General features: G+C 60.8%; 54 protein-coding genes (1 of these 54 only partly in view). 32 read left to right on the forward strand and 22 right to left on the reverse strand.

The annotated features are described in order from the left end of the window. The 10 genes from AWX27_RS14650 to ppnP form a co-directional block, all read left to right on the forward strand. Window positions 1-80, forward strand: the end of a protein-coding gene (locus tag AWX27_RS14650) for a TonB-dependent receptor (protein WP_060423291.1). The gene continues 2,620 nt to the left of window position 1, outside the view; only the last 80 of its 2,700 coding nucleotides appear in the window; its start codon lies off the left edge, out of view; it ends in the stop codon at window positions 78-80. 78 nt (window positions 81-158) lie between these two features. Further along, window positions 159-725: a heme acquisition protein HasA gene (locus AWX27_RS14655; RefSeq protein ID WP_033642038.1), complete on the forward strand. Its 567-nt coding sequence runs from the start codon at window positions 159-161 to the stop codon at window positions 723-725. 72 nt (window positions 726-797) lie between these two features. Continuing rightward, entirely contained in the window at window positions 798-2,576 is a 1,779-nt protein-coding gene (locus AWX27_RS14660) for a type I secretion system permease/ATPase (RefSeq protein ID WP_060423294.1), read from the forward strand. Then, the gene (locus AWX27_RS14665) at window positions 2,573-3,904 is read left to right on the forward strand and encodes an HlyD family type I secretion periplasmic adaptor subunit (RefSeq protein WP_060423298.1); all 1,332 of its coding nucleotides are present in this window, start codon (window positions 2,573-2,575) and stop codon (window positions 3,902-3,904) included. Before AWX27_RS14660 ends, AWX27_RS14665 begins: the two co-directional genes overlap by 4 nt. 2 nt (window positions 3,905-3,906) lie before the next feature. Next, window positions 3,907-4,698: an energy transducer TonB gene (locus tag AWX27_RS14670; protein WP_060423301.1), complete on the forward strand. Its 792-nt coding sequence runs from the start codon at window positions 3,907-3,909 to the stop codon at window positions 4,696-4,698. Between the two features lie 253 nt (window positions 4,699-4,951). After that, window positions 4,952-5,725, forward strand: a complete 774-nt coding sequence (locus AWX27_RS14675) for an IclR family transcriptional regulator (RefSeq protein WP_060423304.1) — start codon at window positions 4,952-4,954, stop codon at window positions 5,723-5,725. A gap of 219 nt (window positions 5,726-5,944) precedes the next feature. Then, window positions 5,945-7,501, forward strand: a complete 1,557-nt coding sequence (locus tag AWX27_RS14680; protein WP_060423307.1) for an OPT/YSL family transporter — start codon at window positions 5,945-5,947, stop codon at window positions 7,499-7,501. Between the two features lie 34 nt (window positions 7,502-7,535). Next, a complete protein-coding gene (locus AWX27_RS14685; RefSeq protein WP_060423310.1) occupies window positions 7,536-8,465 on the forward strand; it encodes a DUF1177 domain-containing protein in 930 nt (309 codons plus the stop codon). Window positions 8,466-8,469: 4 nt separating this feature from the next. Continuing rightward, entirely contained in the window at window positions 8,470-9,147 is a 678-nt protein-coding gene (locus tag AWX27_RS14690; protein WP_060423313.1) for an AroM family protein, read from the forward strand. Window positions 9,148-9,358: 211 nt separating this feature from the next. After that, window positions 9,359-9,649: a pyrimidine/purine nucleoside phosphorylase gene (gene ppnP / locus AWX27_RS14695; protein ID WP_004940463.1), complete on the forward strand. Its 291-nt coding sequence runs from the start codon at window positions 9,359-9,361 to the stop codon at window positions 9,647-9,649. Between the two features lie 65 nt (window positions 9,650-9,714). Here ppnP and rdgC read toward each other — a convergent pair whose 3' ends face one another. Further along, on the reverse strand, window positions 9,715-10,626 hold the full coding sequence (gene rdgC / locus AWX27_RS14700; RefSeq protein ID WP_004940461.1) for a recombination-associated protein RdgC: 912 nt from the start codon (window positions 10,624-10,626) through the stop codon (window positions 9,715-9,717). Between the two features lie 216 nt (window positions 10,627-10,842). Between rdgC and mak the strand changes: the two genes are divergently transcribed. The 3 genes from mak to AWX27_RS14715 all read left to right on the forward strand — a co-directional run bounded on the left by mak (window position 10,843) and on the right by AWX27_RS14715 (window position 12,476). Beyond that, the gene (mak, locus tag AWX27_RS14705; protein WP_049199829.1) at window positions 10,843-11,757 is read left to right on the forward strand and encodes a fructokinase; all 915 of its coding nucleotides are present in this window, start codon (window positions 10,843-10,845) and stop codon (window positions 11,755-11,757) included. Between the two features lie 102 nt (window positions 11,758-11,859). After that, a complete protein-coding gene (locus AWX27_RS14710; protein WP_049199831.1) occupies window positions 11,860-12,093 on the forward strand; it encodes a type II toxin-antitoxin system Phd/YefM family antitoxin in 234 nt (77 codons plus the stop codon). Beyond that, window positions 12,090-12,476, forward strand: coding sequence for a type II toxin-antitoxin system VapC family toxin (locus AWX27_RS14715; RefSeq protein ID WP_038873221.1), 387 nt, complete (start codon window positions 12,090-12,092; stop codon window positions 12,474-12,476). Before AWX27_RS14710 ends, AWX27_RS14715 begins: the two co-directional genes overlap by 4 nt. Here AWX27_RS14715 and licT read toward each other — a convergent pair. The 3 genes from licT to sbcD form a co-directional block, all read right to left on the reverse strand. Beyond that, window positions 12,473-13,321, reverse strand: a complete 849-nt coding sequence (licT, locus tag AWX27_RS14720; protein WP_049270780.1) for a BglG family transcription antiterminator LicT — start codon at window positions 13,319-13,321, stop codon at window positions 12,473-12,475. The two genes, AWX27_RS14715 and licT, sit on opposite strands and share 4 nt — an antisense overlap. 231 nt (window positions 13,322-13,552) lie before the next feature. After that, window positions 13,553-16,804: an exonuclease subunit SbcC gene (sbcC, locus tag AWX27_RS14725; RefSeq protein ID WP_060423317.1), complete on the reverse strand. Its 3,252-nt coding sequence runs from the start codon at window positions 16,802-16,804 to the stop codon at window positions 13,553-13,555. Continuing rightward, window positions 16,801-18,033, reverse strand: coding sequence for an exonuclease subunit SbcD (sbcD, locus tag AWX27_RS14730; RefSeq protein WP_060423322.1), 1,233 nt, complete (start codon window positions 18,031-18,033; stop codon window positions 16,801-16,803). The genes sbcC and sbcD overlap by 4 nt, the downstream gene beginning before the upstream one ends. Window positions 18,034-18,248: 215 nt before the next feature. Here sbcD and phoB point away from each other — a divergent pair, with 215 nt between their 5' ends. From phoB to proY, 5 genes are all read left to right on the forward strand, one after another. Then, the gene (gene phoB / locus AWX27_RS14735) at window positions 18,249-18,938 is read left to right on the forward strand and encodes a phosphate response regulator transcription factor PhoB (RefSeq protein ID WP_004940438.1); all 690 of its coding nucleotides are present in this window, start codon (window positions 18,249-18,251) and stop codon (window positions 18,936-18,938) included. 24 nt (window positions 18,939-18,962) lie between these two features. Then, a complete protein-coding gene (gene phoR, locus AWX27_RS14740; RefSeq protein WP_004940434.1) occupies window positions 18,963-20,279 on the forward strand; it encodes a phosphate regulon sensor histidine kinase PhoR in 1,317 nt (438 codons plus the stop codon). Between the two features lie 14 nt (window positions 20,280-20,293). Next, window positions 20,294-21,256 carry a PstS family phosphate ABC transporter substrate-binding protein gene (locus AWX27_RS14745; protein WP_049199839.1) on the forward strand — a complete coding sequence of 321 codons (963 nt, stop codon included), beginning with the start codon at window positions 20,294-20,296 and terminating at the stop codon, window positions 21,254-21,256. A 485-nt stretch (window positions 21,257-21,741) separates the two neighbouring features. Next, entirely contained in the window at window positions 21,742-23,058 is a 1,317-nt protein-coding gene (gene brnQ, locus AWX27_RS14750; RefSeq protein ID WP_038873241.1) for a branched-chain amino acid transport system II carrier protein, read from the forward strand. Between the two features lie 73 nt (window positions 23,059-23,131). Further along, window positions 23,132-24,538 (forward strand): proline-specific permease ProY, encoded by a 1,407-nt coding sequence (proY, locus tag AWX27_RS14755; protein WP_060423703.1) that lies wholly within the window; start codon window positions 23,132-23,134, stop codon window positions 24,536-24,538. Window positions 24,539-24,570: 32 nt separating this feature from the next. On the opposite strand, the gene AWX27_RS14760 is transcribed toward proY, so the two are convergent. Next, window positions 24,571-24,834, reverse strand: coding sequence for a hypothetical protein (locus AWX27_RS14760; RefSeq protein WP_060423326.1), 264 nt, complete (start codon window positions 24,832-24,834; stop codon window positions 24,571-24,573). A gap of 132 nt (window positions 24,835-24,966) precedes the next feature. Next, complete coding sequence (locus AWX27_RS14765; RefSeq protein ID WP_049270771.1) at window positions 24,967-26,223, reverse strand: mechanosensitive ion channel family protein; 1,257 nt, start codon at window positions 26,221-26,223, stop codon at window positions 24,967-24,969. Window positions 26,224-26,470: 247 nt separating this feature from the next. Between AWX27_RS14765 and malZ the strand changes: the two genes are divergently transcribed. After that, window positions 26,471-28,294 (forward strand): maltodextrin glucosidase, encoded by a 1,824-nt coding sequence (malZ, locus tag AWX27_RS14770; RefSeq protein WP_060423330.1) that lies wholly within the window; start codon window positions 26,471-26,473, stop codon window positions 28,292-28,294. A 53-nt stretch (window positions 28,295-28,347) separates the two neighbouring features. On the opposite strand, the gene ggt is transcribed toward malZ, so the two are convergent. The 3 genes from ggt to AWX27_RS14785 all read right to left on the reverse strand — a co-directional run bounded on the left by ggt (window position 28,348) and on the right by AWX27_RS14785 (window position 31,759). Further along, window positions 28,348-30,111 (reverse strand): gamma-glutamyltransferase, encoded by a 1,764-nt coding sequence (ggt, locus tag AWX27_RS14775; protein WP_060423334.1) that lies wholly within the window; start codon window positions 30,109-30,111, stop codon window positions 28,348-28,350. Between the two features lie 234 nt (window positions 30,112-30,345). After that, window positions 30,346-30,948, reverse strand: coding sequence for a peroxiredoxin C (locus tag AWX27_RS14780; protein ID WP_019454212.1), 603 nt, complete (start codon window positions 30,946-30,948; stop codon window positions 30,346-30,348). Between the two features lie 229 nt (window positions 30,949-31,177). Then, window positions 31,178-31,759 (reverse strand): ACP phosphodiesterase, encoded by a 582-nt coding sequence (locus AWX27_RS14785; RefSeq protein ID WP_046688353.1) that lies wholly within the window; start codon window positions 31,757-31,759, stop codon window positions 31,178-31,180. A gap of 120 nt (window positions 31,760-31,879) precedes the next feature. Here AWX27_RS14785 and queA point away from each other — a divergent pair, with 120 nt between their 5' ends. The 5 genes from queA to secF all read left to right on the forward strand — a co-directional run bounded on the left by queA (window position 31,880) and on the right by secF (window position 37,364). After that, the gene (queA, locus tag AWX27_RS14790; protein WP_016928878.1) at window positions 31,880-32,950 is read left to right on the forward strand and encodes a tRNA preQ1(34) S-adenosylmethionine ribosyltransferase-isomerase QueA; all 1,071 of its coding nucleotides are present in this window, start codon (window positions 31,880-31,882) and stop codon (window positions 32,948-32,950) included. A 72-nt stretch (window positions 32,951-33,022) separates the two neighbouring features. Further along, a complete protein-coding gene (gene tgt / locus AWX27_RS14795) occupies window positions 33,023-34,147 on the forward strand; it encodes a tRNA guanosine(34) transglycosylase Tgt (protein WP_033647322.1) in 1,125 nt (374 codons plus the stop codon). A 33-nt stretch (window positions 34,148-34,180) separates the two neighbouring features. Beyond that, complete coding sequence (yajC, locus tag AWX27_RS14800) at window positions 34,181-34,513, forward strand: preprotein translocase subunit YajC (protein WP_004940391.1); 333 nt, start codon at window positions 34,181-34,183, stop codon at window positions 34,511-34,513. A 24-nt stretch (window positions 34,514-34,537) separates the two neighbouring features. Beyond that, window positions 34,538-36,385 (forward strand): protein translocase subunit SecD, encoded by a 1,848-nt coding sequence (gene secD, locus AWX27_RS14805; protein ID WP_071845295.1) that lies wholly within the window; start codon window positions 34,538-34,540, stop codon window positions 36,383-36,385. 10 nt (window positions 36,386-36,395) lie between these two features. Then, window positions 36,396-37,364: a protein translocase subunit SecF gene (secF, locus tag AWX27_RS14810; RefSeq protein ID WP_060423338.1), complete on the forward strand. Its 969-nt coding sequence runs from the start codon at window positions 36,396-36,398 to the stop codon at window positions 37,362-37,364. Between the two features lie 64 nt (window positions 37,365-37,428). Here secF and AWX27_RS14815 read toward each other — a convergent pair whose 3' ends face one another. Continuing rightward, a complete protein-coding gene (locus tag AWX27_RS14815; protein WP_047728744.1) occupies window positions 37,429-37,989 on the reverse strand; it encodes a SadB/YajI family lipoprotein in 561 nt (186 codons plus the stop codon). 175 nt (window positions 37,990-38,164) lie between these two features. Here AWX27_RS14815 and nrdR point away from each other — a divergent pair, with 175 nt between their 5' ends. The 6 genes from nrdR (at window position 38,165) to pgpA (ending at window position 42,280) form a co-directional block, all read left to right on the forward strand. After that, window positions 38,165-38,614, forward strand: coding sequence for a transcriptional regulator NrdR (gene nrdR / locus AWX27_RS14820; RefSeq protein ID WP_004940387.1), 450 nt, complete (start codon window positions 38,165-38,167; stop codon window positions 38,612-38,614). 10 nt (window positions 38,615-38,624) lie between these two features. Further along, the gene (gene ribD, locus AWX27_RS14825) at window positions 38,625-39,734 is read left to right on the forward strand and encodes a bifunctional diaminohydroxyphosphoribosylaminopyrimidine deaminase/5-amino-6-(5-phosphoribosylamino)uracil reductase RibD (protein WP_060423342.1); all 1,110 of its coding nucleotides are present in this window, start codon (window positions 38,625-38,627) and stop codon (window positions 39,732-39,734) included. A gap of 107 nt (window positions 39,735-39,841) precedes the next feature. After that, entirely contained in the window at window positions 39,842-40,312 is a 471-nt protein-coding gene (gene ribE, locus AWX27_RS14830; RefSeq protein ID WP_004940385.1) for a 6,7-dimethyl-8-ribityllumazine synthase, read from the forward strand. A gap of 20 nt (window positions 40,313-40,332) precedes the next feature. Beyond that, window positions 40,333-40,749, forward strand: a complete 417-nt coding sequence (gene nusB, locus AWX27_RS14835; protein ID WP_004940384.1) for a transcription antitermination factor NusB — start codon at window positions 40,333-40,335, stop codon at window positions 40,747-40,749. Between the two features lie 51 nt (window positions 40,750-40,800). Beyond that, window positions 40,801-41,793, forward strand: coding sequence for a thiamine-phosphate kinase (thiL, locus tag AWX27_RS14840; RefSeq protein WP_060423346.1), 993 nt, complete (start codon window positions 40,801-40,803; stop codon window positions 41,791-41,793). After that, the gene (gene pgpA / locus AWX27_RS14845) at window positions 41,786-42,280 is read left to right on the forward strand and encodes a phosphatidylglycerophosphatase A (RefSeq protein ID WP_004940382.1); all 495 of its coding nucleotides are present in this window, start codon (window positions 41,786-41,788) and stop codon (window positions 42,278-42,280) included. The genes thiL and pgpA overlap by 8 nt, the downstream gene beginning before the upstream one ends. 33 nt (window positions 42,281-42,313) lie before the next feature. Here the strand turns inward: pgpA and AWX27_RS14850 are convergent, their stop codons facing one another. The 4 genes from AWX27_RS14850 to xseB all read right to left on the reverse strand — a co-directional run bounded on the left by AWX27_RS14850 (window position 42,314) and on the right by xseB (window position 46,491). Then, complete coding sequence (locus AWX27_RS14850) at window positions 42,314-43,288, reverse strand: aldo/keto reductase (RefSeq protein WP_038876158.1); 975 nt, start codon at window positions 43,286-43,288, stop codon at window positions 42,314-42,316. 113 nt (window positions 43,289-43,401) lie between these two features. Next, complete coding sequence (gene dxs, locus AWX27_RS14855; RefSeq protein WP_055316790.1) at window positions 43,402-45,267, reverse strand: 1-deoxy-D-xylulose-5-phosphate synthase; 1,866 nt, start codon at window positions 45,265-45,267, stop codon at window positions 43,402-43,404. Window positions 45,268-45,301: 34 nt separating this feature from the next. After that, on the reverse strand, window positions 45,302-46,222 hold the full coding sequence (ispA, locus tag AWX27_RS14860; RefSeq protein ID WP_047728733.1) for a (2E,6E)-farnesyl diphosphate synthase: 921 nt from the start codon (window positions 46,220-46,222) through the stop codon (window positions 45,302-45,304). Window positions 46,223-46,227: 5 nt separating this feature from the next. Next, complete coding sequence (xseB, locus tag AWX27_RS14865) at window positions 46,228-46,491, reverse strand: exodeoxyribonuclease VII small subunit (protein ID WP_015376838.1); 264 nt, start codon at window positions 46,489-46,491, stop codon at window positions 46,228-46,230. Window positions 46,492-46,651: 160 nt separating this feature from the next. Here xseB and thiI point away from each other — a divergent pair, with 160 nt between their 5' ends. Further along, window positions 46,652-48,100 (forward strand): tRNA uracil 4-sulfurtransferase ThiI, encoded by a 1,449-nt coding sequence (thiI, locus tag AWX27_RS14870; RefSeq protein WP_047728729.1) that lies wholly within the window; start codon window positions 46,652-46,654, stop codon window positions 48,098-48,100. Between the two features lie 66 nt (window positions 48,101-48,166). Here the strand turns inward: thiI and yajL are convergent, their stop codons facing one another. Together yajL and panE are read right to left on the reverse strand one after the other, a co-directional pair. After that, on the reverse strand, window positions 48,167-48,757 hold the full coding sequence (gene yajL, locus AWX27_RS14875; RefSeq protein WP_060423350.1) for a protein deglycase YajL: 591 nt from the start codon (window positions 48,755-48,757) through the stop codon (window positions 48,167-48,169). Next, the gene (panE, locus tag AWX27_RS14880; RefSeq protein ID WP_060423353.1) at window positions 48,720-49,631 is read right to left on the reverse strand and encodes a 2-dehydropantoate 2-reductase; all 912 of its coding nucleotides are present in this window, start codon (window positions 49,629-49,631) and stop codon (window positions 48,720-48,722) included. Before panE ends, yajL begins: the two co-directional genes overlap by 38 nt. Window positions 49,632-49,813: 182 nt before the next feature. Between panE and AWX27_RS14885 the strand changes: the two genes are divergently transcribed. After that, complete coding sequence (locus AWX27_RS14885; RefSeq protein ID WP_060423356.1) at window positions 49,814-50,305, forward strand: YajQ family cyclic di-GMP-binding protein; 492 nt, start codon at window positions 49,814-49,816, stop codon at window positions 50,303-50,305. Window positions 50,306-50,339: 34 nt separating this feature from the next. Here AWX27_RS14885 and AWX27_RS14890 read toward each other — a convergent pair whose 3' ends face one another. From AWX27_RS14890 to cyoA, 6 genes are all read right to left on the reverse strand, one after another. Further along, on the reverse strand, window positions 50,340-51,704 hold the full coding sequence (locus AWX27_RS14890; RefSeq protein ID WP_060423360.1) for an MFS transporter: 1,365 nt from the start codon (window positions 51,702-51,704) through the stop codon (window positions 50,340-50,342). 198 nt (window positions 51,705-51,902) lie between these two features. Then, window positions 51,903-52,793, reverse strand: a complete 891-nt coding sequence (cyoE, locus tag AWX27_RS14895; protein WP_015376842.1) for a heme o synthase — start codon at window positions 52,791-52,793, stop codon at window positions 51,903-51,905. 17 nt (window positions 52,794-52,810) lie between these two features. Then, window positions 52,811-53,149: a cytochrome o ubiquinol oxidase subunit IV gene (locus tag AWX27_RS14900; protein WP_004940369.1), complete on the reverse strand. Its 339-nt coding sequence runs from the start codon at window positions 53,147-53,149 to the stop codon at window positions 52,811-52,813. Next, window positions 53,146-53,763: a cytochrome o ubiquinol oxidase subunit III gene (locus AWX27_RS14905; RefSeq protein ID WP_033651086.1), complete on the reverse strand. Its 618-nt coding sequence runs from the start codon at window positions 53,761-53,763 to the stop codon at window positions 53,146-53,148. The genes AWX27_RS14900 and AWX27_RS14905 overlap by 4 nt, the downstream gene beginning before the upstream one ends. Continuing rightward, on the reverse strand, window positions 53,753-55,744 hold the full coding sequence (gene cyoB, locus AWX27_RS14910) for a cytochrome o ubiquinol oxidase subunit I (RefSeq protein ID WP_033637313.1): 1,992 nt from the start codon (window positions 55,742-55,744) through the stop codon (window positions 53,753-53,755). Before cyoB ends, AWX27_RS14905 begins: the two co-directional genes overlap by 11 nt. A 3-nt stretch (window positions 55,745-55,747) precedes the next feature. Further along, window positions 55,748-56,698 carry a cytochrome o ubiquinol oxidase subunit II gene (cyoA, locus tag AWX27_RS14915; RefSeq protein WP_060423364.1) on the reverse strand — a complete coding sequence of 317 codons (951 nt, stop codon included), beginning with the start codon at window positions 56,696-56,698 and terminating at the stop codon, window positions 55,748-55,750. Window positions 56,699-57,045: the final 347 nt, after the last annotated feature.

Below are 57,045 nucleotides of genomic sequence, written 5' to 3' on the forward strand. Positions count from 1 at the left end.
TCGTCAGCTACGGCGAGACGCTGGCCAACACGCTGGGGCGTGGCCGCACCGTGCAGGGCGGGGTGGAATACCGTTTTTAAGCAGTAAAAGGGCGTTGCTCATTCTTGAGCACAAGGGCGGCCTCGCAAGGGGCGCCATTCATCAATGGAGATAGAGAAATGGCATTTTCAGTCAACTATGACAGCAGCTTCGGCAGCTACAGCATCCATAACTATCTGAACGAGTGGGCGTCGTCATTTGGCGATATCAACCACACCAACGGTAACGTCACCGACTCCAACAGCGGCGGCTTCTATGGCGGCAGCCTGTCCGGCAGCCAATACGCCGTGACCAGCACCGCCAACAACGTTACCTCGTTCGTGGCGGGCGGCAACCTGACCTACACCTTGTTCAATGCCCCGGCGCACACCCTGTACGGCCAGCTGGATTCGCTGTCGTTCGGCGACGGCCTGAACGGCGGCGGCTCCACGCCGTACAACATCCAGGTGCCTGACGTCAGCTTCGGCGGTCTGAACCTCAGCAGCCTGCAGGCGCAGGGCCACGATGGCGTGGTGCATCAGGTGGTGTACGGCCTGATGTCCGGCGATACCGGCGCGCTGGAAACCGCGCTCAACGGCATCCTCGACGACTACGGCCTGAGCGTCAATTCCACCTTCGATCAGGTGGCGGCGGCGACGGCGGTGGGCGTGCAGCATGCCGACAGCCCGGAACTGCTGGCGGCCTGATCGCGGCCGTTTGCCCGCCGGTGCCGCGCGCCCCGGCGGGCATTTTCTCGTTTTTAGCCGATGGAAAACGCCATGAAAAACGCCGTCAGGCGCGGAGAAGTGATGAGCGTGCTGGCCGCATACCGGCGCGGATTTTGGGGCATCGCGCTGTTTACTGCGGTGATCAACCTGCTGATGCTGGCCCCGGCGCTGTACATGTTGCAGGTCTACGATCGCGTGTTGCCGTCGGGCAACCGCATGACGCTGGCGATGCTGACCCTGATGGTGGTCGGCCTTTACCTGTTTATGGGGCTGCTGGAGTGGGTGCGCAGCCAGGTGGTGATCCGCCTCGGCGCCCAGATGGATATGCGCCTGAATCAGCGGGTCTACGACGCCGCCTTCGAAACCAATCTGAAAACCGGCAACCCGCTGGCGGGGCAGGCGCTGAACGATCTGACCAACCTGCGCCAGTTCGCCACCGGCAATGCGCTGTTCGCCTTTTTCGATGCCCCCTGGTTCCCGGTTTATCTGCTGGTGGTTTTTCTGCTCCACCCCTGGCTTGGCGCGTTGGCCAGCGCCGGAGTGATCGTGCTGGTGCTGCTGGCCTGGCTCAACCAGCGGGTGTCGCAGGCGCCGCTCGCGGAGGCCGGTCGGGTCGCGCTGAGCGCCACGCAGCAGGCCAACGGCAACCTGCGCAATGCGGAGGCCATCGCCGCCATGGGGATGCTGACCGATTTACGCCTGCGCTGGCTACGGCAGCATCAGCAGTTCCTGCTGTTGCAGAACCGCGCCAGCGAGAAAATCGCCGCCGTCACCGCCTGGTCGAAAACCGTGCGGCTGGCGCTGCAGTCGCTGATGTTGGGCTGCGGGGCGCTGCTGGCGGTCAACGGCGACATTACGCCGGGCATGATGATCGCCGGATCGATCCTGATTGGCAGGGTGCTGGGGCCGATCGATCAGCTGATCGGCGCCTGGAAGCAGTGGTCGTCGGCGCGCCAGTCCCTGCAGCGGCTGGAGGTGATGCTGGCCGCCAACCCGCCGCAGGCGGCGAGCCTGCCGCTGCCGGCGCCCAGCGGCGCATTGGCCGTGAATCAGCTGACCGCCGCTGCGCCCGGGGGGAGCGTACCGGTGTTGCACGGCGTCAGTTTTCGTCTGGAGGCCGGCGAGGTGCTGGGCGTCATTGGCGCATCCGGCTCCGGCAAAACGCTGCTGATGCGCCAACTGGTCGGCGCGCTGACGCCGCTCAGCGGCGACGTGCGGCTGGACGGCGCGGATCTTCGGCAGTGGGACAAACAGCAGCTGGGGCCGCATATCGGCTATCTGCCGCAGGATATCCAGCTGTTCGCCGGTACGCTGACGGAAAACATCGCCCGCTTTGGCCAGGTTGACGCCGAGAAGGTGGTGGCCGCCGCCGCGCTGGCCGGCGTGCACCAATTGATCCTGCATTTGCCCAAAGGGTATGAAACCGAGCTGGGCGAGAGCGGCAGCGGCCTGTCCGGCGGCCAGCGTCAGCGGGTGGCGCTGGCGCGCGCGCTGTATGGCTCTCCGGCGTTGGTGGTGCTGGATGAACCGAATGCCAACCTCGATCGTGAAGGGGAAGAGGCGCTGCAGCGGGCGATCGAAGCGCTGAAGGCGCGCGGCACCACCATCGTGTTGGTGACTCATAAACCGGCGATCCTGGCGACGACCGACAAATTGCTGGTGCTGGCTGCCGGTCAGGTGCAGCACTTCGGCCCCAGCGACGCCATCCTGAAGAAACTGCCTGGTTTTACGCCCGCTGCCGTACCGGCCAATGCCGGCCGCAGCAGCGGCGGTTTCAACGTCAACTACGCCAACTTTGCCAAAACGGCCAGCGGTGAACGAAAAGTATGAGCAATCAGAGTGTGATCCCCGGCGATATCGACGCCCTTTCCCGACAGTTCGACGAAGGGCGTCATCTGCGGCTCGGCAGCTGGCTGGTGCTGCTGGGATTTGGCGGCTTCCTGCTGTGGGGGCTGTTGGCACCGTTGGATAAGGGCGTGCCGGTTTCCGGCAGCGTGGTGGTGGCCGGTAACCGCAAGGCGGTACAGCACCCGAGCGGCGGCGTGGTGTCGCAAATTCAGGTGCATGAGGGGGATCGGGTCCGCGCCGGGCAGGTGCTGTTGCTGATGGATACCGTCGACAGCCGCACCCAGCGCGATGCGCTGCGCAGCCAGCAGTTGAGCAACGCCGCGCAGCGGGCGCGGCTGCAGGCCGAGCGCGACGGCCTGCAGGCGATCGTTTTCCCCGCGTTGTTGCAAGCGCGGCGGGAGGAGCCGGAGGTGATGTCGTTGATGCTGTTGCAACAGCAGCTGTTCACCAGCCGCCGTGCGGCGTTGCAGAGCGAGCTGGCGGCGATCGCGGAGAGCATCGCCGGATCGCAGGCGATGCTGGAGGGGATCCGGCAGTCTTACGCCAGCAAACAGCGGCAAAAGGCCATGTTGCAGGAGCAGCTGGGCGGCATGCGCAAGCTGGCGGCGCAGGGGTATGTGGCGCGCAACCGGCTGCTGGATCTGGAAGGGCAGTATGCGCAGATCGACGGCCAGGCGTCCGAAGACACGGGCAATATCGGCCGTCTGGGCCGCCAGATCCTGGAGCTGAAGCTGCGGGCGATCCAGCGGCGGGAAGAGTATCAGAAAGAGGTCAGCAGCCAGCTGGCCGAGGTGCGGATGAAGCTGGACGAACTGGATAACCGCCTGGCCAAGGCGGAGGCCGATCTGGGCCATACGCAGGTGAAAGCGCCGGTGGCGGGCACCGTGGTGGGGCTGAGCGTGTTCACCGAAGGCGGCGTGATCGGCGCCGGTCAGCAGCTGATGGAGATCGTGCCCAGCGATCGGGGGCTGCAGGTGGAGGCGCGTATCCCGGTCGAGCTGATCGACAAGGTGCAGGTGGGGTTGCCGGTCGAGCTGTTGTTCTCGGCGTTTAACCAAAGCACCACGCCGCGCGTTGAGGGCGAAGTGACGCTGGTCGGGGCCGATCGCTTGACCGACGAGAAAAGCGGTGCGCCCTATTACAGCGTGCGCGCCAAGGTCAGCGAAGCGGGCCTGCAGCGCTTGAACGGGTTGGAGATCCGCCCGGGGATGCCGGTCGAAGGCTTCATCCGCACCGGCGAGCGTTCGATGATGAACTACCTGTTCAAACCGCTGACCGATCGCCTTCATCTGGCGCTGACGGAAGAGTGAGCATGTCGGTTTCTCCACTGCCTTTCGCCGCGCCCGGCGCCGCTATGCCCTGGCGCCGTTGCCTGGTGCTGGTGCTGGCGCTGCACCTGCTGGCCGCGGCGCTGCTCTGGCCCTGGCGAGACAAGGCCGCGCCGCCGTGGGTGCCGCCGCCGGCGGTCATGGTGGTGATGGCCGCCGCACCGCAGGCCCCGGCCGAGGTAAAACAACCGCCGGGAGAAAGGACGCCCCCGCCTCAGGTTGAGCCGCCGGCGCCGCCGGAACCCTTGCCGACGGTGAAGGTGCCTGAAGCCGTACGGCCGAACATCGCCGTAGCGCCGAAGCAGAAAAAACCGCCCAAGCCGGTGAAGAAAACCCTCCCGCCGCGCACGCCGCCGCAGGAGAAAACGATCGCGCCGCCGAAGGTTCAGGAGCAAAGCGTCGGCGCGCCGCCGCCGGGCCGGGCAGATAAAACGGCCGCGCCGCAAACCCGCCTGATGCCCTATGCGCAGGCGGGGGAGGATAGCTGGCGCAGCCGCATCAACAGCCGCCTTAATCGCTTTAAGCGTTACCCCAAAGACGCATTGCGGCTGAAGCGCCAGGGCGTTGGGCAGGTGCGTTTCACGTTGGACAGGCAGGGCCATGTGCTGGCGGTGACGCTGGTCAGCAGCGCCGGGCTGCCGTCGCTGGATCGCGAAATCCAGGCGCTGGTCAAGCGCGCTTCGCCGTTGCCTACGCCGCCGGCGGATGCTTACGTCAACGGCACGGTGGAATTGACGTTGCCGATCGATTTCAGTTTGCGCGGCGCGGGTTTTTGAGCCGCGACAATATCTCCTCCTGATAAACTCATTTTTCAGCAGCTTGTCCTGCCATTCATTATTTTCGAAGCGTATCGTTATTTTATTTGGCGCGGATAAGTTGGCGTTCTGCGCGATATTTTCATTTAAAAAGCACGAATGCCTTTTATTTCGCGGCTGACAAAAAATAAACAGCTTGACGCTGAGGAGTTCGGGTTCTAGTTTTTAATTATAAAACAGGAACTGAGTTCCATATAGTGGAACAAGGCGGATCATGACAACGCTGGAAAATGCCGCTGCGGTATTAAAACTCTTTTCTCAACAACGCGTGATGCATGGCCAGCCGGGCATTGCATTCAGCGACGTGGTGGGCCAACTGGCGTTGCCGAAAAGCACGGTATCGCGCCTGCTGCAGACCATGGAAAATCAGGGCATGCTGGAGCGCGATCCCGATAGCCGGCGTTACCGCATCGGCGCGCTGTTGCTGGCGGCATCCAGCCACTACCTGTCGATGCCGCTGGTGGACAGCCTGGCGGCCAGTATGGCGCAGCTGTGCCGCCAGACTGCCTGTACCGGCTACCTTTCGATATTGGAAGGGCAGGAAATCATGGTGATGCGCATGTTCCCCGGCCGCCACTTTTTGCAGGTGGTGACTCCGGCGGGTTACCGTTCACCGGCGGCGGAAACCTCGGTCGGCCGGGCGATACTGGCGCGTGAAAGCGACGAGCAGGTTCGGGCGCGTTACGCCGGCGGTTACCGGGCGACTTCGCCCAATGCGCCGCAAACGTTGGATGCGCTGTTGCAGAAGTTGCAGCAGGTGAGGCGTGAGGGATGGTCGCTGGCGCGCAATGAAACCCTGAACAGCATCAGTTCGCTGGCGACCGCGCTGGTGAACAAGCACGGCAGCGAGACGGTGGGGTTGTGCCTGTCCTTCCCCTCGCAGGGCGAGGAGCAGCCGTTTGTACCGGAAGTCCTGGCTGAATTAATCGCAGTCAGCCGCCAACTGGCGGAAAAATATGGCGATGATTATTGGCAGCAGATCAAATAACGCGCCTGAGCTATCGTGTTGCATCATAATTAACGAGCGCCGACACCAGGGAACTCATTAATTATATTTCACCGTATTTTATTGGTGATAAATAGATAGGGTAAATAAGAAAATAATCACGTTATGACGCCGGCAGTTCCAAATAATGGAACTGCCGCGGCGAGCTATCGCCTGGCGTTATTTCCGCCACGCGGCAGGGAATATTCAGGGAAACCAAGCATGAAATCAAATAATCCGCTAAAAGAGGCCGGCACGCTGTTGGTCATGGCGCTGCTTTCGGTGGTGGGAGCGATCATCGGCGTTCAGCTGATCACCACGCTGGGCGTGACGCCCAACACCTCGATCATCGGTGCGCTGATCGCCATGCTGTTGGCACGTATTCCGCTGCAAATGTTCCAACGCTACCGCTCGGTGCACACCCAGAACCTGGCGCAGACGGTGATCTCCTCCGCCACCTTCGGCGCGGCCAATTGCCTGCTGATGCCGATTGCGGTGCCTTACGTGATGGGGCAACCGCAGCTTATTTTACCGATGTTCTGCGGCGTGGCGGCGGCGATGCTGCTCGACGCCTATCTGCTTTATCGCCTGTTCGATACCAAAGTGTTCCCCGCCGCCAATGCCTGGCCGCCCGGCGTCGCCGCCGCGGAGGCGATTAAAGCCGGCGATCGCGGCGGCAAGCAGGCCTGGCTTTTGGTGGTGGGCGTAGGGGTGGGCATCGCCGGATCAATGCTCAAGATCCCCATGGCGGCCTTCGGCACCGCTTTTATCGGCAATATCTGGGCGCTGAGCATGTTCGGCGTCGGGCTATTGCTGCGGGCCTACGCCGAGCCGGTAGCCGGTTTTGATATCAACGCCCATTTTATTCCGCACGGCGTGATGGTCGGCGCCGGCCTGGTGGCGCTGATCCAGGTTGCGCAGGTGATCCGTAGCCGCCGCGCCGATAGCGCCGGTTATACCCAGCCGGACAGTGCGGTAAGCAAAGCGCTCGGCCTGGGCGCAGTCGGCTACATCGCCATCGCCGCGTTTTTGGCTCTGGTCGGCGGGCTGTTTAGCGAGATGTCGCTGCCGATGTTGGCGCTGTTCGTGATTTACGCGGCGTTCGCCGCTTTCGTTCATGAGCTGATCGTCGGTATCGCCGCCATGCACTCCGGCTGGTTTCCGGCGTTCGCGGTGGCGTTGATCACCCTGATCGTCGGTATCCTGATCGGTTTCCCACCGCTGGCGCTGTGCATCCTGACCGGTTTTACCGCCGCCACCGGGCCGGCTTTCGCCGACATGGGCTTTGATTTGAAAGCCGGCTTCATCCTGCGCGGCTACGGCGAGGATCTGCGGCAGGAGCTGCTGGGGCGCCGCATTCAGCTGTTTGCGGCGCTGATCGCCTTCCTCATCGCCATTCCGGTGGTTTACCTCTCTTATCACAGCTATTTCCTGCAGGACCTGATCCCGCCGGTCGCGCGCGTTTACGCGAAGACCATCGAAGCCGGTGCGCAGCCGGGTATCGCCTGGAGCCTTTTGGTCTGGGCGATCCCCGGCGCCGTGGTACAGCTGATCGGCGGCCCTAAGCGCCAGCTCGGCGTGCTGCTGGCGACCGGCCTGCTGATCAACAACGCCTTGGCCGGGTGGGCGGTGCTGGTGGGCATCGCGCTGCGCGTAGCGATCCTGCGCCGTTGGGGCGATCGCGGCCGCACGCCGATGGAGATCATGGCGGCCGGGTTTATCGCCGGCGACGCGCTCTACAACTTCTTCAGCTCGATTTTTTCCAGCAAGGGCAAATAGCCCCTGCCGATGACATTGGTGAGGTAAAACGACCATGAGTTTGCAACAAACGCTGCAGGTTTTTGAATTGATGGATAGCGCATTCGTCAGCGGTCAGGACGTCGTCGATCTGTTTGCGCCTTACCCGGCGATCCGAGCCAGCACCTTGCGTGCCGACGGGCCGAAGGGCGGCACCGATTTCGTGCGCATCGAGATCCCCGGTAGCGCAGGCAAATTCGCTGGCGGTGTGGCGTCGACGCTGGGCATTATCGGCCGCCTGGGCGGCATCGGCGCGCGGCCGACGCGTATCGGGCTGGTGTCCGACGGCGACGGCGCGATCGCTGCCATTGCCGCCGCGCTGAAGCTGGCGGAGATGCAGCGTAAGGGCGATACGCTGCCGGGCGATGTGATCGTCACCACCCATATTTGCCCGAACGCGCCGACCCGGCCGCACGATCCGGTCGATTTTATGGATTCGCCGATCGATGACGTGACGATGAACGATAATGAAGTGGTGCCGGAGGCGGACGCCATCTTGTCGATCGATACCACCAAAGGCAACCGCATCATCAATCACAAAGGCTATGCGCTGTCGCCGACGGTGAAAGAGGGCTACATCCTGCGGGTGGCGGAAGATCTGCTGCGCATCATGGAGATGACCAGCGGTCGCCCGGCGGTGACCTTCCCGATCACCACGCAGGACATCACCCCTTACGGCAACGGCGTGCATCACCTCAACAGCATCCTGCAGCCCTCGACCGCTACTGCGGCGCCGGTGGTCGGCGTGGCGATTTGCAGCGAATCGGTGGTGCCGGGCTGCGGCACCGGCGCCAGCCACGAAACGGACATCGCGCTGGCGGCCAAATTCGCGGTGGAAGTTGCCAAAGAATTCGGCCGCGGCACCTGCCGGTTCTACGATGCCGCCGAATACGGCCAGCTGCTGGCGCTGTACGGCAGCCTGAGCCACCTGCAAAAAAGGAGATAGATCCATGACGGCTTCATTCGCCACGCTGACCCTCGGTCAGGCGCCGCGCAGCGATATCATGCCGCTGCTGTCTGCTTATCTGCCGGCGGAGCGGGTGAGGCACGTCGGTTTGCTGGACGGCCTGGATGCCGGGCAGATCGCCGAGCGCTATGCGCCGCAACAGGGCGATAAGCTGCTGGTGTCGCGCCTGTTGGACGGCACGCAGGTGACGCTCGGTGCCGCTCGCGTCGAAAGCGGGTTGCAGCAGAAGATCCGCGAGCTGGAGGCGGCGGGGTGCCAGGTGATCCTGTTGCTGTGTACCGGCGAATTCGGCCGCTTGCAGGCGGAACAGGCGCTGTTGCTGGAGCCGGATCGCATTATTCCGCCGTTGATCTCCGCGATCGTCGGCGCACACCGCGTCGGCATCGTGGTGCCGATGGCGGAACAGGTTGGGCAGCAGGCGGGTAAATGGCGGCAGCTGGCGACGCCGCCGAGCTATGCCGTCGCCAGCCCCTATCTGGCAGATGAGGCCGCGCTGGAGCAGGCGGCTTGCGCACTGCTGCGGCAGGGAGCAGAGGTGGTGGTGCTCGATTGCATCGGTTATCACCAGCGCCATCGCGCCTTTTTGCAGGCGCGTCTGTCGGTGCCGGTGCTGCTGTCGAACGTACTGGTCGCCAAGCTGGCCGCAGAGTTAATCGACTGATTCAAATAGCGATAAGTCACCGCTCGACGCGGCCTCAGGCGCTTTGCGCCCAGGGATCGCCCAGGGCTTCAGCAGCCCTGGCTACCGGTGAGAGGCCCGGCAGCGTTTTCCTCTGCGCCGCGATCGCATTTCGCGCGAAAAACCAGTGACAGATCAACCGCAATCCCCCAATATGGATTTTCCATCAAGATGATTACGCGGGTGCCAGTCTATGCTGAAAGTGAATGAGTATTTTGCCGGAAAAGTGAAGTCTATCGGTTTTGACAGTAGCAGCATCGGTCTTACCAGCGTGGGCGTGATGGAAGAGGGGGAATACACCTTCTCCACCGCGCAACCGGAAGAAATGACGGTGATCACCGGGGCGCTGAAAGTGCTGCTGCCGGGGGCGCCGGACTGGCAGGTGTTTACGCCGGGCGAGAAGTTCTTCGTGCCGGGGCACAGCGAGTTCAACCTGCAGGTGGCCGATGCGACCGCCTATCTGTGCCGCTACCTGAGCAAATAAATTTTGTTCGTTAGGGGAACGCAGGGCTCAGCGGATGCTGGGCCCTGGTCGTTTCTGCGGCGGGATTAACGCTGGGCTTCGCCGCCGAGCGCTTCGATGGTGTTTTTGATCAACGCCGCCAGCTCGCTGGTCATCAGGATAAAGTCGGCGTCAAAGCGCTGAGCGAAGTCATCGCGATCGATATCGTCGTTCTGCTCGCGCAGCGTGTCGGCGAACTTCAGGCGCTTGAGCGAGCCGTCGTCCGACAGCATCAGCTGAATGCGCTCCTGCCAGTCCACCGCCAGTTTGGTCACCAGCTTGCCGGCTTCGATATGCACCGCGATTTCGTCGCTGATCAGATTCTGTTTCTTGCAGCGGATCACGCCGCCTTCTTCCAGAATCGCTTTCAGCTCTGCTTCATCCTGAATGGCGAAGCCGGCCGGCATCTCGCCGGAACGCACCCATTCGGTCAGCGTCAGTTCGATCGGGCTTTCCATGGTCAGCGGCACCACCGGCAGCGAGCCGAGGCTCTTGCGCAGCAGCGCCAGCGTATCTTCGGCGCGTTTGGCGCTGGCGGCATCGACCATGATCAGATCGTTGACGGTGTCTATCCACATGAAGGTCTGATTGAAGCGGCTGAACGCGCGCGGCAGCAGGCTGTGCAGCACTTCGTCCTTCAGCGCGTCTTTCTCGGTTTTCTTCAGTTTGCGGTGTTGTTCCGCCTCCAGGCGCTCAATCTTGGCCTGCAGCTCTTGCTTGATGACCGGCGACGGCAGGATTTTCTCTTCCTTGCGCGCGCAGATGACGATCTGGCCGTTGACCGCGTGCGTCAGCGCATCGCTGTGCGAGCCCATCGGGGAGACCCAGCCGGTCTTCGCCATGTCCTGGCTGCCGCACGGCGTGAAGGCGAACGCGCTGAGTTGTTTTTCCATTTCATCCGCGTTTAACGCCACTTCGCGGCTCAAACGGTAAACCATCAAATTCTTAAACCACAGCATAATGTTATCCCTGGCTGGGCGTGCGTTCGGCACGCTGATTCGTCAAAAGCAGGGCGGCATGATAACGAATTGACGCTGAAAAATCGCCCCATTCTCTCCGAATTGCGTCGCCGTACGCAGCGGAAAAGGCCTGGCCGGGGAGAGGGAAACAGGTGATTCATCCGCGCGCTTACATTAGGCTGTGGCAACGCTGCGCTGCATCGAGGAGAAAAAAACGTGCGCATTGGCATCGATTTGGGCGGGACAAAAATTGAAGTGATTGCGTTGGCGGACGACGGGCGGGAGTTGTTTCGCCATCGTATCGCCACGCCGCGCCATGATTACGGGCAAACCCTGGCGGCGATCGCCGGGCTGGTGAAACTGGCGGAAGATCATACCGGCGAACAGGGATCGGTCGGGATCGGCATTCCCGGCACGCTGTCGCCGTTTACCGGGCGGGTGAAAAACGCCAACTCGGTATGGCTCAACGGCCAACCGTTGGACAAGGATCTGTCGGCGCTGTTGGCGCGCGAGGTGCGTATCGCCAACGACGCCAACTGCCTGGCGGTGTCGGAAGCTACCGACGGCGCAGGCGCCGGCGCGCAAACCGTGTTTGCGGTCATTATCGGCACCGGCTGCGGCGCCGGCGTGGCGCTGAACGGCCAGGCGCATTCCGGCGGCAACGGCATCGCCGGCGAATGGGGCCACAATCCGCTGCCGTGGCAGGATGACGATGAGCTGCGTTACGCCCGCGAAGTGCCGTGCTACTGCGGCAAGCCGGGCTGCATCGAAACCTTTATTTCCGGCACCGGTTTCGCCACCGACTATGCGCGCCTGAGCGGCAACGCGCTGCAAGGGCACGAGATCATGGCGCTGAGCGAGCGGGGCGATGCGCTGGCGGAGCAGGCGATCGTTCGCTACGAAATGCGGCTGGCGAAAGCGTTGGCGCACGTGATCAACATTCTGGATCCGGACGTGGTGGTGCTCGGCGGCGGCATGAGCAACGTGGATCGCCTGTACCGCACGGTGCCTGAAAGGGTGAAAGGTTGGGTATTTGGCGGCGAGTGTGAAACGCCGATCCGCAAGGCGGTGCACGGCGACTCCAGCGGCGTACGCGGTGCGGCCTGGCTGTGGCCGCAACAGCAGCGCTAAGCGTTGCAACAAAGCGCGAGACTGCTCGCGCTTTAAACGACTCCCTGTACAAAAACTGGACGGCGCTTTATGCTTTAGCTAACTTAGCTAAGGAGGACGCGTATGGCAATTCAGGCCAATATGCACGAAGCCAAATCCAATCTGAGCCAGCTGGCGGACAGAGCCGCGGAGGGAGAAACCGTGATTATTGCAAAAGCAGGGAAGCCGTACGTACAGCTGGTCGCCATCCAGGGCGAAGCGCGCCGCCCCGGTGCCGCCAAGGGCAAGTTCACCGTGCCGGCGGATTTCAACGCGGGGGATGCGGCCATTGCGGCGCTGTTTGAGGGCGATGAATGAAGCGTCTGCTGCTGGATACCCACACATTGCTGTGGTGGCTGATTGATGACGCCTGCTTGGGCGCGAACGCCAAAAGGCAGATCGCCGATCCGGGCAATGCGGTGTACGTCAGCGCGGCCAGCATTTGGGAGATCTCGATCAAACAGGCGCTGGGCAAGCTGGCGCTGCCGGAAGACATCTTTGCGATCATCGAGGCCGAAGATTTTCTGGCGCTGCCGATGGACGCCTTTCACTGCCAACAGGCCGGGCAACTGCCGCCCTATCATCAGGATCCTTTCGATCGCATGCTGATCGCACAGGCGCAGGCCGAAGGGCTGACGCTGATCTCCGCCGACGCGGTGTTTCCGCAGTACGGCGTGCGGGTGGCGGACGCCCGCCGTTAAGCCGGTTTTTCCTCGCTTTCGCTGCGCACTCGTTCGATATGAATGGTCAGGAACATCATCTCTTCCGTGGTGAGCTGATGCTGATAGTGCTTTTCGATGTGGCGGTTGATCTTGCCGGCGCAGGCGAATGACTCACGGTATTTCTCTTTCACCACCTGATACAGTGAGTCGTCGTCGCTGTCGACGTAGTTTTTCCCCAGCAGGCGCTGGGCGAAGAATTTCAAATGGGTGACGAAACGGTGGTAGCTCAGGGCTTCCTCGTTGTAATCAAAGCGGAAGTGGTATTTGACCAGGTTGAGGATCTCTTGCATCACGCGGGTGATGTGCAGCGTATTGTGCATCTCGTCGTTAAGCTGGGCGTTGACCAGGTGCAGGGCGATAAATCCGGCTTCGTCTTCCGGCAACGCGGTATCCAGCCGTTGGGCGATCAGGGCCAGCGCCTCCAGGCCGACGGCGAACTCGGCCGGATAGAGCTTTTTAATCTCCCACAGCAACGCATTTTTGATATCCAACCCTTCCGCATGGCGCTGCAGGGCGAAGTGGATATGATCGGTCAGCGTGATGTAGACGATGTTGTGCAACTTGCCCGGCAGCCGTTCGCGGGCGAGGGTAATAATCCTGTCGGCGGTGGTGACGCAGGCTAGCGGGATCTCGGAGAGCAGCTCTTTATAGCGCTCGGCGATTTCGCCGCCGTTATGGGTGAACACCTTTTCGATCAGGCTTTCGTCCAGCGTGTCGCCGGGCTTCTTTTTAAAGCCGATTCCTTTTCCCATTACCACCGTCTCTTCCTGACGGTCGTCCAGCGTAATCACCACGTTATTATTGAGTATTTTAGCGATTTTCATGGTCTTTCCCGGTGTTTCAGCATCCTGAAAACGAAAAAACCTGACGCCCGGAAGCGATCCCGGGCGTCAGGTTTTGCCTGTATTTTATGTTTCTGTCCTGCGGCCTGAGCGGCGGAGGGGATACAGTAACAATCCTGTTATGCCTGCATAATAACCCGTGCTCGCCGCGGCTCAACGCTTTTCACCGCGGAGTGCCGCCGCGGTCACACTTCTGTGCCGCGCACGGCGGGATCATTCCAGCCTGAAGTGCGCCTCCAGCCGGCTGACGCCGAGCCCGTTGACCTTTTTCACTTTGATCTGCACCGGAATGCGCTCTTTCATCGCCTCGACGTGGCTGATCACGCCAATGGTTTTACCGGAAGCATTCAGGCTGTCCAGCGCGTCCAGCGCGGTATCGAGGGTTTCGGCGTCCAGCGTGCCGAAGCCTTCGTCGAGGAACAGCGAGTCGATGCTGGTTTTGTGGCTGACCAGATCGGACAACGCCAGCGCCAGCGCCAGGCTGACCAGGAAGCTCTCGCCGCCGGACAGGGTACGGGTATCGCGCAGCGCGTCGGCCTGCCAGGTGTCCACCACCTGCAGCTCCAGCGCGTCGCTGGTTTTGCGCTGCAGCAGGTAGCGCCCGTGCAGCCGGCCGAGCTGAAGGTTGGCCAGATAAACCAGATGATCGAGCGTCAGCCCCTGCGCGAAGCGGCGGAACTTGTCGCCTTCTTTCGAGCCGATCAGCTGGTTGAGGTAGCTCCAGTCGTCGTAGTCTTGCTGGCTGCGGGCGATTTGCTCGAACAGCGCCTGTTGATTGAGACGGCGGGCGGCGTCGCTTTCCAGCTGGTTGCGCAGCTCGCCCTGGCTCAGCTGCAGTGCCTTCAACTGCTGTGCCAGCTCGGCCAGCGATTGGGTGAGCGCGTCGAGATCCGCGTTGGCCTCATCCGTCCCTTCCGGGCGGTTCTGCCGATGCTGCTCCAGCGTTTGCGTTGCCTGAGCCAGCAGGGCCGCAGCCTCTACCTGCCGCTGCTGCAGCTGCTCTTTGCGCTGCTGCAATTCGCGGCGCAGGGCGTCGTCCAGCAGCGCGGCGGCGAAGGCAGTTTCATCGGCGAATTCGCTGTCGGCCAGCGCCTGCTGCCATTGCTGCTCCGCCTGCTGCAGCCGTTCCTGCATTTGGGTGTGCTGTTGTTGCAACCCGGCCTGCTGGCCGGCCAGGCGCTCGCGCAGTTCCTGCGCCTTTTGCCACTGCTCGGCGGCCTGCAAGCTGGCCTGTTCACAGGCGGTTTGTTTGGCGCGCAGCTGTTCCCGCACCTCGGCGACTCGCTGTTCGCCGAACAGCGCCAGCCGCTGCGCGCGCCGCTCGGCGAGGGTCTTCTCGCCTTCCTGCCAGCGTTGAAGCAGGTCTTGCTGCTGTTGTAGGCTGTCGGCGTGGGTTTTCTGCAGCAGCGTAAAGCGCTCTTCGAGCAGCGCCAGCTGTTGCTGCGCCTGCTGCTGCTGCGTTTGCAGAGCGGCGAGCGCGTCTTTTGCCTGTTGTACCGCCTGCGCCGCCTGTTCATGCTGCTGCAGCGCGTGCTGCCCGCGCCGCTCTTCGTCGTCGCAGCCGCTCAGCCAGGCGCTGAGTTGCTCGCCCTCCGCCAGGGTAAAGTCGAATGCCAGCGGCGCGCTGAGCTGCTGCCATTGCTGCTGTTGGGCAGCCAGCTGCTGCTCATCCTGCGCGATAGCCTGCTGCTGGCGTTGCTGCTGCTCTTGCAGGCCTTCACAGCGGGTGCGCAGCTCGGTGCCCTGGGTTTGCAGTTTCTCGGCGAGGGTGCGCATCTCAACCAAGCGTTGTTCCGTCGCCGAAGGCTGCACCGCCTGATATTGCTCCACCGCCGGATGGCTGGTGGAGCCGCACAGCGGGCAGGGTGCGCCGCTCTGCAACAGGGCGCGCTCCGCTTCCAGGCTGACGATGCGTTTTTCCAGCTCGTGGATCCGCTCCACTTCCTGCAGCTGCGCCTTGTGCTGTTTGAATTGCTGACGCGCGTTCTCCAGCTGGTGTTGCAGCCCGGCGAGCTGCGTTTGCCGCTCGGCGTGCTCCGCCTGTTGCCGGGCCAGACGCTCGCGGGTCTGACGGTAAAGGGAAGCGAGCGTGAATAACTGCTGGCGCGTCGGGCGCAGATCCGTCAGGGCGCTCAGGCGCTGGCGCAGCGGGGCCAGCGGGGTTTGCGCCTCCAGCGCCTGCTGCCGTTGCCGTTGAGCGGCCAGCGCTTCGGTCAGCGCGTTCAGCTGCCGCTGATGCTGTGCGGCCTGCGCCGTCAGCTGGCTGCGCTGGGCGGTGAGCTGCTCCAGTGCGGTCTGCTGCTGGGCGCACTGCTGCGTGGCGGCATCGCCGGCCTGTCGCCGCTCGGCCTGCGTCGACTGCAGTTGGGCGATCTGATGGTCGAGCGGGGCGACCTGGTCATCGATCAGCTGTTGCTGCTGCCGCATATGCTCGGCATGGGCTTGCTGCGCCAGACGGGCCTTTTCCACCGCCTGCTGCAGCGGCGCCAGCTGCGCCGAGTGTTGCTCCTGTTGCTGCGTCAGCTGGGCTGCCTGCTGTTGTATCGTCTGCAGCTCGGCGCGGCAGCGATCGCGTTCGCCGCGCAGCGGCCGCAATTTCTCGGCCGGTTCGCTCAGCGCCAGCCGCTGCAGCTGCGGGGCGGCCTCGGCCTGCTCGCGCTGGGCGGTTTCCAGCCGCCGTTGCCCCTCGTTTTGCTGTTGCTGGAGGCGCTGCCATTGCTGTAGCCAGCTCAGCGCCTGTTGCTGTTGCTGGGTTTGCTTGCCGAGAGCGCTTTCCTGCGCGCTCAGCGCCGTCAGCCGTTCAGTCAGGGAGTGGCGCTGTTCATCGTTCAGCAGCTCGATGCCGCTGGCGCGCTGGTGCAATGCATCCAGGTCGGTTTTGGCCTGCTTGTGGGATTCGAATACCTGTTCGGACAGCCGCCCGTAGATTTCGGTGCCGGTCAGCTCTTCCAACAGCTCGGCGCGATCGTTGGCGTCGGCGTTGAGGAACGCGGCGAACTGCCCCTGAGACAGCATCATCGATTTGGTGAAGCGGCCGAAGTCCAGCCCGGTGATGGCGGCGGTGATCTCCAGCTTATCGCGCACTTTATCTGCCAGGATCTTGCCGTCCTCGCGCCGCGCCAGTTCGACCTTCGGCGCCTGCAGATTGCCGTCCGGCGCGTTTTTGGCGCGGCGCTGGCTCCAGAAGGCGCGATAGCCGACGCCCTTGACCTCGAATTCGACCTCCGCCAGCGATTCGGCGGTGTGGCGGGTCATCAGTTCATTCTGGCTCGGCGTGACGTTGAGACGCGGCGTCTGGTGGTACAGCGCCAGGCAGATGGCGTCCAGCAGGGTGGTTTTGCCCGCGCCGGTCGGGCCGGTAATGGCGAACAGGCCGTTGCTGGCGAACGGCTCGGCGGTGAAGTCAATTTTCCACTCGCCCTGCAGCGAGTTGAGGTTTTTTAACCGCAGGCTGAGGATCTTCATGGGTGGGTCTCCTCAGGATTGTGCTGCACCGCATCGACCACCTGACGGAACAGTTGATGCATCCGCCGTTGGCGCGCTTCGGGCATGTCGGCCTCCTGCGCCAGGCGCCGTTCGAACACCTCGTTGACGCTCAGCTCGTTCAGCGTTTCCTTGTCCTGCTGCGCGATCGCCTGGCGGCGTTGCTCCTTGCTGCGCCGCAGCAGCACCACTTCCACCGGCAGTTCATCCGCCATCAGCTGGATACGGCGCTGGATATCGCTGAGGTAGTCCTGCGTCGCCACTTCGATATCCAGCCACACCGGCAGCTCGCCGGCATAGTCGGAAAATTGCTGCAGCTGCCGTTCGATCTCGGCCAGATCGCCTTTGATCAGCTGCATGGGCTGGAACTGCGGGATCGTTAACGCTTCTACCTGCTGCAGGGCACCGTCGGTGAAATCCACCAGGAAGACGCTTTTGGCTTTGCCCAGTTCATCGAAGCTGAGCGGAATCGGTGAGCCGCTATAGCGAATATGTTCCGACTTGGCGACGTTCTGCGCGCGGTGAATGTGGCCCAGCGCGATGTAATCGGCAGGGGGGAAGGCCTGCGCCGGGAAGGCGTCCAGGGTGCCGATATAGATGTCGCGCACCGAGTCGGAGGTGGTGACGCCGACGGTGGTCAGGTGGCCGGTGGCGACGATCGGCAGCGGCAGGCCCAACTGCTCGCGGCGTTCGCAGGCCGCCTGATACAGCGTCTGGTAATGTTCGGCAATGGCTTCCTGCAGCGCCTGCTGTTTCTGCGCGCCGGATTCGCCGGCGCGGCTGGTGAGCAGATCGCGCGGCCGCAGAAAAGGAATGGCGCACAGCACGGCGCCCGGCTGGCCGTCGCGCCGGTTAAGCACCACGATCTGCTGCTCAAGGGAGCCCTGCGCACTCGCGATCACCGTGGTGTTCAGGCAAGAGAGCAGTTCCCGCGATTCGTTCAGCGTCGCTACCGAGTCGTGGTTGCCGCCCAACACCACCAGTTGGCAGCCGGTGCGCTGCAGTTCCACCACGAAGCGGTTGTACAGCTCGCGGGCGTAGCTGGGCGGCGAGCCGGTATCGAACAGGTCCCCGGCGACGATCAGCGCATCCACCTGCTGCTGCTCGATCTGTTCGATCAGCCAGTTCAGAAAAGCCTGGTGCTCGGCGGCGCGGCTTTTGGTGAAAAAGTACTGGCCAAGATGCCAGTCAGAGGTGTGGATCAGGCGCATGACACTCCCGGATGCAAAGGTAATGGCGATGATTATAAAGGCCGCGGCGGCGCCTGTCCCGGCGCAATGGCGACGACTACGGAATGATTTTTCTTTGCACCGGGAAATAATCGCTATGCTTACTGCCTATAACAGCCGCTTTTTTTCATAAAAGTGTCACAAAACTGACGCATAATGGCGCCCGCAAAGTCGCTAACACATTGGCAGGATTGACGATGGCAAGACGCATACTGGTGGTGGAAGACGAAGCGCCGATCCGTGAGATGGTGTGCTTTGTGTTGGAACAGAATGGTTACCAACCGTTGGAAGCCGAGGATTATGACAGCGCCGTGACGCGCCTGTCTGAGCCGTTCCCTGATTTGGTGTTGCTCGACTGGATGTTGCCCGGCGGTTCCGGCATTCAGTTTATCAAACATATGAAGCGCGAAGCGCTGACCCGCGATATTCCGGTCATGATGCTGACCGCGCGCGGCGAAGAGGAAGACCGCGTGCGCGGCCTGGAAGTGGGGGCGGATGATTATATCACCAAGCCGTTCTCGCCCAAGGAGCTGGTGGCGCGCATCAAGGCGGTCATGCGCCGCATTTCACCGATGGCGGTGGAAGAAGTGATTGAAATGCAAGGGCTGAGCCTGGATCCGTCCTCCCACCGCGTGATGGCTAACGATCAGGCGTTGGACATGGGGCCGACCGAGTTCAAGCTGCTGCACTTCTTTATGACCCACCCAGAGCGGGTTTATAGCCGTGAGCAGTTGCTTAATCACGTCTGGGGCACTAACGTTTATGTGGAAGACCGTACCGTTGACGTGCATATCCGTCGGCTCCGCAAGGCGTTAGAAACCAGTGGGCATGATAAAATGGTTCAAACCGTTCGGGGCACCGGCTACCGGTTCTCAACGCGCTACTGATCGCGCCGCGCTGGAGAATATGCCGTGTTAGAACGTCTGTCGTGGAAGAGGCTGGCTCTGGAGCTGGCTCTTTTTTGTCTGCCCGCCTTACTGCTGGGGCTGATTTTCGGTTATCTGCCTTGGTTCCTGCTGGCCTCCGCGCTGGCTGCGCTGGTGTGGAATTTCTACAACCAGCTCAAACTCTCCCATTGGCTGTGGATCGACCGCAGCATGACGCCGCCGCCCGGCCGCTGGAGCTGGGAGCCGCTGTTCTATGGCCTGTATCAGATGCAGCAGCGCAATCGCCGCCGCCGGCGCGAGCTGGCGCTGCTGATCAAGCGCTTTCGCAGCGGGGCCGAATCGCTGCCTGATGCGGTGGTGATGACCACCGTCGAAGGCAATATCTTCTGGTGTAATGGGCTGGCGCAGCATCTGCTCGGCTTCCGCTGGCCGGAAGACAACGGCCAGCACATCCTCAACCTGCTGCGCTATCCGGAATTCAGCCACTACCTGCAGCAGCAGGAGTTCTCGCGCCCGCTGACGCTGCAGCTGAACAACGAACACTACGTCGAATTCCGCGTAATGCCTTACTCCGAAGGGCAGCTGCTGATGGTGGCGCGCGACGTCACCCAGATGCGCCAGCTGGAGGGCGCGCGGCGCAACTTCTTCGCCAACGTCAGCCATGAGCTGCGCACGCCGCTGACGGTGCTGCAGGGCTACCTGGAGATGATGGGCGATGAAGAGCAGGACGGCTCGCTGCGCAGCAAGGCACTCAGCACCATGCAAGAGCAGACCCGTCGGATGGACGGGTTGGTCAAGCAGCTGCTGACGCTGTCGCGCATTGAGGCGGCGCCCAATGTCGACATGAACGAGCGGGTGGATATCCCGCTGATGCTGCGGGTGTTGCAGCGCGAGGCGCAGTCGCTGAGCGGCGGCAATCACGAGATCACCTTCCGGGTGAACGAACAGCTCAACGTGTTCGGTAATGAAGACCAGTTGCGCAGCGCGGTGTCTAACCTGGTGTACAACGCGGTCAACCACACGCCGAAGGGCACCCATATCGAAGTGAGCTGGCAGCAGACGGCGCACGGCGCGCAGTTCCAGGTCAGCGACAACGGGCCGGGCATCGCCGCCGAACACCTTCCGCGCCTGACCGAGCGTTTTTACCGCGTCGACAAGGCCCGTTCGCGCCAAACCGGCGGCAGCGGGCTGGGGCTGGCGATCGTCAAACACGCGCTCAGCCATCACGACGCGCGGCTGGAGATCCTCAGCGAGCCGGGGATCGGCACGCGCTTTATCTTTACCTTACCCAACCGGTTGATTGTTCCCGCCGCTTTATCAGAGAATGCGGTGAAAAATTAACGCGAGACACCGGTATGACCCGAATAACCCGAGGGCTGTTGCTTTGCCTGGCGCTGCTGGCCGGACGCGGCGCGCTGGCGCAGCCCGATGGCATGTTGGCGGGCAACCTGTCCAGCGTCGGCTCCGACACCCTGGCGAATCTGATGGCGTTGTGGGCGCAGGATTTCAGCCGGCATTACCCCAACGTTAACCTGCAGATCCAGGCCGCCGGCTCGTCGACCGCGCCGACCGCGTTGGCGGCGGGCGCCGCGCAGCTGGGCCCGATGAGCCGGCCGATGAAGGCGGCTGAGGTTTCGGCGTTCGAACACCGTTACGGCTATGCGCCGCTGGCGGTGCCGGTGGCGGTGGATGCGCTGGTGGTGTTGGTGCATCAGGACAACCCGCTGCGCGGCCTCAATCTGCAGCAGCTCGATCGCATTTTCTCCGCCACCCGGCGCTGCGGTGAGAGCAAACCGCTGACGCGCTGGGGCGAGCTGGGGCTCAGCGGCGATTGGGCGACGCGCTCGCTGCAGCGCTTCGGCCGCAACTCGGCTTCGGGCACCTACGGCTATTTCAAACTGCGCGCGCTGTGCGGCGGCGATTTTATGCCGCGCGTCAATGAGCTGCCCGGCTCTGCCTCGGTGGTGCAGGCGGTGGCCGGTTCGCTCAACGGCATCGGCTATGCCAGCATCGGCTTTCGCGCCAGCGGCGTGCGGCTGCTGCCGTTGGCGGAGTCGGGAGAGGACTATGTCGCACCTACCGCCGCCAACGTGCGCAACGATCGCTACCCGCTGTCGCGCTATCTCTATATCTATATCAACAAAGCCCCCAATCAACCGCTCGAGCCGCTGACCGCCGCGTTCCTCGACCGCGTGCTGTCGACCGCAGGGCAGAGCCTGGTCAATCACGACGGCTATCTGCCGCTGCCGCCGGCCGCCCTGCAGAAGACCCGCCAGGCGCTCGGCTTGCAGCCGCTCGCGTCGGCTACGGTGCAATAAGCGGCAAAAAGCGGCGTAATTTTCGCCTTTTTTCACGGCCAAACGGAGCTTATGCCACGCGAAAACCGGGCATTTATTGGCGTTTTCGCGCGGTAAAGTGATATATGCTTCACGTTTCGTGAATCTGTTGTTCAAAAATGATACAAATCATGTAGTGTATATTTATTGATAGCCAATATGATCGACTGGTGGCAAAAGTTTATATGGTCGATAGCTCTGCTTTTCGCCGTGCGCCTTGCCTTGAAGCGCTATAAACGTTTACCTTAGCCTTCGTTGTCGGATTAAACCTCCATTTTTATAACTCCTAAAATTTTGCCCATCTTCATGAGCGGCCACTTTCGAATAGGGACATAAACGCCGGATCTATTGCGTTTAGGGTGCTTATTTGGCGCTGCAACGATCGGGCATGCCGGCAACCGGGTGGGGCGTCACGCCACCACGCTATCGGACACTATTTTTCATTTGAACAGGCAACACGACATCGTATGAGTCATCGTTTAACGTCAAAAGATATCCTGGCACTGGGCTTTATGACCTTTGCCTTATTCGTCGGGGCCGGGAACATCATCTTCCCGCCGATGGTCGGCTTGCAGTCCGGTGAACACGTCTGGACCGCGGCGCTGGGCTTCCTGATCACCGCCGTCGGTCTGCCGGTCATCACCGTCATCGCGCTGGCGCGCGTCGGCGGCGGCATCGACGCCCTCAGCTCACCGATCGGCCGTGGCGCCGGCCTGCTGCTGGCGACCGTCTGCTACCTGGCCGTCGGTCCGCTGTTCGCCACGCCGCGTACCGCCACCGTGTCCTTTGAAGTGGGTATCGCCCCGCTGACCGGCGACGGCGCCATGCCGCTGTTCATCTACAGCCTGGTGTACTTCGCGCTGGTGATCGGCATCTCCCTGTATCCGGGCCGCTTGCTCGACACCGTCGGCCACGTGCTGGCACCGCTGAAGATTGTGGCGCTGGCCGTATTGGGCATCGCCGCGCTGCTGTGGCCTGCCGGCGCGCCGATTCCGGCGACGGCGGCTTACCAGAGCGTGCCTTTCTCCTCCGGCTTCGTTAACGGCTATCTGACCATGGATACGCTGGGTGCGCTGGTATTCGGCATCGTTATCGTCAACGCGGCGCGCTCGCGCGGCGTGAAAGACGCCGGTCTGTTGACCCGTTACACCATTCTGGCCGGTTTGATCGCCGGCGTGGGCCTGACGCTGGTTTACCTGAGCCTGTTCAAGCTGGGCTCCGGCAGCGGCGCGCTGGTGCCTGACGCCACCAACGGTGCGGTGATCCTGCACGCTTACGTTCAGAACACCTTCGGCGGCCTGGGCAGCTTCTTCCTGGCGGCGCTGATCTTCATCGCCTGTATGGTGACCGCAGTCGGCCTGACCTGCGCCTGCGCCGAGTTCTTCGCGCAATACCTGCCGTTCTCGTACAAGACGCTGGTATTTATCCTGGGCCTGTTCTCGATGGTGGTGTCCAACCTCGGCCTGAGCCACCTGATCCAGATCTCCATTCCGGTGCTGACCGCGATTTATCCGCCGTGCATCGTGCTGGTGGTGCTGAGCTTCACCCTGCGTTGGTGGCACAGCGCGCCGCGCATCATCGCGCCGGTGATGCTTGTCAGCCTGTTGTTTGGTATCCTTGACGCGGTGAAAGCCTCCAGTTTCCAGCAGCTGCTGCCGGCCTGGACCACTCACCTGCCGCTGGCGGAGCAGGGGTTGGCATGGTTGCCGCCTTCGCTGCTGATGCTGGTGCTGGTCGCGATTTATGATCGGGTGTGCACGCGTTCCCAAGTGACCGCGCACTGATAATTCCCCGGCTTAATCCAGGGCCACGGACATGTCCGTGGCTTTTTTACGTTTAAAACTATGGGTCATCTTCATGCAACAACAGTCACCCACCACTGCCCCCGACAATAAGCTGAAACGCGGCCTCAGTACGCGTCATATCCGCTTTATGGCGCTGGGATCGGCCATCGGCACCGGGTTGTTCTACGGCTCGGCGGACGCCATCAAAATGGCCGGCCCGAGCGTGCTGCTGGCTTACCTGATCGGCGGCATCGTGGCCTTTATCATCATGCGCGCACTGGGGGAGATGTCGGTCAACAACCCGCAGGCCAGCTCGTTTTCCCGCTACGCGCAGGACTACCTCGGCCCGATGGCGGGTTACATCACCGGCTGGACCTACTGCTTTGAAATTCTGATCGTCGCCATCGCCGACGTGACCGCCTTCGGCATCTATATGGGGGTCTGGTTCCCGGAAGTGCCGCACTGGATCTGGGTGCTGAGCGTGGTGCTGATCATCGGCGCCATCAACCTGATGAGCGTCAAGGTATTCGGCGAGCTGGAGTTCTGGTTCTCGTTCTTCAAGGTCGCCACCATCATCATCATGATCGCGGCCGGCATCGGCATCATCATCTGGGGCATCGGCAACGGCGGGCAACCGACCGGCATTCATAACCTGTGGTCGAACGGCGGCTTCTTCAGCAACGGCTTTATCGGCATGATCCTGTCGCTGCAGCTGGTGATGTTCGCTTACGGCGGCATTGAAATCATCGGCATCACCGCCGGCGAAGCCAAAGATCCGAAAAAATCGATTCCCAAAGCCATCAACTCGGTGCCGTGGCGCATTCTGGTGTTCTACGTCGGCACGCTGTTCGTCATTATGTCTATCTACCCGTGGAACCAGGTGGGCACCAACGGCAGCCCGTTCGTGCTGACCTTCCAGCATATGGGCATCACCGTGGCGGCGGGCATTCTCAACTTCGTGGTGATCACCGCTTCGCTGTCGGCGATCAACAGCGACGTGTTCGGCGTCGGCCGCATGCTGCACGGCATGGCCGAGCAGGGCCACGCGCCGAAGATGTTCAGCAAGGTGTCGAAGCGCGGCATTCCCTGGGTGACGGTGGTGGTGATGATGCTGGCGCTGCTGCTGGCGGTATATCTCAACTACATCATGCCGGAGAGCGTGTTCCTGGTGATCGCGTCCCTGGCGACCTTCGCCACCGTGTGGGTGTGGATCATGATCCTGTTCTCCCAAATCGCCTTCCGCCGCAGCCTGAGCAAAGAGCAGGTGAAGCAGCTGGCGTTCCCGCTGCGCGGTGGGGTGTTCACCTCGGTGGTGGCGATCGTGTTCCTGGTGTTCATCATCGGCCTGATCGGCTACTTCCCGACCACGCGCGTCTCGCTGTACGCCGGCCTGGTCTGGGTGGTATTGCTGCTGGCGGGATACTGCTTCAAGGTCAACCATCAGAAAAAACGCGCGCCGCTGGCGACGCAGCAAGACTAAATGGAAAAACACCGGCTAAGGCCGGTGTTTTTTTAGCGTTTGTCTTCCACTTCATCCTCCCCGGCGGCGCGCGCTTCGATACGCATGTCGCCGCCGTTAAGGCGTTCTTCCTCTTCCTCGCCGGCGCAGCGCGCCAGCACTTCGCGAATGTCCTGCATATTGCTGCTGAGGACGCTCAGCGAAGGTTGCAGATTGCGGGGCATGCGGCTTTCGTCCAGCGAAGCGCTGTGCAGGCAGCCGATAAACAGCAGGGTGGCCATCAGGGTAAACAGCCGATGACGTAACCGTTTCAGCAAGGGCTTTCCCTCTCGGTGGTGAAGGTGATGGCGCATTAACGCCGTTTTCGCCGGGGAAAAGAAGGGGATGGAGATATCTGCTGGCAATTGAAAGAACATCATTACCAGCAGACACAGTTACGTCAGCCGACGTCAGGAAGCGTTCGCGTTTTGTAGCAGCATGCCGCGCAGGTCATTGCCGGTTGGCGTTTGATGCACGCGCAGGCCGAACTCGTCGATCACCGCCAGAATATGGTCGAAAATATCCGCCTGAATGCTTTCATACTCCGCCCAGACCGTGGTGTTGGTGAAGGCGTAGATTTCCAGCGGCAGGCCTTCCGGCGTCGGCGCCAGCTGGCGCACCATCAGCGTCATGTTCTGGTGAATGCGCGGGTGAGCGCGCAGATAGGCTTCCAGATAGGCGCGCAGCGTGCCGAGGTTGGTCAGGCGGCGGCCGTTGAGCGGCGAGGCTAGATCGACGGCGATCTCCTGGTTATGCTGGCTCAGCTCCTGGGTCTTGACGTTCAGGTAGCTGTGCAGCAGCGGGTTGCGCTGCAGGCGGCGCTGTTCCTCTTCCGACAGGAAGTGCACGCTGCCGGTGTCGATATTCAGGCTGCGTTTGATGCGACGCCCGCCGGATTCCGACATCGACCGCCAGTTTTTGAACGAGTCGGAGATCAGCGCGTAGGTGGGAATGGTGGTGACGGTGTTATCCCAGTTACGCACTTTGACCGTGGTCAGGCCGATGTCGGTGACCGCACCGTCAGCGCCGTATTTCGGCATTTCCAGCCAGTCGCCGATCTTCAGCATATCGTTGGCGGAGAGCTGAATGCCGGCCACCAGCCCGAGGATCGGATCCTTGAACACCAACATCAAGACCGCGGTCATGGCACCCAGGCCGCTGAGCAGCAGCAGCGGCGATTTGCCCATCAGCAACGAAACGATCATGATGCCGATCAGGATCGCCGCCACCAGTTTCAGGCCCTGGAAAATGCCGCGCAGCGGCAGCTGATTGGAGATCGGGCTTTGGCGCAGCAGCGCCAGCAGCGTATCCAGCAGCGAGAACAGCGACAGCAGGGTGAAGGCGAGGATCCACACCTGCGCGGCGGTGACGATCACCGCCTGGGTCTGGCTGCCGCTCTGCAACCACAGCGTCGCCTGGATGCTGATGATCACCCCTTGCAGCAGCAGCGCCACGCGCTGGAACAGTTTGTATTGGGTGATGGCCTGTTGCCAGACGCGCTGCGATTGCTGGCCACGGCGCTGAAGGGCGGCCAGCACCACCCGGTGCAGCACCAGGTGGATCGCGACCGAGATCAGGACAATCAACCCCAATACCATCAACAGCGACATCACTCCGCCGAATTCCAAACCAAACTGTTCCAGCCAGCGCGTTATCTGTTGTTGCATTACCGCTCCTTAAAAAATGCGCAAAAAATATCCTGTAAACTTAAAACGCGTTAGCCTAAGGGGTAACGTGCAGGATTTGTGCCTGTTTACCTTTTTTTACATCGGGTTAGCGTTATTTTTCGGTCTCCGCCCCCCGGCTCATCCCCGGGTTTTGCGGCCAGAGAGGAGGGGGAGTTGCACTTAACGTGGCATTGTTCGCTTCTTGAAGAACGCCGTCGATTTCGTTTGGTACAGCAGGAGAAACAGTATGCTTAACGCCTGGCATCAACCGGTCCCGCCTTTTGTGGTGAAGCAAGGGCAACGTTTGGATATCACGCTGTGGTTACAGGGGGATGAACTGCCGGAACGGGTGTTTTTGCGCGCCGAACCGGACAACGAAGAGTGGCTGCTGGTGATGAAAGCGCAGCGCCACGAGGGAATGCGGCGCTACCAGGCCAGCCTGACGCTGAATGAGGGCGAGCCGACGCGGCGTTACTGCTTCAAGCTGCTGTGGGCCGATCGCCAGCAGTGGTTCGGCCCGCAGGGCTGGTCGCCAACGCCGCCGGGCCAGCTGGCGCAGTTCGCCGTCGACGAGCCCGACCATGGCCCCGAGTGGGTGGCGGATCAGCTGTTCTACCAGATTTTCCCCGATCGCTTCGCCAGCAGCGGCGGCGAGCACGGCATCCAAAGCGGCAGTTACCGCCATCACGCGGCCGGCGCCGAGGTGATTCGGCGTGACTGGCAGCACCCGTTGGAGGATCGCCACGCCGCCTCGACCTTTTACGGCGGCGATCTGGACGGCATCAGCGCCAAACTGCCGTATTTGCAGCAGTTGGGCGTGACGGCGCTGTATCTGAACCCGATTTTTACCGCGCCGAGCGTGCATAAGTACGATACCGAGGACTATTACCAGGTCGATCCGCACTTTGGCGGCAACGCGGCGCTGCAGCGTTTGCGAGTGAGCACTCACAAGGTGGGCATGAAACTGGTGCTGGACGGGGTATTCAACCACACCGGCGACTCGCATCCGTGGTTCGACCGCCATCGCCAGGGCGAAAACGGCGCCTGTCACCACCCTGATTCACCGTATCGCGGCTGGTTCAACTTTTACCCGGACGGCCGCGCGCTCGACTGGAAGGGCAACGCCAGCCTGCCGAAGCTCAACTTCGCCGAGCCGCAAGTGGCGGAAGCGATCTATCGCGGAGAAGGCAGCGTGGTGCGCCACTGGCTGCGCCCGCCGTACAGCATCGACGGTTGGCGGCTGGACGTGGTGCACATGCTGGGGGAGAACGGCGGCGCCACCGGCAACCTGCATCACCTGGCTGGCATCTATCAGGCGGTGAAGCAGGAGAACCCTCAGGCCTACGTCTTGGGCGAGCACTTCGGCGACGCGCGCCGCTGGTTGCACGCCGGCGTGGAGGATGCGGCGATGAACTACATGGGGTTCGCGCTGCCGGTGCGGGCATTTTTGGCGGGGCTGGACGTGGCCTATCACCCGGTGCGGCTGGACGCCGCCGGGTGCGCGCAGTGGATGGACGGTTACCGCGCCGGGCTGCCGCACGGCCGCCAGCTGATCCAGTTCAACCAGCTGGACAGCCACGATACCGCGCGTTTTCTCACGCTGTTGCAGGGGAACGCGGCGCGCATGCAAATGGCGGCGGTGTGGTTGCTGAGCTGGATTGGCGTGCCTTGTCTCTACTACGGCGATGAGATTGGTCTGGACGGCGGCAACGATCCGTTCTGCCGCAAGCCGTTTCCGTGGGACGTCGGCGACTGGGACCGGCCGCTGTTGGCGCTGTTCCAGCGCATGGCGGCGCTGCGTAAACAGAGCGTGGCATTGCGTCGCGGCGGCTGTCAGGTGCTGTATGCCAGCGGAGAAACGCTGGTGTTTGTGCGCCTGTATCAGCAGGAGCAGGTGCTGGTGGCGCTGCAGCGCGACGGCAGCGGCCAGGCGCAGCTGCCGCACAACCCGCTGTTGGCGCGCGGCCCGTGGCGGCGTGTGGAAGGGCGGGGAGAGTTGAGCGAAACGGCAGGCGGGCTGCGCCTGCAGCTGGCGGAAGAGTCGGCCACCGTGTGGCGCTGCGAAGGCTAAAGCAACTGCGGGGGCCAAAGGGCCCCCGCGATAAAAGTGAGTAGGCGTTTACATCAGTAACCGACCGCAGAACCTGCCGGGCGACGCACGTCGTTGGCGCCGTACAGATAGCCTTCGCGCACCTTGCCGGAAACCGCCGAGTCGTTGCCGGAGTTGGCCGGGCTGACGCCCGCCGCGCCCGGCAAACCGACCAGAATCAGTTCGGCGGCGCCCCACGGCGTTTGCTCGACCATCTTATAGCCCATGCCGCTCAGCAGCTTCAGCGTATCAGCGGAAACGCCGCGCTGTTCGTAGTACACCTCATCCGGCAACCATTGGTGATGGATGCGCGGTGCGTCCACCGCTTCCTGCGGCGCCATGCCGTGGTCGATCACGTTCAACGCGGTCTGCAGGGTGATGGTGATGATGCGCGAACCGCCCGGCGAGCCCAGTACCATAAAGATCTTGTTGTCCTTGGTCACCAGCGTCGGGCTCATCGACGATAGTGGGCGCTTACCGGGGGCAATGCTGTTGGCGGTGCCCTGCACCAGTCCGTACAGGTTTTTCTCGCCCACTTTGACCGTAAAGTCGTCCATCTCGTCGTTGAGGAAGAAGCCGGTGCCCGGTGCGATCACCACGGCGCCGAAGCGGCCGTTGACGGTATAGGTGGTGGAGACCGCGTTGCCGTCATGGTCGACGATCGAATAGTGGGTGGTTTCCGGCTTCTCATGCGGTTCCATGCCGGGCTGCACGTTTTCCGACGGCGTGGCCTTGTCCGCGACGATTTTCTTGCGGATCTGCTCGGCGTAGCTCTTGCTCACCAGCCGGTCGATCGGGTTCTTGATGAATTCCGGGTCGCCGAGGTAGGTGTTGCGGTCCATGTAGGCATGACGCATCGCTTCGGTCATGGTGTGAATGGCCGCCGCCGAGTTGAAGCCCATGCTTTTCAGGTCGTAGCCTTCCACCACGTTGAGGATTTCGCACAGTGTCACGCCGCCGGAGCTGGGAGGCGGCGCCGACACGAACTTGTAGCCGCGATAGCTGCAGGTAATCGGCGGCGTTTCGGTGACCTTGTAATTGGCGAAGTCGGCGGCGGTCAAGATGCCGCCGCTCTGTTTGGCCGCCGCCTCCACCGCCTGCGGGATCTTGCCTTTATAGAAGGCGTCGGTTCCTCCTTTGGCGATGGCTTCCAGCGTATTGGCCAGATCGGTTTGCACCAGCTTGTCCCCCGGCTGCAGCGGGCTGCCGTCCGGGCGCAGGAAGATTTTGGCCGACTCGGGATCCTGTTTGAAGCGTGCGACGGTGGTGTCGAGGATATCGGTATCGGCGCGGGTCAGCACAAAGCCTTCGCGCGCCAGCCTGATAGCCGGCGCCAGCACCTGTTCGCGGCTCAGCTTGCCGTACTTCTCACGCGCGGTTTCCATCCCCAGCACGGTGCCCGGCACGCCCGCCGCCAGATAGCCGTACAGGCTGGCGTCTTTCTTTACCTTGCCGTCGGCATCCAGATACATGTTGGCGCTGGCCGCCGCCGGCGCGGTTTCACGGAAGTTGATGAAGGTGTCGGTGCCGTCCGCCAGGTGGACGGTCATAAAGCCGCCGCCGCCGATGTTGCCGCAGCAGGGGTTAACCACCGCCTGCGCATAGCCCACCGCCACGGCGGCGTCGATGGCGTTGCCACCCATCTTCAGGATATCCACGCCGACCTGCGAGGCCAGGTGTTGCGAGGTGACCACCATGCCGTTTTTGGCTTCCACCGCCGGGTTGGATGCCGCATACAGGCTGCCGCTGACCAGCAGCGCCGCCATGGTCAGGGGTTTGCTCCATTTCTGTAAAAACATAGTTATTCCTACCCTGTCAGTTTTTTATTGTGTTGTGTTTGCTTGCCGCTGTTCACTTGCAAAGCGCGAGCCAGCGTTATTGATAGTAGCCGCAGATGGGCGTGCGCGCGGCGAGCAGGGTGGGAAATGTGAGCGGAAACAGGGAAATAAAGCACTGAAGGTGGGCGGTCTGCCCCATAAAGGGGCATAAAAAAACCGGCCGCGTGGGCCGGTTGATTCACTATCAGGCTGAAATTACAGCTTGGCAGCGTTTTCAGACAGGTATTTTGCAACGCCGTCTGGGGAAGCGCCCATACCTGCTTTGCCTTTTTCCCACTGAGCCGGGCACACTTCACCGTGCTCTTCGTGGAATTGCAGCGCGTCAACGGTACGGATCATTTCGTCGATGTTACGGCCGATTGGCAGGTCGTTAACAACCTGAGCACGCACGATGCCGTCTTTGTCGATCAGGAAGGAGCCGCGCAGCGCAACGCCGGCTTCCGGGTGTTCGATGCCGTAAGCTTTCTGGATTTCACGCTTGATGTCAGCAACCATTGCGTATTTCACTTCACCGATGCCGCCTTTGTCGACAGGGGTTTTACGCCATGCGTTGTGGACGAACTCTGAGTCGAAGGAAACGCCAACCACTTCAACGCCACGCTTCTGGAACTCTTCATAGCGGTGATCGAAAGCGATCAGCTCGGAAGGGCATACGAAGGTGAAGTCCATTGGCCAGAAGAACAGCACGGCCGGTTTGCCGTTCAGGTGCTTCTTCAGGTTGAAGTTTTCAACGATTTCGCCGCTACCCAGTACGGCAGCTGCAGTGAAGTCAGGGGCTTGACGAGTTACCAGGACCATAATTACTCCTGTAATAGGTGTTAAAGGGTGGATGTAAAAACAAGGGCCAGTATAGGGGCCGCGACTTGGTGAATAAAGGGTAAAAGACCAATCGATGAGATAGCTTTCACCTATCAAAGTCGTTGATATAATTTAGCGAGCTTTAAAAATAACCTTTTCCCACAAAAGGGCAAGCGGCAAAACGTAAATTCTTGCAAGGCGTTGCAATTTCAATGGCTTGGGCTTGACCTCAGAGCGCTTTGTCCTTCGCCTGCCGCATCATTTGCGGGTAAAACTGCCAGAACTGTGTTTCAAGCTGATGATAATGTTGCTCGACGTCGGCGAACGAGCCGGCCAGCGCATCGAGGCGCGGGCGGCGGCTGGCCATGCCCTGCAGCACCCGGGCGATGAACGGCAATTCGGCGTAGCGCTCCAGCCAGCGTTCCGGCCACAGGTAGCCGTTCAGGTTTTGAAAGCGCGGCGGCGTGAGCGGCAGAAAAGGTTCGATCTGGCTGCGGGCTTCCTGGGTAAACTGGTGCAGGTCGCGCGAAGGCTCCAGCTGCTGCCAGTGGCGCGCCAGAAAATGGTCCCACACCACGTCGAGGGTGATCGGCGCTACGCGGCGGTAGGGGGCGCTGAAATAGTCGCGGCTGGCTTTGACCTGCGGCAGGCTGTCGGTCAGCACGTCGACGCGGCGGTGCATCATGATGCCGGCCACCACGTCGGGCTGGTAGTCGGCGGCGGGGTTGCCGCGCACGAAATCGGCCAGCAGGTTGCCCAGCAGCGAGCTGTCCGCCAGCATGGCCAGGTGAAGATGAGCGAGAAAATTCATCCCTCAACTATACCCGAAGTCAGGCAAATCCTCCTTATTTCTTGCCGCTGACCGCCCCCGGCTTTAGACTAGGCCGCCTGTTTTTTACCAACCAGCCCTAAATTGAAGAAGTGAATACCCATGCGCGTCGCTGATTTTTCGTTTGAACTTCCCGAATCCCTGATTGCCCACTATCCCCAGGCCGAACGCAGCGCATGCCGCCTGCTGCAGCTGGACGGGCCGAGCGGGGCGCTGACGCACGGCGTATTCACCGATCTGCTGGATAAGCTGGAAGCCGGCGACCTGCTGGTGTTCAACAATACCCGCGTGATCCCGGCGCGCATGTTCGGCCGCAAGGTCAGTGGCGGCAAGATTGAAGTGCTGGTGGAGCGCGTGCTGGACGACCATCGCGTGCTGGCGCACGTGCGCGCGTCGAAAGCGCCGAAGCCGGGCGCCGAACTGCTGTTGGGGGATGACGAGAGCATCGCCGCCACCATGGTAGCGCGCCACGAGACGCTGTTCGAGCTGCGCTTCAACGACGAGCGCGACGTGTTCACTATCCTCAACGCCGCCGGCCATATGCCGCTGCCGCCTTATATCGCCCGCCCGGATGAAGACGCGGACCGCGAGCTGTATCAGACGGTCTACAGCGAGAAACCCGGCGCGGTCGCCGCGCCGACCGCCGGCCTGCACTTCGACGAACCGCTGCTGGCGGCGCTGCGCGCCAAGGGCGTGGAAATGGCGTTCGTGACGCTGCACGTCGGCGCCGGCACCTTCCAGCCGGTGCGCGTGGAAACCATCGAAGATCACGTGATGCACGCCGAATACGCCGAAGTGCCGCAGGACGTGGTCGATGCGGTGCTGGCCTGCAAGGCGCGCGGCAAACGCGTCGTGGCGGTGGGCACCACCTCGGTGCGCTCGCTGGAAAGCGCCGCGGCGGCCAGCAAAGAGGCGCTGATTGCGCCGTTCTTCGGCGATACCAGCATCTTTATCTATCCGGGCTATCACTATCAGGTGATCGACGCGCTGGTGACCAATTTCCACCTGCCGGAGTCGACCCTGATCATGCTGGTGTCGGCCTTCGCCGGCTATAAAAATACCATGAACGCCTATCAGCAGGCGGTGGCCGAGCAGTATCGCTTTTTCAGCTACGGCGATGCGATGTTCATCAGCCGTAACCCGCAGGCGGAAAACGAGTCCGTCGGCGGTTAATTTCCCGGGCTGCGCCCACGGCGCGGCCCCGTTTCAACGACATCAGACTGTTTCTCTGATGCTGGAGGCTTTGTGAAGTACGAACTACAAACTACCGATGGCCGCGCGCGTCGCGGCCGCCTGATCTTCGACCGCGGCGTGGTGGAAACCCCGGCCTTTATGCCGGTCGGTACCTACGGTACGGTCAAGGGCATGACGCCGGAAGAAGTGAAAGAGACCGGCGCGCAGATCCTGCTGGGCAACACCTTCCACCTGTGGCTGCGCCCGGGCCAGGAGATCATGAAACTGCACGGCGATCTGCACGACTTCATGCAGTGGCATGGGCCGATCCTTACCGATTCCGGCGGTTTCCAGGTATTCAGCCTGGGGGCGATGCGCAAGATCAAAGAGGAAGGCGTGTACTTCCGCAACCCGATCAACGGCGACAAGGTGTTCCTGAGCCCGGAAAAATCGATGGAAATCCAGTATGACCTGGGTTCCGACATCGTGATGATCTTCGACGAATGTACGCCGTATCCGGCCGACTGGGACTACGCCAAGCGTTCGATGGAAATGTCGCTGCGCTGGGCGGAGCGCAGCCGCAAGCGTTTCGACGAGCTGGAAAATAAAAATGCGCTGTTCGGCATCATTCAGGGCGGTGTTTACGAAGATTTACGTGATGTTTCCGTCAAAGGGCTGGTGGATATCGGCTTTGACGGGTACGCTGTGGGCGGCTTGGCTGTAGGCGAGCCGAAAGAGGATATGCATCGCATTCTTGAACACGTTTGCCCGCAAATTCCGGAAGATAAGCCACGCTATTTGATGGGCGTCGGCAAGCCGGAAGATTTGGTGGAAGGCGTGCGTCGCGGCATCGACATGTTCGACTGCGTCATGCCGACCCGCAACGCCCGCAACGGCCATCTGTTCGTGACTGACGGTGTGGTAAAAATCCGTAATGCCAAGCACAAGGATGATACTTCTCCGCTGGATAAGGACTGTGATTGCTACACGTGTCGCCATTACAGCCGCGCCTACTTGCACCATCTCGACCGTTGCAACGAAATATTGGGTGCTCGACTGAACACGATTCATAACCTGCGTCACTATCAGCGCCTCATGGCGGGTTTACGCCAGGCTATCGAAGAGGGTAAATTAGAGCAGTTTGTTGCGGATTTCTATGGTCGGATCGGCAAGCCGATTCCGCCTTTAAACGCTTGATCTAATAATTGATAACTTAATGAGGGAATTTCAATGAGCTTTTTCATTTCTGACGCCGTCGCATCCGCAGGGGCTCCGGCTCAGGGAAGCCCGTACTCTCTGATAATTATGCTGGTGGTGTTCGGCCTGATCTTCTACTTCATGATCCTGCGCCCACAGCAGAAGCGCGCTAAAGATCACAAGAAGCTGATGGACTCCATCGGTAAAGGCGACGAAGTGCTGACCACCGGCGGCCTGATCGGTCGCGTGACCAAAGTGGCCGACACCGGCATCATCGCCATCGCGCTGAACGACACCACGGAAGTGATGATCAAGCGTGACTTCGTGGCGGCCGTTCTGCCGAAAGGTACCATGAAGGCCCTGTAATCTTTTTTCCCGAAGGGAATTGCCGTGCTAAACCGTTATCCTTTGTGGAAGTATCTGATGTTGATCGTCGTGATCCTCGTCGGTCTGCTTTATGCGCTTCCCAACATCTACGGTGAGGATCCGGCCGTACAAATCACTGGCGCGCGCGGCGTCGCCGCCAGTGAAACTACGCTGGACCAGGTCCGTACCGTATTAGAAAAAGACAACATTGCGAGCAAGTCGATTGCGCTGGAAAATGGCGCCATCCTGGCTCGCTTTAAAGATCCTGACGTTCAGCTGCGCGCCCGCGAAGCGCTGGTGACCGAGCTGGGTGACAAATTCGTCGTGGCGCTGAACCTGGCGCCGGCCACGCCGACCTGGCTGGCCATGCTGGGCGCAGAGCCGATGAAACTCGGCCTGGACCTGCGCGGCGGCGTGCACTTCCTGATGGAAGTGGACATGGACACCGCGCTGAGCAAGCTGCAGGAACAGACCATGGATACCCTGCGCAGCGAGCTGCGCGAGAAGGGCATTCCTTATGCGTCTATCCGCAAGCTGGACAACAACGGCGTGGAAGTTCGCTTCCGTGACGATGCGGCCCGCGATCAGGCCATCAGCTACATCGGCCCGCGTCAGCGCGATCTGGTGCTGTCCGCCAACGGCGCCAACACCATGAAAGCCAGCCTGACGGACGCCCGTCTGAGCGAAGCGCGCGAATACGCCGTCCAGCAGAACATCACTATCCTGCGTAACCGCGTCAACCAGCTCGGCGTCGCCGAACCGCTGGTGCAGCGCCAGGGCGCCGACCGCATCGTGGTCGAGCTGCCGGGCATTCAGGACACCGCGCGCGCCAAAGAAATTCTGGGCGCCACCGCGACCCTGGAATTCCGTCTGGTGAACACCAATGCGGACGCCACTGCGGCGGCCAACGGCCGCGTGCCGGGCGACTCCGAGGTGAAATACACCCGTGACGGCCAGCCGATCGTGCTGTACAAGCGCGTGATCCTGACCGGTGATCACATCACCGACTCTACCTCGAGCACCGACGAATACAACCAGCCGCAGGTTAACATCTCGCTGGACAGCGCCGGCGGCACGTCCATGTCCAACTTCACCAAGGACAACATCGGCAAGCCGATGGCGACCCTGTTCGTGGAGTATAAGGACAGCGGCAAGAAAGACGCCAATGGCCGCGCGGTGCTGGTGAAACAGGAAGAAGTGATCAACGTGGCGAACATTCAGTCGCGTCTGGGCAACAGCTTCCGCATCACCGGTATCGGCAACCCGAACGAAGCGCGTCAGCTTTCGCTGCTGCTGCGTGCGGGCGCGCTGATCGCGCCGATTCAGATCGTCGAAGAGCGCACCATCGGTCCAACCCTGGGTCAGCAGAACATTACCCAAGGTCTGGAAGCCTGTCTGTGGGGCCTGGTGGCGTCCATCGTCTTCATGGTGGTCTGGTACCGTAAGTTCGGCGTGATCGCCACCACGGCGCTGGTCGCCAACCTGGTGCTGATCGTCGGCGTGATGTCCCTGTTGCCAGGGGCGACGCTGACCATGCCGGGCATTGCCGGGATCGTGTTGACGCTGGCGGTGGCGGTTGACGCCAACGTACTGATTAACGAACGTATCAAGGAAGAGCTGAAGAACGGCAGGTCCGTTCAGCAGGCGATCCATGAAGGCTATAAAGGCGCGTTCTCCAGTATCGTCGACGCCAACATCACCACGCTGATCACCGCGGTCATCCTGTACGCAGTGGGCACCGGTTCGATCAAAGGCTTTGCGATCACCACCGCTATCGGTGTGGCGACGTCCATGTTCACCGCGATTGTCGGTACCCGTGCCATCGTCAACCTGCTTTACGGCGGCAAACGCATTAACAAGCTGTCTATCTGAGGAGTGCGTTGTGGCACAGGATTATACTGTTGAGCAACTCAACTACGGCCGTAAAGTCTACGACTTTATGCGCTGGGACTACGTGGCCTTCGGCATCTCGTTGCTGCTGTTGGTCGCGTCGATCGTCACCATGTCGGTGCGCGGGTTTAACTGGGGTCTGGATTTCACCGGCGGTACGGTGATTGAAATCAACCTGGAGAAGCCGGCCAATCTCGACCTGATGCGCGATACGCTGGAGAAGGCCGGGTTCCAGGATCCGATCATCCAGAACTTCGGCAGCAGCCGCGACGTGATGGTGCGTATGCCACCGGCGACCGGCACCGCAGGCCAGGAACTGGGCAACAAGGTGATCGGCGTGATCAACGACTCGGTGGATAAAAACGCCACCGTGAAGCGCATTGAGTTCGTCGGCCCGAGCGTGGGCAGCGAGCTGGCGCAAACCGGCGGCATGGCGCTGCTGGTGGCGTTGATCTGTATCCTGATCTACGTCGGTTTCCGCTTCGAATGGCGCCTGGCGCTGGGGGCGGTTATCGCGCTGGCGCACGACGTGATCATCACGCTGGGCGTGCTGTCGCTGTTCCACATCGAGATTGACCTGACCATCGTCGCGTCCCTGATGTCGGTTATCGGTTACTCGCTGAACGACAGCATCGTGGTCTCCGACCGTATTCGTGAGAACTTCCGCAAGATCCGCCGCGGTACGCCTTACGAAATCATGAACGTGTCGTTGACCCAGACGCTGAGCCGTACGCTGATGACTTCCGGGACCACCCTGATGGTGGTGCTGATGCTGTACATCTTCGGTGGCGCGATGCTGCAAGGCTTCTCGCTGGCGATGCTGATCGGCGTGTCGATCGGTACCGTTTCCTCCATCTACGTCGCGTCCGCGCTGGCGTTGAAGCTGGGGATGAAACGCGAACACATGCTGCAGCAAAAAGTGGAAAAAGAGGGCGCAGATCAGCCTTCGATTCTGCCTTAACCGTCGCAGTATTCAGCGAAATGAGAAGGAGCGCCGATGGCGCTCCTTTTTTTTGCTTCGGGTTTCAGTGCGGCTGCACCACCGCCGGTTGGGCGGTCGAAACCAGACTGTGCAGGCGGATATAGCCCAGCTGTTCCGGCGTCAGGCCGCTGAAGCGCAGTTCGAAGTCCTGGCCGGGCTTCGGCAGCAGCGAATCGGCGCTGGCGATCGGTTGCGACAGCGCCTCGGCGGTCAACGGCCGGCCGGTGGCTTCATCCAGTGGGCCCCATTCTACCACTGCGTTGAACGGCGGCAGCGTGGCCTGCGAGAGGATGCGCACATGCAGCTGCGCCTGCGTGCCGTTGGCTTCGCTCTTGATGTGGCTCAGCGAAACGCTCAGTTCGCCGAGGCTGCTCTGCAAACGGGCGGCGCTCCGGGCTGCCGGCAGCAGGTAGACGCCGTTATCGGAGTGCTGATTGAGCAGATTCTGTCGCTCCAGCGCGGTGGTTTGATCGGTCAGCACGCTCACTTTCTGGTTCAGCGCGGCGACCTGATGGCGCAGCTGAGGCACGGCGGCGTTGTGCGCGCAGCCCGTCAACAACACGGCGGCGGCGAGCAGGGCGATTTTGGGGTAACAGGTTGTCATGTCGGCGATTTCCTATGCTGAATCTCCTGCTATCAGCTTAGTCCGCCCGGAGGGGAAAGTCATATCGGTGCCGCTTCCTGGCCGCGTGTCGCAACAAATGGCCGCCGCCCTTTGTTGTGGCTGCACTTCGGGGTAAACTGCTTTTATCTATAAAAAACGTTTATCAGGACGTGTTATGCATTGCCCTTTCTGCGCCGCCGTTGATACCAAAGTCATTGATTCCCGCCTGGTGGGGGACGGTTCGCAAGTGCGCCGTCGCCGCCAGTGTCTGGTGTGCAATGAACGCTTCACCACCTTTGAGGTGGCCGAGCTGGTGATGCCGCGAGTGATTAAAAGCGATGAGGTGCGCGAGCCGTTCAACGAAGACAAACTGCGCCGCGGCATGCTGAAAGCGCTGGAAAAGCGCCCGGTCAGCTCGGACGACGTGGAAAACGCCCTTAACCATATCAAATCCCAACTGCGCGCCACCGGCGAACGCGAAGTGCCGACCAAGTTGGTGGGCAATCTGGTGATGGACGCGCTGAAAAAGCTGGATAAGGTCGCCTATATTCGCTTCGCGTCGGTGTACCGCAGCTTCGAAGACGTGCGCGAGTTCGGCGAAGAGATTGCCCGCCTGCAAGACTAAAGGATCTTTCATGCATCACGACGAATTTTACATGGCGCGCGCCTTCGAACTGGCGCGGCTGGGGCGTTTTACCACCGCGCCCAATCCGAACGTCGGCTGCGTTATCGTGCGCGACGGCGAAATTGTCGGTGAAGGCTATCATCTGCGCGCCGGCGAGCCGCACGCAGAAGTGCACGCGCTGCGCATGGCGGGCGACAAGGCGCACGGCGCCACCGCCTATGTCACGCTCGAGCCGTGCAGCCATCACGGCCGCACGCCGCCCTGTGCCGATGCGCTGGTGGCCGCCGGCGTGACGCGGGTGGTCGCGGCGATGCAAGATCCTAACCCGCAGGTGGCGGGACGCGGGCTGTACAAGCTGCAGCAGGCCGGCGTCGAGGTGCGGCACGGCCTGATGCTGGCCGAGGCCGAAGCGGTCAATCTGGGCTTCCTCAAGCGCATGCGCACCGGCTTCCCTTACGTGCAGCTGAAGCTGGGCGCGTCGCTGGACGGCCGCACGGCGATGGCCTCCGGCGAGAGCCAGTGGATCACCTCACCCGAAGCGCGTCAGGACGTGCAGCGCCTGCGCGCGCAGAGCGCCGCCATCCTCAGCACCAGCGCCACCGTGCTGGCGGACGATCCGTCGCTGACGGTGCGTTGGGATGAATTGGACGCCGAGACGCAGCGCCTCTATCCGCGCGACAATCTGCGCCAGCCGCTGCGCATCCTGCTCGACAGCCAAAACCGCATTACCCCGCAGCACCGCGTGGTGCAGCAGCCCGGCGCCACCTGGCTGGCGCGTCTGCAGGCGGATGAACAGACCTGGCCGCAAGACGTTGAACAGTTTATCTGCCCGGCGCACGGCGGCGGCGTCGATCTGGTGGTGATGATGATGCTGTTGGCCAAGCGCCAGGTGAATTCAATCTGGGTGGAGGCGGGCGCATCGCTGGCCGGTGCGTTGCTGCAGGCCGGCCTGGTGGATGAGCTCATTTTGTACATCGCGCCGAAACTGTTGGGCGATAATGGCCGTGGCCTGTGCCACCTGCCGGGCCTGGAGCGATTGGCCGACGCGCCGGAATTCGTCTTTAGCGACGTGCGTCAGGTCGGCCCCGATCTGCGTTTACGCCTGCGGGCGAAACACTGAATCTCGCGCCCGCGCGCCGGTTTTACAAAAGCGCCGCGCAGGCGATGAAAGAATATGATAGAATCCGCCCCCCTGCGGGGTATTGAACCCATTTTTAAGGAAAGCCCATGAAAGTTATCGAAGGTGTTGTTGCTACTCCAAATGCCCGTGTGGCGATCGCAATTGCACGTTTTAACAATTTCATCAACGACAGCCTGCTGGAAGGCGCCATCGACGCGCTGAAACGCATTGGTCAGGTTGCTGACGACAACATCACCGTTGTCTGGGTCCCGGGCGCTTACGAGCTGCCGCTGACGGCGAGCGTATTGGCCAAAACCGGCAAATACGACGCGGTTATCGCGCTGGGCACCGTTATCCGTGGGGGCACCGCGCACTTCGAATATGTGGCGGGCGAAGCCAGCTCCGGCATCGGCAACGTTGCGATGAATGCCGAAATCCCGGTTGCTTTTGGCGTGCTGACCACCGAAAGCATCGAGCAGGCGATCGAACGCGCCGGCACCAAAGCGGGCAACAAGGGCGCTGAAGCCGCGCTGACCGCACTTGAAATGATTAATGTTATCAAAGCTATTAAAGCCTGAATTTAGTTAAGGGGAATTCCGTGAAACCTGCTGCTCGTCGCCGCGCTCGTGAGTGCGCTGTTCAAGCGCTTTACTCTTGGCAGTTGTCTAAAAACGACCTTGCCGATGTTGAACACCAGTTCCTGACGGAGCAGGATGTCAAAGATGTTGACGTCGCCTATTTTCGCGAGTTGCTGTCCGGCGCGGCAGTGAATGCAGGTATGCTGGACGAACTGATGGCGCCTTACCTGTCGCGTCAGCTCGAAGAGCTGGGCCAGGTAGAGCGCGCGGTGCTGCGCGTCGCGCTGTTTGAACTGAAAATGCGCGAGGATGTCCCTTACAAGGTGGCAATCAACGAAGCGATCGAACTGGCGAAAACCTTCGGCGCGGAAGACAGCCACAAGTTTGTGAACGGGGTGCTGGATAAAGTGGCGCCAACCCTTCGCAAGAAAAAGTAAAACTTTAAGGCCGGCATTCCCGGCCTTAATTTCTTCTAGTGGAATATCGATATGGCATGCGGCGAATTTGACCTCATTGCCCGCTATTTTGACCGGTTTAAGCGCGTGCGCCGGGATGTACAGTTGGGCATTGGAGATGACTGCGCACTGCTGGCAGTGCCGGAAAAACAGCTGGTGGCCGTCAGTACCGATACGTTGGTCGCGGGCATTCACTTCCTGCCGGACATCGATCCGGCCGATCTCGGCTATAAGGCGCTGGCGGTCAATCTGAGCGATCTGGCGGCGATGGGCGCCGATCCGGCCTGGCTTTCGCTGGCGCTGACCCTGCCGGAGGTGGACGAGCCCTGGCTGAAGGCCTTCAGCGACAGCCTGTTCGATCAGCTCAACTATTATGGCATGCAGCTGATCGGCGGCGATACCACGCGCGGCCCGCTGAGCATGACGTTGACTATTCAGGGGCTGATCCCGGCCGGCCGGGCGCTGACCCGCAGCGGTGCGCGCATCGGCGACTGGATCTATGTGACCGGCACGCTGGGCGACAGCGCCGCCGGTCTGGCGATCCTGCAGGATCGCCTGGCGGTGAAGGATGCGGCGGCGCGCGATTATCTGGTCGCCCGCCATCTGCGGCCGCAGCCGCGGGTGCTGCAGGGGCAGGCGCTGCGGGATCTGGCCAGCTCGGCGATCGACATCTCCGACGGCCTGATTTCCGATCTGAAGCATATCCTGAAGGCCAGCGACTGTGGCGCGCGCATCGTGCTGGACGAGCTGCCGATGTCGCAGGCGCTGAGCAGCCACGCCGATGCCGAGCAGGCGCTGCGCTGGGCGCTGGCGGGCGGTGAAGATTACGAACTGTGCTTCACCGTGCCGGAGATCAACCGCGGCGCGCTGGAAGTGGCGTTGAGCCACCTCGGGGCCGACTACACCTGCATCGGCCAAATTGGCCCGCTGTCTGAAGGCATCCGCTATTATCGCAACGACGAAGCGGTAGAGCTGGATTGGATTGGGTTCGATCATTTCAACGCGGGGCCGGGCACCCATGGATGAAGCCAAGCGTCGGCTGCGGATGAGCAATCCGTGGCACCTGCTGGCCACCGGGTTTGGCAGCGGTTTGTCGCCGGTGATGCCGGGCACCATGGGATCGCTGGCGGCGATCCCGTTCTGGCTGCTGCTGATCCAGCTACCGTGGCAGCTTTACTCGCTGGCGGTGATGTTCAGCATCTGCATCGGCGTCTATATTTGCCACCGCACGGCAAAAGACATGAAGGTGCACGATCACGGCAGCATCGTTTGGGACGAGTTCGTCGGCATGTGGATCACGCTGATGGCGCTGCCGGTCAACGACTGGCGCTGGGTTGCCGCCGGTTTCGTCATCTTCCGCATTCTGGATATGTGGAAACCGTGGCCGATCCGCTGGTTCGACCGCAACGTGCATGGCGGCATGGGCATCATGGTCGACGATATCATCGCCGGCGTGCTGTCCGCCGGCATCATCTACCTGATTGGGCACCACTGGCCGATCGGGCTGTTCTGACAAACGGGCGCGCTGTTTCGCGCCCGCTTCTCTTTATTCAAATCCCGTCACCCGATGCGGCACGTAAGCCGTCTCCAGCTCCGCGACCTCTTGCGGCGACAAACTCAAATCGACCGCGGCGATGGCGTCGTCCAGCTGTTCGCTGCGCGAAGCGCCGACGATCGGCGCGCTGACCGCCGGTTTGTTCAGCAGCCAGGCCAGCGCGATCTGCGCGCGTGAAACGCCGCGTTCCTCGGCGAGGCTGGCGACGCGCTCGGCGATAATGGCGTCGATGCCTTCAGTTTCCTCATACAGGCTCTTGCCGAACTGGTCGGAAACCAGCCGCGCGGTGGTTTCGCCCCAGGGGCGGGTCAGGCGGCCGCGCGCCAGCGGGCTCCACGGCAGCACGGCGATGCCTTCGGCGGCGCACAGCGGATGCATTTCGCGCTCTTCTTCGCGCTGAATCAGGTTGTATTGATCCTGCATGCTGACGAAGCGCGTCCAGCCGTGCAGATCGGCGGTATACAGCGCCTTGGCGAACTGCCAGGCGTACATCGAGGAGGCGCCGATGTAACGCGCCTTACCGGCTTTCACCACGTCGTGCAGCGCTTCCAGCGTCTCTTCCAGCGGCGTTTCGTAATCCCAGCGGTGGATCTGCAGCAAATCGACATAGTCGGTGCCCAGGCGCCGCAGGCTGTCGTCGATGGACTGCATGATGTTGGCGCGCGATAAACCGCGCTTCAAGTTACTCAGCGGGAAATACACCTTGGTGGCGACCACCACGTCTTCGCGGCGCGCATAGTCGTGCAGCGCCCGGCCGAGGATTTCCTCGCTGCTGCCGTCGGAATAGCTGTTGGCGGTGTCGAAAAAGTTGATGCCGGCTTCCAACGCCTGTTTCAGCAGCGGACGGCTGCTCTCTTCCGGCAGCGTCCAGGCGTGATTGCCGCGGTTCGGTTCGCCGTAGGTCATGCAACCCAGGCAGATGCGCGAGACGTTCAGATCGGTGTTGCCCAGTTTCAGGTACTTCATGCTTGCCTCCCATTCACAGCTCAGACAGTAACTGTAGCGCGGATCTCGGCGAGAGGGGGCGGAAACAAAAACGCCCCCGAGGGCGGAGGCGTTTTGTCAGGCGCGAGTGGCGATTACTGCGCCAGCCAGGTTTCGATTTGGCGCTGAATGCCAGCGGCATCCAACCCCAGATCGGCGCGCAGTTCTTCCTGGGTGCCCTGCGAGACGAAGCTGTCCGGCAGGCCGAGGTTCAGCACCGGCACCGGACGGCGTTTGGCCATCAGCAGTTCGTTGACGCCGCTGCCGGCGCCGCCCATGATCGCGTTCTCCTCCAGCGTGACCAGCGTTTCATGGCTGGCGGCCAGTTCGAGCACCAGCTGCTCGTCCAGCGGTTTGACGAAGCGCATGTCGACCAGCGTGGCGTTGAGCGCTTCCGCCGCTTGCGCGGCCTCCGGCAGCAGGGTGCCGAAGTTGAGAATGGCGATCTTTTCCCCCTGGCGGCGCACCACGCCTTTGCCGATCGGCAGCAGGCTGAGCGGCTCCAGCGCCGCGCCGGTGCCGGTGCCGCGCGGATAGCGCACGGCGCTCGGGCCGGCATTGTAGTGATAGCCGGTATACAGCATCTGGCGGCATTCGTTCTCGTCGCTCGGCGTCATGATCACCATGGTCGGGATGCAGCGCATGAACGACAGATCGAACGCCCCCTGGTGAGTCTGGCCGTCGGCGCCGACGATGCCGCCGCGATCGATGGCGAACATCACCGGCAGGTTCTGGATTGCCACGTCATGGATCAGCTGGTCGTAGGCGCGCTGCAGGAAGGTGGAATAGATCGCCACCACCGGCTTGTAGCCGCCGATCGCCAGCCCGGCGGCGAAGGTGACCGCGTGCTGCTCGGCGATCGCCACGTCGAAATATTGCTGCGGGTAGTCGCGGGAAAACTGCACCATGCCGGAACCTTCGCGCATGGCCGGCGTGATTGCCATCAGCGAGCTGTCTTTGGCGGCGGTTTCACACAGCCAGTCGCCGAAGATTTTCGAATAGGTCGGCAGACCGCCGGCGCTTTTCGGCAGCGTACCGCTGGCAGGATCGAACTTCGGTACGGCGTGGAAGCTGATCGGATCCTTCTCCGCCGGTGCGTAACCGCGGCCTTTCTTGGTCATGATGTGCAACAGCTGCGGGCCTTTCAGATCGCGCATGTTTTTCAACGTGGCAACCAGCCCCTGCACGTCGTGCCCGTCTACCGGGCCGATGTAGTTGAAACCCAGCTCTTCGAACAGCGTGCCTGGCACCACCATGCCTTTCAGGTGCTCTTCGGTGCGTTTCACCAGCTCCTTGATCGGCGGTACGCCGGCCAGCACTTTCTTGCCGCCTTCGCGCAGGGTGGAGTAAAGCTTGCCGGACAACAGCTGCGCCAGGTGATTGTTCAGCGCGCCGACGTTTTCCGAGATCGACATCTCATTGTCGTTCAGCACCACCAGCATGTCCGGGTTGATGTCGCCGGCGTGGTTCATCGCTTCGAACGCCATGCCGGCGGTGATGGCGCCGTCGCCGATCACGCACACCGTGCGGCGGCCTTTGCCTTCACGCTCCGCCGCCACCGCCATGCCGAGGCCGGCGCTGATCGAGGTCGACGAGTGGCCGACCGACAGCACGTCGTATTCGCTTTCGGCGCGCCACGGGAACGGATGCAGGCCGTTTTTTTGCCGAATGGTGGCGATGCGGTCGCGGCGGCCGGTCAGAATTTTGTGCGGGTAGGCCTGGTGGCCGACGTCCCACACCAGGTGATCGAACGGCGTGTTGTAGACGAAATGCAACGCCACCGTCAGTTCGACGGTACCCAGCCCGGAGGCAAAGTGGCCGCTGGAGCGACTGACGCTGTTCAGCAGGTATTGCCGCAGCTCATCGCACAGCTTCGGCAAGCTCTCTTTGGGCAGTGAGCGGAGTTCCTCGGGGTTTTCCGCTAGCGCCAGGGTTGGGTATTTGGCTATATCAAGACTCATTCGATACTCATATCAGAGGAGTTAACGTCATACGTTAATTGTCGCGTTCAATAATGAAGCTGGCTAACGCTCGCAATGGCGCTGTGTTATAAGATTGCGCTGCCAAAGTGTCCAATGCAGCTAATGCTTCCTGATAGAGATCCCACGCTTTTGCTTTCGCGCTGTCAAGCCCGAGTAACGCCGGGTAGGTACTCTTTCCGTGTTGTTGGTCCGCTCCCTGGCGCTTGCCGATTTTTTCAGTCTCGCCGACAACGTCCAAAATGTCATCCTGTACCTGGAACGCCAGGCCAACCGCAGCGGCGTAACGATCCAGCTGCGGCAGCGCCGCGCGCCCGGCTTCGCCGGCGCTCAGCGCGCCCAGGCGCACCGCCGCGCGGATCAGCGCGCCGGTTTTATGGCGGTGGATCTGCTCCAGCGCCTGCAGATCAACGCGCTTGCCTTCGGCTTCCAGATCCAGCGATTGGCCGCCGCACATGCCGGCTACGCCGCTGGCGGTCGCCAGTTCAGAGACCATCGCCAGCCGATCGCGCAGGGCTACGTCAGGCATTTCGGCATCGGCCAGGATCGAAAACGCCAGCGTTTGCAGCGCATCGCCGGCCAGTATCGCGTTGGCTTCGCCGAATTTAATGTGGCAGGTCGGCTGGCCGCGGCGCAGATCGTCGTCGTCCATCGCCGGCAGATCGTCGTGGATCAGCGAGTAGGCGTGAATACATTCCACCGCCGCCGCCGGCGCGTCCAGGTTAGCCAGCGACACGCCGAACATCTGGCCGGTGGTGTACACCAGGAATGGGCGCAGGCGCTTGCCGCCCAGTAAGGCGCCGTGACGCATCGCCGCCACCATGTTGCCGTCGTTGAACGGCAGCGGGGCGATGAAGTCCAGCAGCGCGCGATCGGCGCGCTGGCGGAAAATCTGCAGTTGATCGGCAAAAGCGGCCGATGGGGCGATCTCAGACATGTCGGTTACTCGGCATCCGGTGTGAAAGGCGCCAGCGCCGCATCGTCAGCGCTGTCGTTAAGAAGTATCTGCACACGCTGTTCCGCCTGTTGCAGTTTCTGCTGGCCCTGACGCGCCAGCTGTACGCCGCGTTCGAACTCGTTCAGCGCGTCTTCCAGCGGCAGTTCGCCTGATTCCAGACGCGTCACGATGCTTTCCAGCTCGCCGAGGGCGCTTTCAAAGCTGGCAGTTTGCTCTGTACTGGCTGATTGTGCTGGTTTTTTCGGCATAATTTTCTTTTTACGTCATCATGTGAACCGTGGCGCCAGAGCCTATCCTAGCGGATCTTGATTAGCAAATCATGGCGCTCATGTGTGGTTTTGTGCGCAGAGCACGGCGATATGGTGATATACTCCGCGCCGTAATTCTTATCTGACAACAAAGACCGCCATGAAGTTTATCATTAAATTGTTCCCGGAAATCACCATCAAGAGCCAATCTGTGCGCTTGCGCTTTATCAAGATTCTCTCGACCAATATTCGCAACGTCCTGAAGCAGTATGATGAAACGCTGGCGGTCGTCCGTCACTGGGATCATATCGAAGTTCGCGCCAAAGATGAAAACCAGCGGCCGATCATTGCCGACGCCCTGACGCGCATTCCCGGTATCCACCATATTCTGGAAGTGGAAGATCGCGCTTATACCGATATCCACCACATCTTTGAGCAGACGCTGGAAGCCTACCGCGCCCAGCTGGAAGGCAAAACCTTCTGCGTGCGCGTTAAGCGCCGCGGCAAGCAGGCGTTCAACTCGCAGGACGTGGAGCGCTACGTCGGCGGCGGCCTGAACCAACACATCGAAAGCGCGCGCGTTAACCTGACCCGCCCGCAGGTCACGGTAAACCTGGAGATCGAAGACGACAAGCTGATGCTGGTCAAACGCCGCCTCGAAGGCATCGGCGGTTACCCGGTCGGCACTCAGGAAGACGTAATGTCGCTGATTTCCGGCGGTTTCGACTCGGGCGTGTCCAGCTACATGCTGATGCGCCGCGGCTGCCGCGTGCACTTCTGCTTCTTCAACCTGGGCGGCGCCGCGCACGAGATCGGCGTGAAGCAGGTGGCGCACTACCTGTGGAATCGCTTCGCCAGCTCGCACAAGGTGCGCTTCGTCGCCATCGACTTCGAGCCGGTGGTGGGTGAGATCCTGGAGAAGGTCGACGACGGCCAGATGGGCGTGGTGCTCAAGCGCATGATGGTGCGAGCCGCTTCGCAAGTGGCCGAACGCTACGGCGTGCAGGCGCTGGTGACCGGCGAGGCGCTGGGGCAGGTCTCCAGCCAGACGCTGACCAACCTGCGTTTGATCGACAATGCGTCCGATACCCTGATCCTGCGTCCGCTGATCTCGCACGATAAAGAGCACATCATCAAACTGGCGCGCGAAATCGGCACCGAAGACTTCGCCAAAACCATGCCGGAATACTGCGGTGTGATTTCGAAGAGCCCGACGGTGAAAGCGATCAAGGCCAAGATCGAAGAGGAAGAGAGCCACTTCGATTTCAGCATTCTCGACCGGGTGGTGAGCGAAGCGAAGAACGTCGATATTCGCTCTATCGCCGAGCAGGCACAGGAGCAGGTGACCGAGGTGGAAACCGTCGCGGCCTTCGGCGCCGACGAGGTGATCCTGGATATCCGCTCCAACGACGAGCAGGAAGAGAAGCCGCTGCAGCTGGAACAGGTTGAAGTGAAAGCGCTGCCGTTCTACAAGCTGAGCACCCAGTTCGGCGATCTGGATCAGAGCAAAACCTATCTGCTGTATTGCGAGCGCGGCGTGATGAGCCGCCTGCAGGCGCTGTACCTGCTGGAGCAAGGCTTCAGCAACGTGAAGGTTTATCGCCCGTAACGCACGGAGCGGCATAAACGACAAGGGCTGAACCGGTGTTCAGCCCTTTTTTTATCGGCAAGCCGCTCAGTCGCGAAAATCGTACATCCCCGGGATCAGCACCAGCTGCGCGGCGATCTCCGCCGCTTTGGCCTTGCCGAGCAGCAGGTCTATCAGCTTCAGCGCGAACTCCATCGCGGTGCCCGGCCCCTGGCTGGTGAGCAGGTTGACGCGGGCGTCGTACACCACGCGGCGCTCCATCCATTTATCCGCCGGGATCTGGTCTTTCAGGCCAGGGAAGCCGGTCATGTTGCCGACCGGGAACAGATCGTGGTACTGCAGCACCAGCGCCGGTGCCGCGCAGATGGCGGCGACGATGTTGCCCTGCAGATGCATCTGCCGCACCTTTTCCACCAGCAGCGGGCTGTCGCGGAAGCATTCTGCGCCTTTCAGGCCTCCGGGCAGCACGATAGCGTCGAACGGCTCATCGACGATCGCCACCAGCGGCGCGTCGGCCAGCAGTTTGACGCCGCGCGAACAGACGATAGTCAGCTCGCCGTCGCCGGCAACGCTGGCGGTAGTGACTTTTACGCCCGCCCGTACCAGCAGATCGATGGTGGTGACGGCTTCGGTTTCTTCGCTACCAGGTGCCAGGCAGACCAGCGCCGATACGCTCATATTCATTTTCCTTTCGTTTAATCAGTTCAAACAGCCGCGCATTCTCCGGCAGCGCGAGGCCGTGGCTGCGCGCGCGGCGCAGCAGATAGCCGGTGATGTAGTCGATCTCGGTGTGCCGCTGGCTGCGGATGTCCTGCAGCATCGACGAAACGTTGTCGGCGGTGCTGTGGATCACGTCCATCACGTATTGCATCAAACCTTCGCAGGAGGTGTGGTAGCCCTCCATCGCCATCACGCTGGCGACTTCACGGCACAGCGTTTCGATCTGTTCCGGGTAACGCTGCAGATCGCCGTTACGGCAGCCGTACAGCGCCGTCAGCGGGTTGATCACGCAGTTGACCGCCAGCTTGCGCCAGTTGGCCGAGGCGATGTTGTTGTGCCAGGCAACGTCGGGCAGCGCCTGATGCAGCACTTCCGCCAGGTGGCTGAGGTGCTGGGCGGCCGGCGAGGTCGGGCCGATGTGGGTGATGCCGGTAGCGACGTGGATAATGGTGCTGCCTTCGTGGCGCGCGGCGTGGGTGGTGGTGCCCTGCAGGATCGGCTGGCCGTTCGGCGGCAGCTCCTCTTGGGTGCCCATGCCGTTGTGCAGCAGCAAAATGGCGCACTGGGGGTTCAGCTTCGGCAGCAGCGCGCTGACCGCGCTGGACACCTGCCAGGCTTTCAGCGTCACCAGCAGCAGCTCGCTTTGCGCAAGGTGCTGCGGATCGTTAGTGGGCAAGTTGCGATTAAACGAGACGCCTTCCGGCTCTATCACGTTCACCGCGCAAAAAGGCTGCGGCACTCTTAGCCATCCCTGTACATCGTGGCCCTGCTGATACAGCCGGGAGAGCCACAGTTGTCCGAGCGCGCCGCAACCAAGAATGGTTATTTTCATTCAGTCTCCTTGGAAACACGGGAATACCGCTCAATTACCGTGAATTAACTATAGGCTTTATGGCAGCCCGAAGCGCTATCCCTGCGTGCGTTCAGCAGATTTTGTCTGAGGCGGCAAAGCGGTTATCATGCTCGGCATCAAAATCGCCTAAACTATTAGGCACTCATTCAGGAGGAAGAAGTATGCCATCTTTCGACATCGTTTCCGAAATTGATATGCAGGAAGTGCGTAACGCCGTTGAGAACGCCACCCGCGATCTCGGCACCCGCTGGGATTTTCGCAACGTGCCGGCCAGCTTTGAGCTAAACGAGAAAGACCAAAGCATCAAGGTTGCCACCGAGTCTGATTTCCAGGTGCAGCAGCTGCTCGATATTCTGCGCGAAAAGCTGAGCAAGCGCAGCATCGACGGCGCCGCGCTGGAGATCCCGGAAGAGTTTATCCACAGCGGTAAAACCTACAGCGTGGAAGCCAAGCTGAAGCAGGGGATTGAAACCTCTGTGGCGAAGAAAATCGTCAAGCTGATCAAAGACAGCAAGCTGAAGGTGCAGGCGCAGATCCAGGGCGAAGAAGTGCGGGTGACCGGTAAGTCACGCGACGATTTGCAGAGCGTGATGGCGCTGGTGCGCGGCGGCGATCTGGGGCAGCCGTTCCAGTTCAAGAACTTCCGCGATTAATCTCTACGGGGCCGGCATTGCCGGCCCTGATTCTTTACAGCGAATTGACCAGCGCTTCCAGCTGACCGCGATTGGTCTGCTTGGTATCCACCTTGACGTAGGCGCTGCGCTCTTCCGGCACTACGATCGCCTCGGCCACGCCGGGCTGCGCCTTCAGGCGGCTTTCCAGCGCCGAATCTTTCACCGCCAGTTCCGACAGCGTAATGCGCAGGCTGCTGACATACGGCGGTTCTTTCATGGTGCTGCTGACCAGGAACCAGAGAGCGGCCAGCACGGCGCCGGCGATAAACACCAAGCCCGCCCCCTGCAAACCGTACAGCCAGCCGCCGAGGCTGCCGCCGATCGCCACGCCGATAAACTGGCTGGTGGAGTAGACCCCCATCGCGGTGCCCTTGTAGCCGGCCGGTGACTCTTTGCTGATCAGCGAAGGCAGAATGGCTTCCATCACGTTGAAGGCCATGAAGAACAGCTGCACGCCGGCGATGATGCCCCACAGGTGCGCGCCGGAGAGCCACAGCAGCACTTCGGCGCAGAACAGCACTGCCACGCAGCCCATAAAGACCTGCTTCATGCGGCGATATTTTTCGGCATAGATGATGAAAGGCACCACGGCGGCGAACGATACCAGCATGGTGACCAGGTAGACGATCCAGTGCTCGCTGGCCGCCAGCCCGGCTTTTTCCATCGCCAGCGGCAGCGCCACGAAGCTCGACATCAGCAGGATATGCAGGCACATGATGCCGAAGTTGAGCTTCAGCAGGCGCGAGTTGCTCAGCACTTTGCGGAAGCTGCCGCGCACGATGCTGGACTCGCGGTTCAGCAGGTGAGTGTCGGCGGAAGGCACTACCGCCAGGGTGATGACAATGCCGGCCAGCGCCAGTACGGCGATCATCCAGAACAGCGCATGCAGGCCGAAGGCGTGGGTGATGATAGGGCCCAATACCATGGCGATGGCAAAGGTGATGCCGAAGCTGACGCCGATAAACGCCATCGCCTTGGTGCGGTTCTGCTCGCGGGTCAGATCGGAGAGCAGCGCCATGACCGCGGCGGCGATCGCGCCGGAGCCTTGCAGCGCGCGGCCGAGGATCACGCCCCAGATCGAATCGGTCGCGGCGGCGATCACGCTGCCGAGGGCAAAGATCAGCAGGCCGCCGACGATCAGCGGCTTGCGGCCGATGCGATCGGACACCAGGCCGAACGGGATTTGAAACACCGCCTGCGCCAGGCCGTAGATGCCGATGGCGATGCCGATCAGCGCTTCGCTGGCGCCGTTGAGCGCCATGCCGTAGGTGGTCAGCACCGGCAGTACCATAAACATGCCGAGCATGCGCAGGGAGAATACGGTGCCCAATCCCCAGGTGGCGCGGCGCTCCTGCGGGGTCATTGAATTATCGTTCACATCAAACCTCGGTAAAAACCATGCCATCAGACGTTGAAACAGCGCCTGATGGCATGACTTCTGTAAAGCTGCGTCATTTTAGTGTGCAGGGCAGGGGGGGTAAATCGAATGTTGTTTAACAGATATTACAGTTCGGCCGCTTTTCGGCGTGACAAATAAAATGGGCCGCAAAAGCGGCCCATTCACAGATGATTTGGCTTACCAAACGTAGGTCACCAGCGCTTCAGGCGCCGCCGTGGCGCTGAAGTCGATCGACATCATCACGCTCAGCGAGGTGATGGCGACGATGGAGAACACGAACAGTTTACGCGCCCAGACGCTGTCGTTTTCGGTCTTGTAACCGCGCAGCGCCATGCCGAGCCACCATACGCTCACCGCCGCAGCGACGATCAGGTACTTGTAGCCGGCATAACCTACCAAGGTCAGCATCAGCGTGGCGATCATAAACGCCAGGATGTAGACCGTGATGTGGTTCTTGGCGACGGAAATGCCTTTCACCACCGGCAGGACCGGAATGTTGGCCGCCTGGTAATCTTTAAAGCGGAAGATAGCGATCGCATAAGAATGCGGCATCTGCCACAGGCTAAAGATAGCCAGCAGGATCAACGCGCCGGCGTCGAACTCGTTGGTCACCGCGCAATAGCCGATAACCGGCGGCGCGGCGCCCGACAGGCTGCCGATCAGCGTGCCGTAGACCGAGTGGCGTTTCATGTACAGGCTGTAAACGCCGACATAAACCACGAAGCCCATCACCGCCAGCCACATGGCCAGCGGGTTGGCCGCGATATACAGCAACGCGAAGCCCGCAATACCCAACACGGTCGCATAAACCAGGGTGACACTCGGCGCGATCAGGCCTTTTACCAGCACCCGATTCTTCGTTCTCTCCATTTTCTTGTCGATGTCGCGGTCGATGTAGTTGTTAAACACACAGCCCGACGCGACCACCAACGAGACACCCACCAGGGTGGCGAGAAACAGGGGATAGTCGATGCTCCCTTTGGAAGCGAGCAGGAATCCCCCAACGACAGAAATTAAATTGCCGAAAATAATTCCTGGTTTAGTGACTTGCAGGTATTGCTTAATCATCACGTGCAGCTCAGCTCTTAATCGACCATCATATTGATGTTGAGGTTGTACATAATCCAGAGTGAACCTACAACAACGATACCGATGATCATAGCGGTGAACAGCAATGCCACCAGGTTCCAGCGCTCTTCCGATGAGGTGTTCATGTGCAGGAAGTAAACCAGGTGAACAATCACCTGGATAACCGCCATACCGACAACAACCGCCAGGATGGTGGAATGAGAGGCAGTGCCGTTCATTACCATCGCAAATGGAATTACCGTCAGGATGATCGACAGGATAAAGCCGATCAGGTATGACTTCACGCTGCCGTGGCTTGCGCCGCCGTGAGAGGTTTCATGGGATGAATGACTCATGACATAGCCCCCAGCAGATAAACAACGGTAAATACGCAGATCCAGACCACGTCCAGGAAGTGCCAGAACAGGCTCAGGCACATCAGGCGGGTTTTGTTGGTCGCGGTCAGGCCGAACTTGCTCACCTGAATCATCATCACGATGATCCATACCAAGCCTGCGCTTACGTGCAGACCGTGGGTGCCGACCAGCGCGAAGAAGCTGGACAGGAACGCGCTGCGATCCGGGCCAAAACCTTCTGAGATAAATTCATGGAATTCGAAGAGCTCCATGCCAATGAATCCCAGACCAAACAGGAAGGTCAGGAACAGCCAGAGATTGACGCCCGCCACTTTCCCCTTGTTCATGGCGATCATCGCCATGCCGTAGGTGATGGAGCTGAACAGCAGCAGGAAGGTTTCAACCAGGACGAAGTCCAGTTTGAACAGGTGTGCCCCAGTAGGACCGCCGGCGGTCCCGTTCACCAGGACTGCATAAGTCGCGAACAAGCTCGCAAACAAAATACAGTCGCTCATCAGGTAGATCCAGAATCCGAAGACCTTGGTTCCACCCGCGTCGTGGTGCCCATGCTCTGCATGGGCTGCGTTATGATTGGTCAGAGTTTCAGTTGACATGGTTCACGCCTGCTTTACGGATTTGTTCGTAGTGTTGGTTCTCAATGCGCTCGATTTCATCAACCTGCACATAGTAGTCAACATCGTGATCGAAGCTCTTGCCGATCCAGACAACGATCATACCGATGAAGCCGGCCAGAGCCATCCACCAGATTTCCCAAATCATTGCGAAACCGAAGACCAGGCTGAAGAAGGCGATGATCACGCCGGCGCCGGTGTTCTTAGGCATATGAATCGGTTCGTATTTAGCCGGTTTCTTATACGCTTCGCCTTTTTCTTTCATGTCCCAGAATTCATCACGGTCATGAATCTGCGGCACTACGGCAAAGTTATAGAACGGCGGTGGAGACGAGGTTGACCACTCCAGAGTACGAGCACCCCATGGGTCACCGGTCAGATCGCGGTTCTGTTCGCGGTCACGGATACTGACGAAGATCTGGATCAGCTGGCACAGGATGCCGCAGGCGATCAGCGCCGCACCGCCGGCTGCAACCAGCAGCAGAGGGTGGAACTCAGGGTTGATGTTCTGGCTGATACGACGGGTCATGCCCATAAAGCCCAATGCGTACAGCGGCATGAAGGCGGTGAAGAAGCCGATGATCCAGAACCAGAACGCGCGGATGCCCCATTTTTCGTTCAGCGTGAAGCCGAAGGATTTCGGGAACCAGTAGGTCAGGCCCGCGAAGCAACCGAACACCACGCCGCCGATGATGACGTTGTGGAAGTGAGCGATCAGGAACAGGCTGTTGTGCAGCACGAAGTTCGCGCCCGGCACCGCCAGCAGAACGCCGGTCATACCACCCACGGAGAAGGTGATGATGAAGCCAACGGTCCACAGCATCGCGGAGTTGAGCTTGATACGGCCCTGATACATGGTGAACAGCCAGTTGAAGATTTTCACCCCGGTCGGGATGGAAATGATCATGGTGGCGATACCGAAGAAGGCGTTAACGTTCGCGCCGGACCCCATGGTGAAGAAGTGGTGCAGCCAGACGATGAACGACAGAACGGTGATCGCGATGGTTGCCCATACCAGTGAGGTATAGCCGAACAGGCGTTTTCTGGAGAAGGTTGCGGTGACTTCGGAGAACACGCCGAACACCGGCAGAACCAAGATATACACCTCTGGGTGACCCCAGGCCCAAATCAGGTTGATGTACATCATCATGTTGCCGCCCATATCATTGGTGAAGAAATGGGTGCCCAGATAACGATCCAGGGTCAGCAGCGCGATGGTGACGGTCAGAATTGGGAAAGAAACGATGATCAGGACGTTAGTACACAGGGCCGCCCAGGTGAACACCGGCATCTTCATCATAGGCATGCCTGGGGCACGCATCTTCAGAATGGTGGCGAAGAAGTTCACGCCGGTCAGCAGGGTACCCAGACCGGAAATCTGCAGACTCCAGATCCAGTAATCGACCCCGACGCCAGGACTGTACTCTTTACCGGACAGCGGCGGATACGCCAGCCAACCGGTCTGAGCGAACTCACCGACCCCCAGGGATATGTTGATCAGCACAACGCCCACCACGAAGAACCAGAAGCTCAGGGAGTTCAGGAACGGGAAGGCGACGTCGCGCGCACCGATTTGCAGCGGCACCACGACGTTCATCAGGCCGACTACGAAAGGCATCGCCATGAAGAAGATCATGATAACGCCGTGCGCGGTGAAGATCTGGTCGTAGTGGTGCGGCGGCAGGAACCCGGCTTCGCCGGCGGACGCCAACGCCTGCTGGCTACGCATCATGATGGCGTCGGCGAAGCCGCGCAGCAGCATGACCATCGCCACGATGATGTACATGATACCAATTTTTTTATGGTCGACCGAAGTCAGCCATTCGCTCCACAGCCACTTCCATTTGCCGAAATATGTCAGCAGCGCCAGCACTGCCAGGCCCCCGACAATAATTGCGGCTACGGTGACCATGATGATCGGTTCGTGGTACGGAACCGCATCAAGTGTTAATTTTCCCAACATCAGTTATTCCTCGGCTCCGGCGTGAGCAGCATGTTCACCCATGTCCATACCTTGGCTCATGTCCATGCCTTCGTGCGCGCCAGCGCCCTTGTGCATATCCATGTCGCCCATGAATTTGGCAATTGTTTCTTTGAACAAATTCGGTTTGACAGCGGCAAAGTACTCAACCGGGTTGTTTTCACTCGGCTCTGCCAGTTTGTTAAAGTCGTCGGTGGTGTTCAGGTTTTTAGACGATGCCTTCACCTTGGCCACCCACTGATCGAAGTCGCCTTCGGTCGGGGTAACGATCGCGGTGAATTTCATACCGGAGAAGCCTGCGCCGCTGTAGCTGCTGGAGATGCCCTTGTAGGCACCGGCTTCGTTGCCGATCAGGTGCAGTTTGGTCTGCATGCCGGCCATCGCATAAATCTGTCCACCCAACTGCGGGATAAAGAACGAGTTCATTACCGAGTTAGAGGTGATCTTGAATTCGACTGGAACATCTTTCGGGAAAGCCAGCTCATTAACGGTCGCAATGCCTTGTTCCGGGTAGATGAACAGCCATTTCCAGTCGAGCGACACCACTTCGATCGTCATCGGCTTCTTGTCGGTGACAATCGGCTTGAACGGGTCGAGTTCGTGGGTAGTCTTCCAGGTAATGGTGCCAAGGATGGCGATGATAATGATAGGAATGGTCCAGACGACCGCTTCGATCTTGTTGGAGTGGGCCCAGTTCGGACTGTACTTGGCGTCTTTGTTGGAAGAACGATACTTCCAGGCAAAGGCGAACGCCATGAAGATAACTGGCACCACCACGATCAACATCAACGCGATTGCAGTGATAATCAGTGTCCGTTGCTCAACACCAATTGCTCCTTTGGGATTCATCAAAACCATATCGCAGCCACTGAGCAATACAGTGCCTGCGATTAATGACAGCATCCCAATACTTTTATTGTATTTCTTAAGTCTCATCTAACGACCTCAATAACAAAGGCTCAATTGTCGTTTCATGTGTGCGGGCATTTTACGGGAAGGTTGCAGTACTGTAAACATGCTTAAGGGAGTGTCAGCGGCTTGTTGACACTTTCTGTTAAGGGGGTCACAGATGTAACCCTGCGTGACAATTTACCAATGACAACAACGCGTTGGCACGCTGAATCGTGACGAGCAGCCCGTATGTTAAGGAAAACTAAAGGTATGATGAATTTGGCGAAGAAATGCGCGGCGGGGAAATACGCAGAAAAGGTTTGTTTAATGTAAAATAATTGTTTCTTAAAGGTGAATTTAATTTTATTTCCGAGTGCGGCAGTCGGATAAAA

This window comes from Serratia sp. 2880STDY5682894, assembly GCF_001537385.1.
GTDB classification, from domain to species: domain Bacteria; phylum Pseudomonadota; class Gammaproteobacteria; order Enterobacterales; family Enterobacteriaceae; genus Serratia; species Serratia nevei.

Coding starts and splice junctions, on each gene's coding strand:
- yajC (WP_004940391.1), top strand. CDS start 34,181: ATGAGCTTTTTCATTTCTGACGCCGTCGCATCCGCAGGGGCTCCGGCT.
- AWX27_RS14785 (WP_046688353.1), bottom strand. CDS start 31,759: ATGAATTTTCTCGCTCATCTTCACCTGGCCATGCTGGCGGACAGCTCG.
- ppnP (WP_004940463.1), top strand. CDS start 9,359: ATGCTGAAAGTGAATGAGTATTTTGCCGGAAAAGTGAAGTCTATCGGT.
- cyoA (WP_060423364.1), bottom strand. CDS start 56,698: ATGAGACTTAAGAAATACAATAAAAGTATTGGGATGCTGTCATTAATC.
- AWX27_RS14765 (WP_049270771.1), bottom strand. CDS start 26,223: ATGCAACAACAGATAACGCGCTGGCTGGAACAGTTTGGTTTGGAATTC.
- AWX27_RS14685 (WP_060423310.1), top strand. CDS start 7,536: ATGAGTTTGCAACAAACGCTGCAGGTTTTTGAATTGATGGATAGCGCA.
- malZ (WP_060423330.1), top strand. CDS start 26,471: ATGCTTAACGCCTGGCATCAACCGGTCCCGCCTTTTGTGGTGAAGCAA.
- AWX27_RS14815 (WP_047728744.1), bottom strand. CDS start 37,989: ATGACAACCTGTTACCCCAAAATCGCCCTGCTCGCCGCCGCCGTGTTG.
- ggt (WP_060423334.1), bottom strand. CDS start 30,111: ATGTTTTTACAGAAATGGAGCAAACCCCTGACCATGGCGGCGCTGCTG.
- AWX27_RS14675 (WP_060423304.1), top strand. CDS start 4,952: ATGACAACGCTGGAAAATGCCGCTGCGGTATTAAAACTCTTTTCTCAA.
- thiI (WP_047728729.1), top strand. CDS start 46,652: ATGAAGTTTATCATTAAATTGTTCCCGGAAATCACCATCAAGAGCCAA.
- AWX27_RS14660 (WP_060423294.1), top strand. CDS start 798: ATGAAAAACGCCGTCAGGCGCGGAGAAGTGATGAGCGTGCTGGCCGCA.
- licT (WP_049270780.1), bottom strand. CDS start 13,321: ATGAAAATCGCTAAAATACTCAATAATAACGTGGTGATTACGCTGGAC.
- AWX27_RS14905 (WP_033651086.1), bottom strand. CDS start 53,763: ATGTCAACTGAAACTCTGACCAATCATAACGCAGCCCATGCAGAGCAT.
- yajL (WP_060423350.1), bottom strand. CDS start 48,757: ATGAGCGTATCGGCGCTGGTCTGCCTGGCACCTGGTAGCGAAGAAACC.
- AWX27_RS14690 (WP_060423313.1), top strand. CDS start 8,470: ATGACGGCTTCATTCGCCACGCTGACCCTCGGTCAGGCGCCGCGCAGC.
- AWX27_RS14900 (WP_004940369.1), bottom strand. CDS start 53,149: ATGAGTCATTCATCCCATGAAACCTCTCACGGCGGCGCAAGCCACGGC.
- AWX27_RS14680 (WP_060423307.1), top strand. CDS start 5,945: ATGAAATCAAATAATCCGCTAAAAGAGGCCGGCACGCTGTTGGTCATG.
- panE (WP_060423353.1), bottom strand. CDS start 49,631: ATGAAAATAACCATTCTTGGTTGCGGCGCGCTCGGACAACTGTGGCTC.
- AWX27_RS14780 (WP_019454212.1), bottom strand. CDS start 30,948: ATGGTCCTGGTAACTCGTCAAGCCCCTGACTTCACTGCAGCTGCCGTA.
- phoB (WP_004940438.1), top strand. CDS start 18,249: ATGGCAAGACGCATACTGGTGGTGGAAGACGAAGCGCCGATCCGTGAG.
- AWX27_RS14665 (WP_060423298.1), top strand. CDS start 2,573: ATGAGCAATCAGAGTGTGATCCCCGGCGATATCGACGCCCTTTCCCGA.
- ispA (WP_047728733.1), bottom strand. CDS start 46,222: ATGTCTGAGATCGCCCCATCGGCCGCTTTTGCCGATCAACTGCAGATT.
- brnQ (WP_038873241.1), top strand. CDS start 21,742: ATGAGTCATCGTTTAACGTCAAAAGATATCCTGGCACTGGGCTTTATG.
- ribD (WP_060423342.1), top strand. CDS start 38,625: ATGCATCACGACGAATTTTACATGGCGCGCGCCTTCGAACTGGCGCGG.
- AWX27_RS14745 (WP_049199839.1), top strand. CDS start 20,294: ATGACCCGAATAACCCGAGGGCTGTTGCTTTGCCTGGCGCTGCTGGCC.
- sbcD (WP_060423322.1), bottom strand. CDS start 18,033: ATGCGCCTGATCCACACCTCTGACTGGCATCTTGGCCAGTACTTTTTC.
- proY (WP_060423703.1), top strand. CDS start 23,132: ATGCAACAACAGTCACCCACCACTGCCCCCGACAATAAGCTGAAACGC.
- dxs (WP_055316790.1), bottom strand. CDS start 45,267: ATGAGTCTTGATATAGCCAAATACCCAACCCTGGCGCTAGCGGAAAAC.
- xseB (WP_015376838.1), bottom strand. CDS start 46,491: ATGCCGAAAAAACCAGCACAATCAGCCAGTACAGAGCAAACTGCCAGC.
- AWX27_RS14850 (WP_038876158.1), bottom strand. CDS start 43,288: ATGAAGTACCTGAAACTGGGCAACACCGATCTGAACGTCTCGCGCATC.
- cyoB (WP_033637313.1), bottom strand. CDS start 55,744: ATGTTGGGAAAATTAACACTTGATGCGGTTCCGTACCACGAACCGATC.
- AWX27_RS14655 (WP_033642038.1), top strand. CDS start 159: ATGGCATTTTCAGTCAACTATGACAGCAGCTTCGGCAGCTACAGCATC.
- pgpA (WP_004940382.1), top strand. CDS start 41,786: ATGGATGAAGCCAAGCGTCGGCTGCGGATGAGCAATCCGTGGCACCTG.
- queA (WP_016928878.1), top strand. CDS start 31,880: ATGCGCGTCGCTGATTTTTCGTTTGAACTTCCCGAATCCCTGATTGCC.
- AWX27_RS14885 (WP_060423356.1), top strand. CDS start 49,814: ATGCCATCTTTCGACATCGTTTCCGAAATTGATATGCAGGAAGTGCGT.
- nrdR (WP_004940387.1), top strand. CDS start 38,165: ATGCATTGCCCTTTCTGCGCCGCCGTTGATACCAAAGTCATTGATTCC.
- AWX27_RS14715 (WP_038873221.1), top strand. CDS start 12,090: ATGAAGCGTCTGCTGCTGGATACCCACACATTGCTGTGGTGGCTGATT.
- ribE (WP_004940385.1), top strand. CDS start 39,842: ATGAAAGTTATCGAAGGTGTTGTTGCTACTCCAAATGCCCGTGTGGCG.
- AWX27_RS14670 (WP_060423301.1), top strand. CDS start 3,907: ATGTCGGTTTCTCCACTGCCTTTCGCCGCGCCCGGCGCCGCTATGCCC.
- AWX27_RS14710 (WP_049199831.1), top strand. CDS start 11,860: ATGGCAATTCAGGCCAATATGCACGAAGCCAAATCCAATCTGAGCCAG.
- rdgC (WP_004940461.1), bottom strand. CDS start 10,626: ATGCTGTGGTTTAAGAATTTGATGGTTTACCGTTTGAGCCGCGAAGTG.
- sbcC (WP_060423317.1), bottom strand. CDS start 16,804: ATGAAGATCCTCAGCCTGCGGTTAAAAAACCTCAACTCGCTGCAGGGC.
- thiL (WP_060423346.1), top strand. CDS start 40,801: ATGGCATGCGGCGAATTTGACCTCATTGCCCGCTATTTTGACCGGTTT.
- cyoE (WP_015376842.1), bottom strand. CDS start 52,793: ATGATTAAGCAATACCTGCAAGTCACTAAACCAGGAATTATTTTCGGC.